Below are 52760 nucleotides of genomic sequence, written 5' to 3' on the forward strand. Positions count from 1 at the left end.
AGAGGAAATGGGAGACCTGCTTTCTGTTCTGTTGAATATCAGGCTGGTCTGTACCGGAGACAATCCCTTTTTTGTAACAGAAGAATGGAAGACCTTTTATTATGTGGAAGAGGCCGGATATCATGTGCTGACCGGGGTGGCCACTGCTGTTAAGGAGACAGAAAAGGTTTCAGGGGATAATTATTCCTTTTTTGAAATGAAGCCGGGCAATCAGACAGCGATCCTTTCAGATGGAATGGGCTCAGGGGAGAAAGCGTGTCAGGACAGTACCCTTGTTGTAGAACTGATGCAGAAGTTTCTGGAGGCGGGATTCCCGGCAGAAACAGCAATTTCCATGATCAACAGTGCACTGGTATGCCGTGAGGAAAGCGCAAATATGTCCACTCTGGATCTCTGCAGTATTGATCTATACGGAGGGGAATGTCGCTTTATCAAGGTGGGAAGTGCCTGCTCGTATATTAAAAGGGGACAGCTCGTGGAACGGATATCATCCGGTAATCTTCCCATGGGGATCTTTCAGAAACCAGATGTGGATATGGTCTGCCGGGAACTGGAGGATGGAGATTATGTGATCCTGTTTTCTGATGGAGTTACGGATGCACTTTCCCAGGGGATGGGGGAGGAGATACTTCCGGAGGTGATCGGGAGCTGCCAGCTCAGCAATCCTGGAGAAATAGCAGGCTCTCTCCTGAATTTCTGTATTCACCAGTGCAAAGGGCGTATCCGTGATGATATGACGATTCTGGTGATCGGGATCTGGAAAAAAGAAGAGGAATAAGTCTTTTCTTTTATATATATATCAGCTATAGTAAATATATGGTCAATAAAGTTCTGGATTATTGTGAACAATATCATATGATAGCTTCTGGCGATGTGGTTGTAACAGGGGTTTCAGGGGGCGCAGATTCTGTCTGCCTCCTTTTTATGCTACTTGCTATCCGGGAGAAGGTGCCGTTTCATCTGGCAGTTGCCCATGTAAACCATGGACTGCGGAAGGAAGCTGCCATGGAGGCAGCCTACGTGCATGAATTATGTGAAAACAGGGGGATCCCATTCTATCTGAAAGAGGCAGATATGGCAGGCTACGCAAGGGAAGCATCCCTTTCTGAGGAGGAAGCAGGCAGGCAGATCCGGTATGCTTTTTTCAGGGAGATACTTATACTGGAGGGCACAAGGCACCAGACAGAGGAGGCAAAGTGGAAGATCGCAGTTGCCCATAACCGGAATGACAGAGCCGAAACCATGCTGTTCCATCTTTTCCGGGGAACAGGATTGGCGGGACTCTGCGGGATCCCGGCGGTAAACGGGAGGATCATACGGCCGCTTCTCTGCCTTGACAGGCAGGAGATTGAGGCTTATCTGAAAAATGAGAAGATCCGTTACTACACGGACAGTACCAATCAGGAGGATCACTACGCAAGAAACAGGATCCGCCATCATATTCTGCCCTATGCGGAAGATGAGATCTGCAGAAGTGCTGTGGCACATATGAACCAGACGGCAGAGAATCTCCGCCTGGCAGAGATTTATCTGGGGAAACAGACGGAAGAAGCGGCAGAGAGATGTGTGCTGCCTGCCGGAAACGTGGCAGCAGAATGCCAGGAGAAAGAACCGGCTGGCAGTGAGAAGCAGATCCGTCTGGATCTGGATGCTTTCATAAAAGAAGATCCATATCTGAGAGGCCGTATCCTGCATCTGTTTGTGGAGAGACTGGCCGGTCAGAGAAAAGACATTACGGCGGCACACCTGGAGGGCATAGAACGACTTTTCCTTTCAGAAAAAAACGGTGAATTGAATCTTCCATATGAAATTACGGTTTATAAAAATTACAGGATGGGTATGCTTGTAAGAGGTAAACAGAAGAAGCAGAGAAAGAAGCCTGTAGTGATCAAGGGGGATGGGATTTATCAGGCAGATGGTCTTGGAGAGGTGGAAGTTACAGTGTTTTCCTGTGAAAAAACTGGAAATATTCCGGAAAAGAGATATACGAAATGGTTTGATTATGATAAAATAACAACATCTGTTCTGCTGCGGGTAAGGGAGCGTGGAGATTATCTTACGATCAACAGCAGCATGGCGCACAAGTCCCTTCAGGATTATTTCGTTAATGAAAAAATCCCAAGACAGGAAAGGGATTCTTTTTATGTACTTGCAGACGGCGCCCATATCATGTGGGTTCCCGGATATCGGATCAGCGAATATTATAAGGTGACAGAGAAAACCCGGAATATCATGCAGATCAGCATAAAGAAGACGGAAGCGTAAGAAAGGAGTCAGGAAATGGCTGAACATGTAAAGGTACTATTATCAGAAAAGGAAGTGGATGACAGGATCCAGGCGATCGGAGAGCAGATCAGCAGGGATTATGCAGGAAAGCAGGTACATCTTATCTGTGTATTAAAGGGAGGAAGCTTTTTCCTGTGTGAGCTGGCAAAGAGGATCACTGTACCGGTTTCCCTTGATTTCATGTCTGTATCCAGCTATGGAAGTGAGACTAAGTCAAGTGGTGTGGTCAAGATCATCAAGGATCTGGATGAGCCGATCAAGGGGAAGGATGTTCTTGTGATTGAGGATATTGTAGATTCTGGAAGAACCTTAAGCTATCTTATGGAAATGCTGAAGGACAGAGGACCTGCAAGCTTAAAACTCTGTACACTTCTTGACAAGCCGGACAGAAGAGTCATTGATGTGCCGGTAGATTATACAGGATTTGAAATTCCGGATGAGTTTGTAGTTGGCTACGGTCTTGATTATGATCAGAGATATCGTAATCTTCCCTACATCGGAGTGATCAGCTTCGATTGAGAAGAGTGCTTTAAAAGAAATAATGCAGTAAATGACAGAATAGGAAAGTAAGACAGTTATGAAAAACCGAGGTATCAGAATTTATTTTGTACTCGTGATCGGACTTCTGCTCCTGGTTCTCTGGACCAGTATGCTGAATGTGAAGCAAAGCGAGTATACCAAAGGGGAACTGGTAACCAGCCTGAAGGCAGATGAAGTAATTTCGGCAACAATCCTGCCAAACCGTGAAACACCGACAGGTGAAGTAGAGATCGTACTGGCAAACGGTGAACAGAGAACCCTTTATGTAACAGATGTAAATGAGATCGAAGCTCTGCTGGAATCATATAAGATTGATCCGGCTGTAGAAAAGGTGCGGGAAGAAAACTGGTTCCTGAACAGTGTATTCCCGGTGCTCCTTGCCGTGATCGTTATGGTGTTCTTCTTTGTGATGATGAATAATCAGAATGCAGGCGGCGGAAACAGCAAGATGATGAATTTCGGAAAGAGCCGGGCCAGACTTTCTCTTGGTGACAATAAGACGACATTGCAGGATGTGGCGGGTCTGAAGGAAGAGAAGGAGGATCTGGAGGAGATCATAGAGTTTTTGAAGAATCCGGGTAAGTTTACCAGGGTTGGTGCCAGGATCCCCAAGGGTGTACTGCTTGAAGGAGCACCCGGTACAGGTAAGACCCTGCTTGCCAAAGCAATTGCGGGAGAAGCAGGAGTTCCCTTTTTCAGCATATCGGGATCTGATTTTGTGGAAATGTTTGTTGGTGTTGGTGCATCCAGAGTCCGTGATTTGTTTGAAGAAGCTAAGAGGCACGCTCCCTGTATTATTTTTATCGATGAGATCGATGCGGTTGCAAGACGTCGTGGAACTGGTATGGGTGGCGGTCATGATGAAAGAGAACAGACATTGAATCAGCTGCTTGTAGAGATGGATGGCTTTGGCGTGAATGAAGGGATCATTGTGCTGGCAGCAACCAACCGTGTAGATATCCTGGATCCTGCCATTTTAAGACCGGGACGTTTTGACCGGAAGATCAGTGTGAACAGACCGGATGTCGGAGGCAGGGAAGAGATTCTGATGGTACATGCCAAGAACAGACCTCTTGCAGAGGATGTAGACCTGAAGCAGGTGGCACAGACGACAGCCGGATTTACCGGTGCGGATCTGGAGAATCTTCTGAATGAGGCGTCCATTATGGCAGCCAAGGAAGAAAGGGCTTTTATCATCCAGGATGATATCAAACGGGCTTTCATTAAAGTAGGAATTGGCGCAGAGAAGAAGAGCCGGGTGATTTCAGACAAGGAAAAGAAGATCACTGCTTATCATGAGGCAGGTCATGCGATCCTGTTTCATGTACTGCCGGATGTGGGACCTGTCTATACGGTTTCTATCATTCCAACCGGTAATGGTGCAGCGGGTTATACCATGCCGCTGCCGGAGAAGGATGAGATGTTTATCACAAAGGGGCAGCTTCTGCAGGATATTATGGTGTCTCTTGGAGGACGTATTGCAGAGGAGATTATTTTCGGTGATATTACTACAGGCGCTTCCAGTGATATCAAGAAGGCGACCTCTGCAGCCAGAGATATGGTGACCAGGTATGGTATGTCTGAGAATATTGGCGTAATCAATTATAACAGCGATGATGATGAGGTATTCATCGGAAGAGATCTGGCTCATGCAAAGAATCACAGTGAACTGATCTCGGGAGAAATTGACAGAGAAGTAAAGGCCATTATTGATGACTGCTATAAGAAGGCAAAGGATATTATATTGGCACACATGGATGTACTGCATCACTGTGCAGAACTGTTGATCGTTAAGGAAAAGATTGGCAGGGAAGAGTTTGAGGCATTGTTTGACCAGAAGGAGAATGATCCGGAAAGCTTTTTCGAAAACCATGAAATTGGTGAAAGTGCACAAAAATGATGGTGCGAATTTGTAATATTTGTGAATTGTAGGAATTTACACAAAATGGGGGCTATGCTATTATACTACTTGTAACCCCCCCAATACATTATATAGTTTTTGCTATACCCCATAAGAAAGAAATACCTTCTCTAAAAAGAACAGTACACGTACTGTTCTTTTTACTTTATATTGATAAAAGAGGCTATTTCGGATAAAATAAGAAGTGGATTTTGAAGGGAGCAGCCAGGTATGTTTTTGGATATAAACCGCCTGAGAAAGGCGGAGTATGAAACGCAGTATGAAACGCAGTATATTAATGGGATGAGACCTGTTTTCAACAAGAAGGCACTGTTCAGCGATACGACAGAAGATTATGTGACTCCGGCAGAACCGGAGCCATATTCACATGTAATGATCCGTTTCCGGACAGCGGTAAATAATGTAGACCGAATCTTTCTTGTACATGGAGAAGCAAGGCATCTGATGATGCGGGAATCCAAGGATGAATATTTTGAATACTTTTCCTGTGAAATGGAACTGGAGAATACAGAGTTTTCCTATTATTTCATTGTAGAAGCCGGCAAGCTGAACTGCTTTTATGATACGAGAGGTGTAGTGAAGGAAGTGCGGCCAGAGTATCAGTTCCGTATCATTCCCGGGTTTAAGACACCGGAGTGGGCCAAGGGTGCTGTTATGTATCAGATCTATGTAGACCGGTTTTATAACGGAGATCCTGCCAATGATGTACTCACCGGGGAATATCAGTATATCGGTGACAAGACAGTGAAGGTGGATGACTGGGAGAAATATCCGGCAGCCATGGGCGTCCGTGAATTTTATGGCGGTGATCTGCAGGGTGTTCTTGACAAGATGGATTATCTGCAGGATCTGGGTGTTGATGTTATTTATTTCAATCCCCTGTTTGTGTCCCCGTCCAACCACAAATACGATATTCAGGATTATGACTATATTGATCCCCATTTTGGCAGGATCGTCAGTGATGAGGGAGAGCTTCTTTCCCACGATCAGAGGGAGAACCGTTTCGCATCCCGTTATATTGACCGGGTGACGAATAAGGCTAATCTGGAAGCAAGTAATGCCCTGTTTGCAGAGCTGGTGGCAGAAGCACATAAGCGCGGCATAAGGGTTATTCTGGATGGTGTGTTCAATCATTGCGGTTCCTTTAATAAATGGATGGATAGAGAGCGCATTTACGAGAATGCCGAAGGTTATGAAAAGGGTGCCTATATTGAAAAGGAAAGTCCCTATCATAGTTACTTCAAATTCCATAATGACAATGCATGGCCCTATAATGGCAGTTATGACGGCTGGTGGGGGCATGATACACTGCCAAAGCTGAATTATGAGGATTCCAGGGAGTTATATGCTTACATTCTCCGTATTGCGGCCAAGTGGGTAGCACCTCCTTACAACGCAGATGGATGGAGGCTGGATGTGGCAGCAGATCTTGGCTACAGTCTGGAAACCAATCACAGGTTCTGGAAGGACTTCCGCAGGGCGGTAAGAGAGGCCAATCCGGAGGCAATCGTACTGGCAGAGCATTACGGAAGTCCGAGGGCATGGCTGAATGGCAAGGAATGGGATACGGTTATGAACTATGATGCCTTTATGGAGCCTGTGACCTGGTTCCTTACGGGAATGCAGAAGCACAGTGATGATTTCCGCGGAGATATGCTGGGAAATGCGGATAATTTTATCGGAGCCATGAAGCATCATATGTCTGATTTCACGACACCATCTCTGCAGATTGCCATGAATGAGCTGTCAAACCATGATCATTCACGTTTTCTGACAAGAACAAACAGGAGAGTAGGACGTACCAATAATCTGGGACCGCAGGCAGCGAATGAAGGAACCAATAAGGCTGTTATGCGGGAAGCTGTTGTCATGCAGATGACATGGCCTGGTGCGCCTACAATTTATTATGGAGATGAAGCCGGTGTCTGTGGCTTTACCGATCCTGACAACAGAAGAACCTATCCCTGGGGGAAAGAAGATCAGGAAATGATCCGGTTTCATAAGGAAATGATCAGGATTCATAAGGCATGCCGGGAGCTGCTGACAGGTTCCTTGAAGATTATGAGCGGAGATTATAACCTGATCTCCTATGGACGTTTCAACAGACAGGCACAGACCATCGTGGTGGTGAATAATAATGATCATGAGGTGTCCAAAGATCTGACTGTATGGTATCTTGGCATTCCAAAGGAAAGTACCATGAAGTGTCTGATGCTTACGGAGAAAGATGGTTTTAGTACAGAAGAGGTGGAATATACGGTATCCGGTGGCAAGGTATATCTGGTAATGCCACCGATATCGGCTATCGTACTCAGATATGAAAATCTGGTACCTTTGCAGAAAAAGAAAAAATTCTTTTCTTTTGAGGAGTAGAATGAAATTATCGGAAAACCCGGAAATACGGCAAATGGCCGATCCTGTGATGCCGATAGAAGAAAAATATAAAAGTAGTAAAATAGTACTTGTTTTTTTAAAAGCAGGTGCTATCATTAGAGTAGAAGAAGTATCAAAGTATGGATTCTCCCCGTTTTGCCGGGAGGATCGGGGAAGGAAGTGTATCTTATGAAATCGGCAAAACTTAAAAAAGTATTACTCTGTTTTGCACTGGTGCTTGTCCTTGGCGGCGGCAGTATTGCTTACTACAATGTAGCTGGCAGAACTGATGGCGCATTAACAGATCAGGCAGCGACAAGAGACGCAGGAGTTCCCGCTGACGGAATTGTTTACATTGAACCTGAGATGGTCAGTCTTGCAGATGCCCTCACAGGGACAGCTGATTCCCAGGCCGCAGCAAAGGCAGCCTTCGATATCGTAAATGCGAAGAGACAGGAAGCCGGACTTTCCGCACTTACATGGAACAGTGGTCTTGAGCAGGCATCCTCAGTCAGAGCTGTAGAAGCATCCCAGTCATTCTCACACACCAGACCTGATGGTTCCGACTGGTGGACCGTTAACAGCAATCTGATGTATGGTGAGAATCTTGCCAAGGGATATGCAAGTGCAGATTCTGCAGTTACAGCATGGATGAATTCTCCTACCCATAAAGCTAATATTATGGATGCAGAGTTCACGTCAGGTGCGATTGCTATTCATGTAAATAGCAACGGACAGTGGTTCTGGGCACAGGAATTCGGATTCTAAACGTACATAAGAAGGGCCTCCGGAGTTAAAGCTTCGGGGGCTCTTTTTGTGTACATAATAGACAAAAATAGGTGAAATGAAATGTAAAAAATGTAGAAAATGTAAAAATCTATTGTAACATCAGAGGAATGATGTTAACATGAAAACAACTTAATTCGGAGTCAGAAATAATAAATTCGATATTCGAATTAATAGACTGAAAGGTAATGAAAAATGCAGAAGCGTGGATTAAAGGATATTAAGAGACGAAACAGGCATGTGATATTACAGACTGTTCTGGATAATAAAAAACTATCCCGTGTCGAGATTGCACAGAAAACAGAGCTGGCACCCAGTACGGTATCTACTTTAGTGGCAGAAATGATAGAACAGGGGTATCTGATAGAAAGTGGAAGCCAGATCACAGCAGGGCGAAGCCGCACAGAGCTGACACTGAATCCTGATTACGGAACAATAGCAGTTCTGGAGATAAATCGTAAAGGTATTGAGCTGAGTGTCTATGATATGGCACTGCAGGTGATAGAAAGAAAGAAATTGTCGGAACAGTGCCTTACAGGAAATGAACTGTTTGATGAAATTACAAATGCGGTTGATGTCTATTATAAAAAGGAACGGCCGCTGGCAGGGATCGGACTGCTGTTCCAGCAGGATATGAGGGAAAGTGATTTCCGTATCATGTATTCTACAGGAGCTGCAGCAGCAAGCATTACTTTGAAGGAAGCACTGGTTTCCAGATACAAGATTTTTGTGACAGAAGATTATGGAGAGGTTTATAACGTTTCCAGGGCATTGTCAGAGCAGAAAAAGGGTGAGGTGCGAAACGGCGCACATATCAGTCTTGGTGAAAGGGTAGTCATCAATGTAACACAGGAAAACATGATTGTACCGATTCGAAGTGATTTCTTCGAAACAGCAACCAGCTTCCTGGAAGACCTTGTTCCTGAAACAGAGGGAAAGAAGACAGGTTCTGACAGAATGAAGAATCTTGTGATGATCATGCAGCTTCTGTGTATGATATTTCCGCTGAACATTATTTTTCTGTCGGGAACAGATATTTCAGACAAAGAGGATGAGAAAACGATCCGGAGGCAGCTTGCAGAAAATCTTCCGGAAAAGCTGATCCCACAGATCCGGTTTTTATTTCAGAAATCGACAGAGCAATGTGCAAACAGTTATGCGCAGCGTCTGAGATCAGATATTCTATTTAATCATTAACAGGAGGTAGCTTATGAAATTCAAGGAGCTTATTGAAGGTAACAAATTCAGTCTGGTTGTGAGTCTGCCGTCCAACAATCTGGAGCTGGCAAAAGCAGCTCTTGACGGGGGCGCACAGGCAGTCAAGGTTCACTGCAATGTATGGCATAGAGCAAGTGGTCATACCTTTGGAACCTACGCGGAGAACAGAGAGTTTCTGCAGCAGCTGATCACACTTTGCAAGGATGTGCCGGTTGGACTGGTTCCAGGTGGTGAAGATGCATTTATCACACCGGAGGAAAGACTGGAACTGGAAAATATGGGACTTGGATTTTTCAGCTCCTACAGTCAGCATTTACCCTGCCATATGATGGAGAGCAAGGTGCTGACGAAAATGGTAGCTATTGATTATACCTATACAGAGAATACACTGGATGCAGTTCGGAGCTCAGGTATTGATGTGCTGGAATGTTCAGTCCAGCCTGGTGAAAACTATGGAACAGATTTAAACTATGCAGATATTTTGCGGTACAGTGATATCGTAACAAAATCCGGAAAGCCATGTCTGATTCCCACGCAGAGGAAGATCAAACCATGCGAGGTGAAGCATCTGTATGATGCGGGCTGCAAGGCAGTCATGATAGGTGCTATCGTGATGGGAAAAGAGCCTGATGCGAAACAGCTTCAGGCAGTAACATCAGCATTCAGGGAAGCTATAGATGCCCTGTAATCGAGAAACTCAACTCGCCAATGAGTGAGTGAAAATAAAAAAGAAAAAGGAGAGATCATTATGTTGCAAGGTTTCCTGATCATTCTGATTTTTGTCATCATCGCAGCACTCATGATGACGAAAAAAATTCCTACCCTTCTGGCTTTGCCTCTTATGGCAGTTATTATCTGTATTATTGCAGGTGTTCCTGCAGTCGGGGTTGACGCAGAAGGCGTAGAGATCGGCTGGCTTCAGACAGTACTGGAAGCAGGTACCGTCCGTATGGGCAGTGCGATCATGGCAGTCATTTTCGGAGCATGGCTTGGACAGCTTATGAACAAGACCGGTGTTACTGAAAACATCATTAAAAAGAGTGCAGAGCTTGGAGGGGACAGACCTCTGGTTGTTACTCTGATCATGGTTGTTGCCTGTGCAGTCCTGTTCACTACACTGAGCGGACTGGGTTCTATCATCATGGTTGGATCTATCGTATTACCGATCCTCATTTCTGTCGGCGTTCCGGCAATGAGTGCAGCCTGCATTTTCCTGATGGCATTTACATGTGGCCTTACCTTTAATATTGCGAACTGGAAGACATTCTCCAGTATCTTCGGACTGGAAATTGACCAGATCAAGGGCTTCGAGGTGTACATGCTGATCGCAACAGCAATCGCAACCATTATTCTTGTCATGGTTGAGTTCAAGCGTAACGGTGTGAAGTTTGCTTTTTCTGCGCCTGTTGAAGAAAGCAAGCCGGCAAAGCAGTTAACAGGTATCAGAGGCGGGCTGGCAATGATCACACCACTGATCCCCATTGTACTTGTAGCTGCGTTTAAGGTTCCTGTATGTCCTGCATTTATGGTAGGTATTGCATGGATCCTGATCTTCACCTCAAAGAGCTTTTCAAAGGCAATGAATATGCTGGTAAAGACCTGCTATGATGGCATTACAGATGGTGGTCCGGCTATTATCCTGATGATCGGTATTGGTATTCTTTATCTGGCAGTGACACACTCTATGGTAAAGGAAGTACTGAATCCATTCCTGTTGGCAGTAGTTCCGTCTAACAAGGTTGCTTATATTATCTTCTTCTCATTACTGGCACCCTTATCACTGTACCGTGGTCCCATGAACCTGTTTGGACTTGGTTCCGGTATTGCGGCACTGGTAATCGGACTTGGAACTCTTTCTCCTTTGGCAGTTATGGGTGCATTCCTGGCAGCAGAAAGAATCCAGGGCTGTGGAGATCCTACCAATACACAGAATGTATGGACTGCTAACTTTGCAGAAGTAGATGTAAATGGTATTACCAAAAAGTTACTGCCTTACTTATGGGCAATCGCCATTGTTGGTGTTGTTGTCAGTGCAGTAAAGTATTTCTAAGAGAGATTTAGATAAAGAGGATCTGAGGACAAATGAGATGAGGGTGTCATATTCTGGCACCCTCTGATTGAAAAAAGACCTCAGCTAATGTGAATACAGGGATACATCGGTTGAGGTCTTTAGTCAATCTACAGATTATAAAACAGGAGGAAATTTGTGAATGAAGGTCAGAATTGGTATTGATGTCGGGGGAACTTTTACAGATGCTGTTGCCATTAATAATGAGACTTATGAGCTGATCGGTTCAGTGAAAGCGCCGACAACCCATACGGCAAAGGAAGGTGTTGCTGCAGGTATTGTAGAAGTATTGCATAAGGTAATGGAGCAGTATAGCATCAAACCGGAGGACGTGACATTTATTGCACATGGAACAACGCAGGCTACCAATGCCCTGCTGGAAGGAGATGTGGCAAGGGTTGGTGTTGTTACACTGGGACAGGGTATCCAGGGAGCAAAGAGCCGCAGTGATACTACAATAGGAAATATTGAACTGGCACCGGGGAAGTTCCTGAATTCAGAAAATAATTATGTAGATACATCCTCACAGAATGTAGACCAGGCAATCAGGACAGCGTTGGAAACATTGAAAAATCAGGGATGTACAAGTTTTGTGGCAGCAGAGGCTTTCAGTGTGGATGACCCGGCAAGAGAGAACCGGACAGTAGAATTATGTAAAGAAATGGGGCTGCCGGGAACAGCTACCAATGATATATCAAAGCTGTATGGATTAAAGATCCGGACAAGAACTGCAGTTGTAAATGCAAGTATCATGCCGAAGATGCTGGAAGCAGCAACTATGACGGATGCAAGCATCAAATCGGCAGGAATTGAAAGTCCTCTGATGGTTATGCGCTGTGATGGCGGTGTCATGACTGTTGATGAAGTGAGGAACCGTCCGATCCTTACTATTCTGTCAGGACCGGCGGCAGGTGTTGCAGGGGCACTTATGTATGAAAAGCTGACAGATGGACTGTTTTTCGAGGTAGGAGGAACCTCTACGGATATTTCCTGTGTCAAGGATGGAAAGGTTATGATCCGTTATGCAGAGGTTGGCGGGCATAAAACCTATCTGAACAGTCTGGATGTACGTACCGTCGGAATCGGCGGTGGAAGTATGGTGGAGATTAAAAACGGAAAGGCCGTTGATATGGGACCAAGAAGTGCCCATATTGCAGGACTGGAATATGAGGTTTATACGCCAGCAGAAAAGATCGTGGATCCGAAGCTTGTAGCAGTACGGCCGATGGAGACAGATCCGGAGTATGCCTGCATAGAGTGCGCAAATGGGGTAAAGGTTGCACTGACGATGGCTGGAGCAGCCAATCTGGCAGGCTATGTAAGAGAAGAGGATTATGCCTTCGGTAATGTGGAAGCAGCCAGAAAGGCATGGAAGCCGTTAGCAGACAATATGGGATGCAGCGTAGAGGAAGCAGCAAGGAAAGCACTGGCTTTTGCAGCAGCGAAGAATGGTAAGGTTGCCAGAGAGCTTATGAAAGATTATGGCATGGATCCCCAGCATACCGTTTTTGTAGGTGGTGGCGGCGGTGCAGCTACGGTAGTGCCACACCTGGCGGAAACTATGGGACATAAATTCCGAATTGCACAGAATGCACCGGTTATTTCAACGATCGGTGTGGCACTTGCCATGGTTCGTGATATGGTGGAAAGAAGTGTTGCCAATCCGACCGATGCGGATATTATCAGTGTACGCCGGGAAGCAGAACAGAAAGCGATCCAGAACGGTGCAGCCCCCGGAACGGTGGAAGTCAGTGTGGAAGTAGATACACAGAAAAATATCATCAGGGCGATCGCAGTGGGTGCTACAGAGCTGCGGAGCAAGGACAGAATGAAAAAAGAGATGTCCGAGGATGAGCGCCTTGGAGTCGTGGCAGAAAATCTGGGAGTAGGTAAGGAAAAGCTGCAGATAGAGGCCAGGAATGGCGCCATGATGGCAGTCCAGTACGATAGAATACAGAAAAAGCTTTTTGGTCTGATCAAAAAGGTAACGAAGCCGCTGCGTCTGATCGATGAGGAAGGTGTGATCAGACTTCAGAAAAATAATGCACTGGTAAGGCAGACTACGGTAGGTGGCTGGCAGCAGGATCTGAAATGGATCTTGGAGGAGCTGACAGAATATAATGATGGCGGTACCAATCTGCCTAACGTATATGTTGTGCTTGGCAAGAGGATTATCGATCTGTCCGGCATGCAGACAGGTGAACAGATCATAAGTCTTGGTAATGTGGAACTGGCAGGATATGAGGATATGGAGCCGCTGATTCTGGCGGCAACCAGACGAGTGGATGCGTGAGGAAGAATGAATGGAGCAGTTTGATTTTCCTTTTCCTGGAAGAGAGCTGGCAGATCAGGAATTAACCTATGACATGTGTTATGCAAAAATACAGGAAGAGGATCGGGCAGTAATCGTAGAATCGGCGTGGCAGAAGGGCTGCAGGGCGGCAGAAAAGGTTTTTGCTGAAGAAAACGGAAATATGGATTTTGCGGAAATTGTCCTGAAAAGCGGTCTTAAGCTGGTAGAAAAGGATATAGATTATGTGGTCGGTGGACAGAGATATTTCAGTGACTATATTTCCGGGAAAAAGTGTATCAACCTGTATGTCCGTTCAGTAAAAAAGTGGGCAGAGCAGAATAAGCTGACTTATAAACAGGCTGTTAATCTGATCCTCAGCCACGAGTATTTTCATTTTCTGGAGGTTACAAAGCTTGGTCTGACCAGCAGGGAATATCAGGTGCCTATGGTCAGGTTTGGGAAAATCGTAATTGGAAAAACAGGGATTCATGCATTGTCTGAAATAGGAGCCCACGGTTTTGCGAGGACTTATTATGATCTGTGGTATCAGCAGGAGAAAGGAAGAAGCATAGATGAAGGAGAATCTGAATTATGATGTTGTGATCATTGGCGGGGGACCGGCAGGTGCTGTGGCAGCTGTCGCAGCAGCGAGGCAGGGAATGAAGACACTGCTTGTGGAACAGAATGGCTATCTTGGCGGATCACTGACAGGCTGTGGGGTCGGACCTCAGATGACATTCCATGCAGGGACAACGCAGGTTATAAAAGGCATTCCGGAAGAAATTGTGGAAAGGCTGCAGGAGCTTAGAATGTCTCAGGGGCATATGGAAGATTTCGTCGGGTATGCCAGCAGCATTACACCCTTTGATGCAGAAGGAATGAAACTGGTACTGGAAACCATGGTGCAGGAAGCAGGGGCAGAACTGCTATATCATACCACATACACCGGATGTACAGTAGAGGACGGAGAGATCACGGAGGTACAGCTATATGCAAAGAATGGCTTTTTCTCTGTAAAGGGAAGGGTATTTCTGGACTGCAGTGCGGATGCAGATCTGGCAACACATGCAGGGATCGGCAGTGTATATGGACGGGAAGCGGATCATCTGGCGCAGCCTATGACAATGAATATCAAAGTAGCGAATGTAGACCGGGAAAGGGTCATGGAATTTGTAAAGAATCATCGGGATGATATGCTTTCTACGATTCCCTTTGACAGACTGGAGGAAATTCCAAGAACGGGAATTCAGGGCGCTTATTCTCTGATAAAAGCAGCCAAAAGCAAAGGGGAGTTTCATGTGGACAGGGATATGGTACTCTGTTTTGAAACGAACAACAGAGGTGAGTTTATTCTGAATATGTCGCGTATTATCAGAAAATCAGCCATTGATCCTTTCGAACTGACAGAGGCTGAGATCGAAGGAAGAAAACAGGCGCAGGAAATCGTAGCCTTCATGCGGAAATATATTCCGGGCTTTGAAAACTGCAGACTGGAATGCACCGGTCCGAGTATCGGGATCCGTGAGAGCCGTAAAATTGATGGCATCTACAAGCTGAAGGCAGAGGATCTGGTGGAAAATAAGATGTTTCCTGATGCCATTGCCATGGGAGGATATCCGATAGATATCCATTCACCTGACGGAGCAACCATGAAGCACCGGTTTCTGAAGCCGGGGAGCTGGTATTCGATACCATACAGATCTCTGGTAACAGAGAAGATAAAGAATCTGATCGTGGCCGGCAGGTGCTTAAGCGCAACCCACGAAGCCTGCGCGGCAGTGAGAGTAACACCGATCGTCATGGCAATGGGACAGGCTGCAGGTACAGCAGCCGCTCAGAGTGTCCGTGAGGGCGAGGCGGCTAACGGTCTGGATACGGAGAAGCTTCGGAAAGCCCTTAAGGAAAATGGAGCTTTTCTTCAGGATTATACAGGATAAAGAAGGACAGGAAATAAGTATTTGTCGTGTTTTGTGCAAATACTTATTTTTGTTTTGCAGGGAGGAGAAAAGTTCCACTGCAGAAACACTCCGGTTTTTGCTATAATACGGACAGGAAGAGGGAACAGCTATGAAAGAAAAAACAAATGTCCGGGAAGCTCTTGTGCCGTTACTGATCCTGTTTGCTTCTTTTATCGGGGTAACACTGTGCTCTATGATCTTTATGGCCAAGGATAATAATTATGACAATATGATCAATCAGTATTTCAACATCAGCAAGGAGCTGTATGGAAAGCTGATTTATCTGCATATATCAAAAGGGGCACTGGTCAATGGCATGAACCTGTGCAGTCTTGCATTTCTGTTTGGAAATTTCATGCTTGTCTGGGAGATCAGTTCCGCAAAGGAGAAAAAGAGAAGAAAAGGGCTTCTGGCCGCAGCCAGTGTTTATCTGCTCCTGCAGGCAGTTGTCTATAATACGGTATTCCAGCGCTTACTCTATTTTGGGAAAATGGGATTTCTGCCGGATCCCCGGATCTTCCGGAAAATTTACGGTGGATTTCATTATGTTACTGTGATCGGAAATTTCCTGATGCTGATTATGGGATGCGGTTTTATTTTTCTGTCTGATCTTCATAAGAAACAGATACCGGAACTTCTCAGGGTAAAGCGTGCCATTTTTCTGACACAGATCAGTCTGGCGGGGCTGTATTTCTATATGTTCTTTTCCCTGCCTGATTCCTTCCTGTGGATGTCCAGATCAACAGGCTATATTTCCTATCACTCCCTGAAAATGGCACCGTATGTGGGTGGTATGAGGGCGGTGATCTGGCTGATCCTGTTATTCCTGATCATCCTGTTTTACAATATGTACCGATATCAGCTGATGCGGGAGAGAGTATCTCAGGAGGAATATGTGTTTTCCAGTATTATTGCATCATCAGAGATTTCCACCAGGGCATTCAGTCATTATGTAAAGAATGAACTGCTTGGGATCATGGCAGAGGCAGAGACACTTTTGGCAAAGGAGAAGGAACCTGTCAAAGAACTTGAAAATATTCAGAAATCCTGTCAGGAGGTATATGACAGACTGAACGAGCTGCAGAAGAACAGCAGCCGGATCGTATTGAACCAGTCCAGACAGAATTTGGCAGAAGTGATCCAAAGCGCAGTGGAAGAAAACAAAGCAATGATGGAGAAAGCAGGTTGTCAGATCTTGTACGAAAAACCATCGAAGAAGGCGGAAGTCTTTCTAGATCCTGGTTATATGAAGGAGGTTTTTCGGAATATTTTCTGCAATGCCATGGAGGCGATGGAGGAAAGCCTTGGAGAAAAGAAGGTTTTCGTGGAGCTTAAGGTTTATGATGAGGAAGTGGAGATCATCATAAAGGATACAGGTCCCGGGCTTTCAGAAAACATCAGTAACCGTCTGTTCAACCCATTTGTATCTACGAAATCAACCAAACAGAACTGGGGGATCGGGCTGTCCTTCTGCAGAAGGATCATTATCAGCCACAGAGGAAGAATTACGGCAGAAAATGGGGAACTGGGAGCAGAGTTCCATATTTATCTGCCTTTGATAGGAGAAGTGTCAGATGGAAAATAAAAAGATAAGAGTAATGATTGTAGATGATATGGAGTCACTTTGCAGGAAATATGAGACGGTTCTTTCACAGTCAGAGGAAATTGAGGTAGTGGCGGCTGCCCATGACGGATATCAGGCGATCATGAAAAGCGCCATGCTGCAGCCAGATGTGATCCTGATGGATATTGAAATGGAAAGCAAGTATGCCGGGATCACGGCGACCAGCCAGATCCTCCGGGAGTTTCCGAAGATCAAGATCGTAATTCTGACGGTGTATGAGGATGATGAGATGATCTATGCAGCATTTCAGGCAGGAGCCTGTGATTATGTGCTGAAGACAGCTACACCGGCAGCCATGGTTTCCTGCGTAAAGGATGCCTACTATGAGAAATCGGTGATCCGTCCGCAGGTAGCAAAGAAGCTGCGGAAAGAATTTAAGCGGATCAAGAATAATGAGGACAGTCTGATCTATACGATCTATCTGGTACAGCTTCTGACGGATACAGAGAGAAATATCCTGGAGGCACTGCATGAGGGCAAGGATCAGAAGGAAATCTGCCGGGAACGTTTTATTGAGCCGGTGACGATGAAGACACATATCCGCAATATTGTGAAAAAGATGAAACAGAAGAATATAGAGGATGTTTTGTCACAGGTAGAACAGAGTGGATATTTCTATTATATGGACAAGATCAAAAGCAGACAGGAAGAAAGCTGATGTACCATGTCTGTAAATGGATGACCAAACAGATTATCCAGCTGATGAAAACCGCTTCTGCAGAGCATGCAGAGGCGGTTTGTGCATTCTGACGGGAAAAAAATTAGATTTTCTAATCTTTTCGCAGAAGACGGAAAAACAGGTAAGAATGATAGACTTTCGGAAGAAGGGTTACCCTGATAGAATGGGGTCACCTGATAAACAAAGAGAAGGAAAGGTAAAAAAGGAGGACATTACATGAAAAAGAAAATAATCTCTTGTATTCTGGCATGCACCATGGGACTTGGCCTGTTGGCAGGCTGTGGCTCATCAGACAATGGAGGTGCCACAGCAGCAGACACTGCTACACAGGATTCATCATCAGCAGAAACAGACACTGCAGCAGAAACCGCAGAAGCAGACACTGCAGGCGGGCAGGATAAGGTAGTGATTCACTATTATTCCTGGAGCGAAGGTGACTATCTGCAGCAGATGGTAGATGCGTTCAATGCATCCAGTGAGAATGTAACGGTAGAAATGACACAGGTAAGCAGTGACGAGTATGATGACAAGCTTATGACTATGTTGGCCGGGGACAACGATATTGATGTATTTAATATGAGATCCACTTCCCTGTTAAGTAATCTGGCAAAGAGCGGAAATCTGACAGATATTTCCCAGATGATCAATGACAGCGGCATGGATATTTCCACTTATGGAACCGGATTTGCAGACACTAAGGTAGATGACAAATTCTATGGACTTCCTTACAGAGCATCTGCTTATGGACTTTTCTATAACAAAAAAATGTTTGATGCAAAGGGAATTGCTTATCCTGATAACCTGACATGGGATGAATATGCAGATCTGGCAGCAGAGTTATCGGAAGGCACAGGCGCTGACAGGATCTATGGCGGTTATATTCCTGACTGGAATAGCTGTGCTTATATTACACTTCAGGAAGGCTCCAACTTCGCAGATGATGACCTGAGTGCACTTCAGGACTGGTGGGAGCTGGAAAACAGGATGTATAACACAGACAATTCCCATATGAGCTATTCTGATATGGTGAGCAGCGGTACCGATGGAATCAACTTCTTCTGCTCCGGCAAGTGCTATATGTATCCCGGCGGAGAATGGTCTATCAGTGATGTACTGACCATGTTAAAGAATGATCCTACAATCGCAGACAATTTTGAACTTGGTATTGCAACTGTTCCCCAGCCTGCAAAGACAGACGATCCGGTTACTATTGGTGGTGTAAGTACCTTCATCGGTATCAATGCATCTTCTGAAAAGCAGGAAGCAGCCTTTGAATTTATTTCCTACATGGCTGGAAAAGAGGCGGCAAAATATATCGCAGCAGCAGGCGCAATCCCTGCTTATATTGATGATGATATTACAGCGGTATTTGAAGAAGCAATCGGTGTATCCGGAGCAGCTAATATCCTGAATCCGTCCAAGATTTCCGAAACACTGATGATCCCTGAATATACAGAGCTTCAGACTATTGAAAAGGAAGAAAGAGAACTGTACCTGCTCGGTGAGCAGTCTCTGGAAGACGGATTAAAGAACTTCGAAGAGAGAAGAGCAGAAGTAATGAACTAAGGATAAGGAGGGAAGCCATATGGCAAAGCAAGCTGTCAAAAAGAGCAGACGCAGGCTGAAACAGAATCTGGTTGGATGGGGGTTTGTCCTTCCAAGCCTGATCGTATTCATCCTGTTTATGTTCCTGCCTATTGTGCTTGGATTCTGGTACAGCCTGACAGATTATACAGGGCTGTCGAAAGATTACCAGTTCATCGGACTGCAGAATTACATCAAGATGTTCTCAGACCGGTATTTTAAAGTATCCGTTAAAAATAACTGCATTTATGCCGTATGGTTTTCTATCCTGACTATGTTGGTATCTCTGATACTGGCGAGCGTATTAAACAGATTAATGCGATTCCGGAAGTTTTTCCGGATCGCATTTTTCCTGCCATACATTTCATCAATGGTGTCCGTAGCGGTCATCTGGAAGATGATCTTTAATCCGCAGGGAGGCCCTTTAAATACTGTGCTGGGGCAGCTTGGCATCAGTAATCCTCCCCAGTGGCTGGCATCTACTACATGGGCATTGTATGCCGTGATCATCGTATCTGTTTGGAAAAACTGTGGCTACTATATGATGATTTTTCTGGCAGGATTGCAGAATGTGCCGGATTCCCTGTATGAGGCAGCAGCTCTTGATGGAGCCGGTAAGCTGCAGCAGTATTTCAGGATCACCCTTCCGCTGATCAGTCCGACCATATTCCTGAATCTGATCCTGGTTACGATCAATTCCTTCCAGGTATTTGATCTGGTCAGTGTCATGACGGACGGAGGACCCGGTATGAGTACAAATGTGCTGGCATACAGGATTTATTATGAAGGCTTCAAAAGTATGCATATGGGATACGCGTCTGCAATCTCTTATTTCCTGTTTGCAGTGATCCTTGTGATCACCATCATCCAGTTTGTTGCGCAGAAGTACTGGGTAAATTATGACTAAGGAGGAGAGAATACGATGAAAAAAGCAAAAAATGTAATATTTTATGCATTAATGTTCCTTCTGTCCTTTGTCATGATCTTTCCATTTCTGTGGATGATATCGACTTCATTCAAATTCGATAGTCAGGTGTTTACAACACCGATCGAATGGATCCCGGATCCTGTAAATTTCAGTAATTATGTGAAGGTGTGGACAGAAGAGCCATTTCTGACCTTTTACAAAAATACAGCTTTTGTTGCGGTATTTGCTACAGTGGGTCAGGTTATTATCAGTGCAATGGCAGCTTATGCTTTTGCAAAGATGAAATTCACCGGAAGGAATATAGTATTTGGGCTTTATCTGGCAACTATGATGGTGCCATGGAATACGATCATGATTCCACAGTATCAGATCATCAGTAAGCTTCATCTGACAGATACTCATCTGGCGCTGATCCTGGGACAGCTTGCCAGCGCTTTCGGCATTTTCCTGCTCCGGCAATTTTTTATGACAGTACCGGATGAGCTGGTGGAGGCAGCGAGGATCGATGGAGCCGGTGAGGGAAGGACCTTCGCACAGATCATGCTGCCACAGGCAAAACCGGCGCTGGCAACACTGATCATATTTACATTTATACAGGTATGGAATGACTATATGGCGCCGCTGATCTATCTGAATACAAAAGAGAAATATACGATCCAGCTTGGCCTTAAATTTTTCCAGTCAGAGCATACTATGCAGTATACCGTTATAATGGCAGGAACAGTGTGTGCGTTGATCCCAATCCTGATCATATTTCTGGTATTTGAAAAGCAGATCACAAACGGAATGGTTCACAGCGGACTGAAAGGCTAAGAAGGAAAGGATTTTTTATGGAAGCGATCAGATTAGATCAGAATGGAATTTATATTAATGGAAAATATCAGACATTACTGGCATCCTCCCTGTTTTATTTTCGGATCCCGAGGGAGCGATGGAATGACAGGATGAAGCTGCTGAAAACAGCAGGTTATCAAGCTATTGATGTGTACTTTCCCTGGAATTATCATGAAACAGCACCAGATGTCTGGGATTTTGAAGGAAATAAGGATGTAGAGAGCTTTCTAAAGCTGGCAGCAGAAAATGAGCTGTTTGTTATCGCACGCCCAGGACCATATATCTGCTCCGAATGGGATGGCGGTGCAATTCCTGCGTGGCTTTCGGAGAAAAAGGTTGCAGTCAGACAGGATGATCCAGGATTTCTATCTGAAATGCGAAACTGGTATGCACATATCCTGCCAGTGCTTTCAAAGTACCAGATCGGACAGCAGGGAACGATCATCTGTATGCAAATCGAAAATGAACTGGATTTTTATCGCTGCACAAGTCCTGTCAGTTATATGGAAAAGCTGAAAAGGATGGCAGAAGAATTTGGCATGACTGTACCACTTTTCTATTGCTGCGGACAGAATGATCTGCTCCGCGGAGGTGGTCTGACACCAGATCTCTATACGGCATATAATGTATATTCTGATGGAAAAAATCCGGATCTTGAGGAAAGGGCAATTCATCTGTATCATGCCGTACAGGAAAGAAGTATGCCATTCCTGGTGACGGAAACTAACAGAGAGCATAGCTATCTGAAGCGGCTTTTGGCATGTGGGGCGAAGCTCTTAAGTCCTTATAACCAGACTGCCGGATCAACCATGGATTTTTATAATGGAATTACTAACTGGGGGACAGAAGAAAATCCGGTAGCCTTGATGGCTTCTGATTATGATTTCCGTTCCATGATCGGTTCAGCAGGTGAATGCAATGAGCAGATCTATCAGGCCCGTCTTCTGGCAGGACTTATCAGAAGTCTGGGAGAGTCTCTTGCCACAGCGAAGCCAGGATTTCATTCGGAGCTTTCTGTGCAGTCGGAAGGACAGATAAACAGGAAGGTACCTTTTCTGAAGCTGAAGGAAGGAGAATTGATTGAGCTTTCTGATCTGGAGCGGAAGCAGATGATTACCGTTCAGACAGAAAAAGACAGCTTTATGGTAGATATGAAGCCTCTTGAAACAAGACTTCTTCCCTGGAATTTTCACATTTGCGGGGAATGTGTGATCCGACACAGCAATTATGAGATCGGATGGATCAGCCAGCAGAAGGATCGAACAAAGGTATGTCTTTATGGAGAGGGTCTTTTGGACTGTCTTCTTGACGGAGCAGAGGGAAGTTGTCGGATCCAGAAAGAGATGGAAGAGGAGGAGATTGTCTTTTCCTATGGAACTGTTGATTTTGTGGCAGGTTCCAGGGAACATATGGGAGCTGCCAGGATTCCGGGACTTCCGGATCTCGCCTGTCTGCCGGAAGAACAGAAGGATGACGGGAAAGAAGTCACCTTGTATGTTGGAGAGGCACAGCTTACTAAAGAGAATAGCATAAAAGCAGAAATTGCGCCTATGGAAAGCCTTGGGCAGTATCGGGGCATTGGATGCTATGATGTGACACTCGCTGCAGATGGTGAATACCTGATTGCAGGAGCTGCAGATCTGCTGACAATCCGTAATCAGAAAAGCTGTGAAACCCTGTATTCTAATGGAAATTGTCTGCGCAGGTTTTTTAAAAAAGGAGAGGTGCAGCTACAGACAGAAATCTGGGGACACAGTAATTTTGATGATATCCGGTGTAAGAGTCTGCAGATGGGCTCTTTAAAGGGAATTTCAAAACTGATGAGGATTACCAGAAGGGAAGATATCAGTGAAAGCTGGCTGTTTGACCTGGATGAAGGAGCATTTTCAGAAACTTGCTTTTTCAGACATTCCCCGTATAATACAATTATGGGGATCGATGGCTATAACCGTGCAGTATCTCCACTGAAAACCATTTATTCAAGATTTGTTGTTTCAGACAAGGACGAGGATGCCCTGTTCTTACATTTTGAGAAGGCAGATTGCTTGATCGCTGTTTATGTCAATAATTCTCTGGTTTCTATGGTACAGAAGGACGACCCGTATGTGGATCTAAGTGCTTTTGCCGGAAGTGGGCGGATAGAGCTGACGGTCAGGATCCTTCGTAGATATTATACAGATCTGGCAGGCAGAGTGACACTTTTGAGAGGCAGAACGATTAAAGAGTGTACCTATAGTGAGCTTTTGCCTCAGGCTGCGAAGGCCTTCAGGAATGTCGAGCTTCCACTCAGGCTGCAGAAGGGGGAAAATCGTTTCCTGAAGCTGCAGATGCAGACAGACAAGAAAGAAGTAAAGCTGTTCTTTAAGGGAAAGGATCTGAAACTGACGGTATATGCAGGTGGACACGTAGCGGGAAGGATCCTGCTGCAGGAGGAAAATATGCCTGTGGTTGCCGGTGGAAACCGGGATGTGGTTTATCTGTGTGGTGAATGGTGCGGTGATGTGACCATATGGTGCCAGGCTACCGGGGAAAGACCGGTGTTAGAGGATCTCCGGATGGCAGAATACAGCAGTCTGCAGAAAAACTGACAGGCAGCTTCGAGAGGAGAAGAGGATGGCAAAATTGGTTATTAACGAAACAAAGAAGCTTGGAAAGATCAATGCTGAGCTCTACGGACATTTTTCAGAGCATCTGGGAAGGTGCATTTATGAAGGAATCTATGTGGGAGAAAATTCTGAGATTCCGAACAAAAACGGAATGCGGACAGATGTGGTGGAGGCTCTGAAAGAAATGAAGATTCCGGTACTCCGCTGGCCGGGAGGCTGCTTTGCGGATGAATACCACTGGAAGGACGGTATTGGTCCCAAAGAGAGCCGCAAGAAAATGATCAATACGAACTGGGGTGGTGTGCTGGAGGATAACAGCTTTGGTACTCATGAGTTTATGGAGCTTTGTGAACAGCTTGGCTGTAAGACCTATATCAATGGAAATGTGGGAAGCGGCACCGTGCAGGAAATGTCAGAGTGGTTTGAGTATATGACCTTTGACGGTGTATCACCTATGGCAGACCTCCGGAAGGAAAACGGCCGGGAGAAGCCCTGGAAGGTAGATTATTTCGGCGTAGGCAATGAGAACTGGGGCTGTGGCGGCAATATGACACCGCAGTATTACGGCAATCTTTACCGCAGATACCAGACCTTCCTTAGGGACTATTCGGGAAAGGGTGAGACAGGGAAGATCTGCTGCGGGGCAAATACAGCTGATTACCACTGGACAAAGGAAGTGCTGAAAACAGCCTTTGACCATACACCGCCGCATTTTCACGGCTATATGGATGGCCTTTCCCTGCATTATTATACAGTGCCGGAATCGGACTGGGATCATAAGGGAAGTGCTACAGAATTTACCACGGGGGAGTGGTATAAGACACTAGCCAAGGCAGAGAAGATGGAAGAGCTGATCAAAAAGCATGGCGATATCATGGACTGCTATGATCCGGAGAAAAAGGTCGGCATGATGATCGATGAATGGGGCTGCTGGTTTGATGTGGAGCCGGGAACCAATCCGGGTTTCCTTTATCAGCAGAATACCATGAGGGATGCACTGGTAGCCTGCCTTTCCCTGAACATTTTCAACAAGCACTGTGACCGTGTGAAGATGGCCAACATTGCACAGCTTGTCAATGTACTGCAGTCAGTGATCCTGACAGAGGGCGCCAAGATGGTACTGACTCCGACCTACTATGTATTCCATATGTTCCGTGGCCACCAGGAGAGCGAGCTCCTGGACAGTACCCTGACTACAGAAATGGTCGGAGAAGGAGAGGATAAGGTGCCTCATATCAGCGAATCCGTTTCCATGGATGCAGAGGGCAATATCCTGATCACGCTTGGAAACCTTTCCTCAGAGGAAGCCGATACAGTAACAGTGCAGTTCATGGATAAGAAGATCTCACAGATAAAGGCGAGGATCCTGACAGGAGCCATGACAGCGCATAATACCTTCGATGAGCCGGACTGCGTGAAGGAAGAGGGTTTCACGGATTACAGGATCACGGAAGCAGGAGATCTTGCCGTAGAGCTTCCGGCATGCAGCGTGGTACAGATTGAGATCAGAGCATAATGGAACAGAGAATATGCAGGAGGTGTCTGGCAAAGGATATGCCGGACGCCTCCTATTTTGACAATATGTATGAATATATCAGACAGCTTGATCCGGAGATCAAAGCGGAAGATTCTCTTTATGAAGAGAGGCTTTCCTTCTGTAAAGAGTGTGACCACCTGCTGAACGGTATGTGCCGGATCTGTGGGTGCTTTGTGGAAATGCGGGCAGCCATCAGGAAGAACCATTGCCCGGATATCCATGGGAAGTGGTGAGAAAATCCAGGAAGAGCAGTAGACGGGGCATAGGAAGAGAAAAAAGGTCTGGGATGCCCCGCCAGCACTGACATTGACTTTCCATATCGGCGTAGTGTAAAATATTGACTACAGGGAATCCGGTATTGTGAAAGGGGAAATGGAAAGTGAAAAACAAATTATGGCTGATCGTGCTGATTGTTTCATTGGCAGCAGTAGTAGTATCGGGAATCAATGTATTCCGGCTGTCAAGAGAGTACCAGAAGGGCATCAATGAGTATCAGCAGCTGGAAAGCTATGCCTCTGTCAAAGAGGAAGCGCCGGTACAGGAAGAAAGCACAGAGGCAGAGGAAACAGAGGAAGAAAGTCTGATCCCGGTATCTGTTGACATCCAGTATGATGAACTGAAGAAGATCAATGAAGATTTTGCTGGCTGGCTGTATTATGAACCACTGGACATCAGCTATCCGATCGTCCGTGGGAATGACAATGATTATTACACCCATTATACTTTCGAAGGGGAGAAGAATAGTTCCGGTGCGATCTTCATGGACTTTCTGAACAAGACGGATTGCAGCGATTACAATACGATCGTATATGGACATAATATGAGAAATGGAACCATGTTTGGTTCCCTCAAGAAGATGCTCAATGATTCTTCCATACAGGAAGAAAATCCGAACTTCTATGTGTTTACAGAAGATAAGGCTTATATGTATGAGATCTTTGCAGTGTATTTGACACAGGCAGATTCCAGAACTTATGACCTGATCCGGAATGAGGAGGAGCAGCAGGGCTTTCTGGATTATGTGGATGAGACAGCAACCTGGAGATCAGATAAGGTTGTCAGTGCATCTGATAAGGTGATGACATTGTCTACCTGCCATGGACTTCACAGCAATAACAGAACTATCATCCTTGGTGTATTAGTTGCCAGTGAAGACCGGTAGAGAATCATCCAGGGAAAGATCTGAAACGGTTTCCACTTCGAAACAGGTGATCCGGTACAAAGGATCAGAAGAAGCAGCGGGATACAGCGGATCCAGAGAAACAACAAGTGCCTGTGTATCACTTATGGAATAAGAAAAAGTAAGAGAGTCCTGAAAAGACTCTTTTATTTTTTGCCTGTAATCCGCTTCAGAGGAACTTTCTTCATAAGCAGCAAGCAGTTCCTGATTCATGCGTGCCATTTCCAGGTTCGCCTTGCTGACTGCTTCGTAGTAGGCGGTGGTACGGGCAGAGAGCTTTTCACTGAGTCTGTAATCAGCAAGGGCACTGACTGCGGAAAGTCCGGCAAAGCACACCAGACAAAGGATCACAATGATAATCAGCAGGGAAGAAGCACCAATATTCATACCATAAGTTTTTTTCTTTTTCATGGGCGGCTCCTTTGAAACAATGTAGTATCCAGAGAATAAATCACATCTCCAGAGGAAAACTCCGAGATCACGATATGGCAGGTGATAAGAGCCGGATCGGAGTCAGCGTAGAGCGAGATCGTCTGCTGGAAGACAGCGGAAGCAGCCTCAGCCGGATCCAGGCAATCAAATTTATCTGTATAAAACAGAGTCAGCGTAGAGGTATTGTCACTGTCAGCGATGGCTGCTGTACCGGAGGATTCTCCGCATCCAAGGAGAGATGCCATTTTTTCGGGATCTCCGTTCGTGGCATAAAAAATCTCGGCAGTATTCTGTGCCAGAAGGATGCTGTGGTTCAGGGCAATGCTGCGTTCACTGATCATATGTGATTTCACAAAGAGCTGGATGCAGATTGTGGCCGCCAGCGAAAAGAAAAGAATGGCAATGATCAGTTCCATAAGGAAGAGGCCGGTTTTTCTGGCATTATTGTTCATTCGCAGCACCTCCTTCCTCGTTTTCCGCAGGAGAAACATACGGATCCGCTTTCAGACTCACAGAAAGGCTGCAGTCGTCACCATCTGCTGTGTGGATCGTGATCTGCAGGAGATTATCCTGAATCCGGGAAACAGAAAAATCACTGACCGGAAGGATTTCCTGACCTGCAGAGAGGGAAAGAGGGGTATCTTCTCTTACCATGAGCTCCTTCAGATAGCCTTCATCCTCGTACAGCCAGGTGATATAGGCGGTATCCTGTACCGTCTTTTGAAGCTTCAGGGCAGACCTTCCCTCCAGTGTGGAAGCTGTGATGGCACCGCTTCTGTCAGCCTGACGGATCTTTTCCGTCACATAGGCGAAGGAGGTTCTGTCATTGAAGTTGATTTCAGTGTTGGAGACTGTTTTGCCGTAAATATCGGCACCAATGGAGATCAGAAAAATGGTGGACAGGGCAAAAATACAGAACAGACCAATGACAAACAGAATATCAATGATATGTCGTTCTTCCTGTTTTCTCATGAGTTGTCCTTTCTTGCGATAATCGTTACATTTGGGCGGATATTGGAGCCGACGGGCTGGTAATCCACAAAAAACAGGTCTTTGTCATAGGTAAGGCCGTAATGCTCTTCAATATAGGAAAGGCTTGGTGGATAATAACCCTCTACAGCATAGCAGTGGGTGATGTCCCGTTCCAGTGCTGTCTCCAGACTTTCCTGCTGCTTCTGCAGAGCAGAGTCCTGAATGGAGGACAGGGCAAGCAGAAAGACGATCAGGATGGCAGGGAAGAGCAGATATGGAATCCGCAGAAAAGACAGGGATATTCTTTTTTTCTGTGCAAACCGGTTGTTTGACATAAGCAGATCCTCTCTTTATACATCAGCCGATGCTTGACATAATTCCCATCAGAGGCAGCAGGACGGACATCAGGATCAGACCGACTACCAGAGAAAGCAGGATGACAAGGGTTGGTTCAATGATAGAAATAATATGGTCGAGCTGCTTCTGGGTTTCTTCATCGTACTTTTCGGATATTTTTTTCAGGACGAGATCTACAGAACCGGAGCGAAAGCCAACAGCGATCATACGGGAGTAAAGGCTTGAGAAGATCTGTGCGCTGGCAAGAGCCTCAGGCAGATTGGCATCCTTTTCAATCTCTTCCTTGCAAAGTTCTATTTTCTTTGACATTTCTTCGTTTTCCACAAGGTCAGCTACCATATCCAGTCCCTTATAAGTATCCATACCGCTGGTGAAGGCCAGATACATGCCACTGGCAAAGCGCCCGGCAGCAACCTTTTCGTAGAAGCCGCTGGTCAGAGGAAAGCCTGTCAGAAAGCGCTGGATCCGGGTGCGGCCGGCAGGACTTTTGTACATGAAGACGAAAACCGTAACAATCACCAGAAAGACCAGAGTAAGGATGAGGGAGTAACGGCTCAGGGTATTTCCTGCGGCAAGCAGGGAGGTGGCAAAAGGACTCATCTGCGTACCAAGCTGCTCAAATACCTGTGCAAAGATCGGAAGTACCTTTACGATCAGAACCACGATCACGAGAAACATCATGGCTATCATAATAAAGGGATAGGTGACAGCACTTTTGATACTGTCTGCAATGGTCTGCTCCCGTTCATAATATTCGGAAAGGGAAGTCAGGACATCGTCTGTATTTCCAGATTCTTCACCAAGGGCGATCAGCTTGATCACATAATCAGGGAAAAGACCGGTTTCCAGAAGTGCCTCGTGGAAGCTGGAGCCTCTTCTGCAGGAATCGCTGATCCGGGAAAGCAGTTCCTGCCCCTTCGGATCGTGGGTGTCCTGTTTTAAGATCTCCATGCCCTCTGCAGGACCGATACCGGCCTTGATGATCAGGGCTGTCTGTCCACAGAAGGAAGCGATTTCTTCATTGGAAAGGAGTTGCTTTTTACTCATTGGAAGGTATTCTCCTTGTAAAGTGTAGTGATTAGTAAATATATTTGGTGACGTAGTTCTTACCGTCTCCGATAAAGCTTTTTAATTCCTTTTCTCCTGCATTGGCAGCAAAGGTTGGATCCATAATGGACCAGTTTTTGCCGTCAAAGTGGATCATGCCGTTGACCCAGCCTTGATCCTCTACATAGGTACTGATCCAGGCATGGTAGGCATCTCCGGCATAACCGACCTCAAGGCGGGTCGGGATCTGCTGGGAACGCAGCATACCTGCCATGACACTGGCATAGTCAAGACAGATCCCTCTGCCAAGGGCAAGGATTTCGTCAGGGTTTGGGACATAGCCGCTTTTGACATTTTCGGCCTTGTCATAATCGTAGGTAATATTGGCAATGACGTAATCATAAATGCAGATAATGGCTTCCAGATCATCATGGGCGCCGGCAACAAGCGTCTGTGCCTCCCTGACGATCTGACTGTCTTTTGTAAAGGCTATATACTGATTCGGATAGAGATAAGGTCCCATTTTGTTTGTAATGGTAACTGTAAGATCGGTGGAAAAAACAGTGGCATACTGGCTGCCCTCCACATTTTCATAAATGCCGACCTGATAAGCACCGTCCCCTGCGGAAAGTGGAAAAGTGGTGTATCCGCCGGATGGAAGATCATAGGTATAGGTCATATAATCTGGTCCGGTAATCTGCAGCTTCACGGGTTTATCTTCTCCGTGCCAGGCTGCCATCACATAGCCATCCTCTGTATGGGAGGCATCCAGTGAGGCGAGATCGTTGCCATACACAGTGATGCCATCAGCTACTGGGACAAGACAGACCGGGGTGTTATCCCGGATCGTAGTGGAGGCAGAAACATATTCCTTATGGGAGGAGCATCCTCCAAGTAAGAAGGCTGCCAGCAGAAGCAGGAAGTATATGATTTTAGACCGTTTCTTTTGTAGTAATTTCATGCTCTGATTATAATACATTCCAGATTCTTTTGCCATAAAAAGAAATACAGTGCGGACGATGGATCCGTTTCGTAATGAAATGACATGAAGCCGGGATCAGAAGACCCCGGCTTTGATATCTGCGTATTGTTCTGTGCTATATACTTTTTAATTGCTGGTTCACCTTTTCTACATCAAGCTGGGCTGACACCCTTTGCATACCGGAAGAATACCAGCCGAAAGGGAACCTAAGGGGTGCTATCGACATCCTGTCTTGCACCAAGAACCAGGATGCAGCTGTGCTTATGCTTTTCATAACCCTCTGATGTTTTGCAATGATTGCAGTAGTAGCATATATGATAACCATTTCCGTCAGAAGTTTTGGTAATGGCATAAAAACCTGCCTTCAGCTTTACAGTCCGCCCGCTGGGATAGTGGATTTCAGTCTGATTCCAGTGGCTGGGTACATCCAGATCCGTCTCTATGTTTGAATCATGCTCCCCTGTATAGGTAAAATCGGCCTGTATCTCAGAATAATAGGCTCTGAGATTTGACCAATCAGCAGCAACCCTCGCCTTATGGATATAAGAAAGAAGTGAAGGAGCCAGTATTCCTGTGAGAACTGCTATAATTGCGATCACGATGATCAGCTCGATCAGGCTGAAGCCCCTGTTATATAGATTTTTTTTATTTGTCTGTATAACAGACCTGTTATTTAAATATATCATTTTTACTATCTCCAGTCATAATTAAGTAAATCGTAGATGATAGAAAATTGTGAGTCAATTAAAAAAGTATAAAAGAATTATAAAATTATGGCTCTATTTGTCTGCCTCCCGGAATAGGATAAAAGGAGATGGATATGGGAGAATGAAAAATGCTGAATATGCTCTGGGCACTGATGATCCTAGTAGGGATCGTGTATGGTGCTTTAAATGGAACAATGAAGGAAATTACGGAGGCTATGCTGGAGAGTGCTGGTGAGGCAGTGTCGCTCTGCATAGCGACAGGCGGAGTGATGGCATTCTGGACAGGTATGATGGAGGTGGCAGAGAGCGCAGGTCTGATCAGGAGCCTGACGAAGAAAATGGATCCCTTTATCCGGTTCCTTTTTCCTGCAATTCCGAAAGAGCATGAGGCCAGGAAGTATATTTCCCTGAATATCATTGCCAATATACTGGGACTTGGCTGGGCCTGCACACCGGCGGGATTGAAAGCCATGGAAGCACTGGCAGCCATGGAAAAGCAGAGATCCGGACCGGACTATGAGGAGAACAGGGCAAGTAATGAGATGTGTACCTTCCTGATTCTGAATATCTCATCTCTTCAGCTGATCCCGGTCAATATGATCGCTTACAGGCAGCAGTACGGAAGCCCGCAGCCTGCCGGGATCATTGCACCGGCGATCCTGGCGACGCTGATCAGTACGGCGGTGGCGGTTATTTATTGCAAAGTGAAGGATCAGAAAAGCAGCTTCCGGAGCGGTGTAAAATCATTCTGAAATACGAAGCCCTGCATGCCAAGACTGACAGCAGCTTTTACATTTTCCGGGCGGTCATCGATAAAGAAGCATTCTTCCGGATGCAGTGAAAAGGTCTGAAGGAGATGTCTGTAAATCGCAGGCTCCGGCTTGATCATGTGGACATCACTGGAAACAATGACTCCATCGAACCAGGATTCCTGTGCAAATCTTTGGAAATAATCATGGAAGGTATTGTCTGCATTGGAAAGCACGTAAATATGGTATCCTTTATCCTTACAGGCCTGACAGAAGGAAAGGGCACCGGGGACGGGCTTCATGCAGATGTCCCAGTGGCTCACGCAGTCAGCAAGCTCCTTGTGATAAACGGAAGGGATTCTGTGACTGACAGGCTCATAGCGCTCATCATTACGGAGGATGCCCTGATCACCCATGATCCACTCCGGTCCCTGAAACAGCTCCTTGCGGATCAGATCCTTTGCTTCTTCTGAATGACAGAACCGGGCAAGGGGAACCTCAGGATCAAAGGTTAAAAGTACATTTCCCATATCAAAAATAATATTCTGAAGCATTGCTATACTCTCCCTTCTTTAAACTGCAGGATCATTTCTCTTGTCAGGCTTAAATAGTCATCCTCCAGGGTGATCTCATCTCTGGTATACCAGCCGGCTTGAGACAGCTCATTGGTGTCAAGGCGGATCGTGTCATCCCCGTCCAGCTCGCAGAAATAACCAAAGAGAAGACTGTCTGTGAAGCCCCAGGGCTGGCTCTTATAGTAACGTATATTTTTGACCTTAAGTCCCACCTCTTCCATGACTTCTCTTTGGACAGTCTGCTCAGCGGACTCGCCGATCTCAATAAAGCCGGCGATCAGGGCATAGCTTCTATAGGAACGGCCTGCATATTTACTCATCAGGAGCTTATCGCCGTTCAGGATCCCTACGATCACGGCAGGAGAGATCCTTGGATAGACCATGTTCTGGCAGGCGGGACATTTCAGCATACGCTCGAGATGGTCAGGCATCATTTTGTGACCACACTGGCCGCAGAACTGGTTTACACGGTACCAGTCGAAAAGGTGATGCGCCGTGATGCCGGCGAAGGCATTGTGGCGGGAAATGGCAGTACGGAAGATGCGCACATCCTCATATCCGTAACCGGGCAGGGTGATCGTTTCCTCGGTATAGGCCAGGAAATACCGGTATTCATCAATCGAAAACAGATAAAGGAAGGAGCAGGAAAAGGCAGACAGCTCCTGCTTTACCGGATAGCGCAGATGATCCCTTTCGTAGCGGACAAGCACTCTGTTTTTGTCAAAAACAAGGATAAAGTCATAGTCGGACGGAACGAGCTCTTTATATTCATTGTGATAGATCTTTGGATAAATGTCCTGTATCATAAATGGATAACCTCCTTTTTCATATGGAAACCGGGCTCTTTTTATGATAATATGGAACTATTCTATGGTCAATGGAAACTGGAAAGGAAGCAAAACCATGAAGTGGATGAAATTCAGAATAAAAACCATTACAGAAGCAGAAGATGTTATTGTCAGCACGTTATATGATATAGGACTTGAGGGTGCCCAGATCGAGGACAAGGTTCCTCTTACCACGGCAGAAAAGGAGCAGATGTTTGTAGATATCCTGCCTGACGGACCGGCAGATGACGGGATCGCATACCTCAGCTTTTTCGTAGAGGAAAAGGAGAACGGTCTCCTGGAGGTGGCAGGAGAGGATAAGACGAGTGAGCAGCTCCTTGCAGAGATCAGGGAAGAGCTGTCAGGGCTGCAGGAGTTTATGGATATCGGAGAAGGAACCGTCAGCGTGGACGAAACTGAGGATATCGACTGGATTAACAACTGGAAGCAGTATTTCCACCAGTTTACCATAGATGATATTCTGGTCATTCCTTCCTGGGAAGAGGCAGAGCCAGAGAATGAGGGCAGGCTGGTGCTCCACATTGACCCAGGCACCGCCTTTGGTACGGGAATGCATGATACCACACAGCTCTGTATCCGAGCACTACGGAAATATATTACGAAGGATACTGTGCTCCTGGATGTAGGAACCGGCAGCGGTATCCTGGCTATCCTTTCTCTTATGTTCGGGGCAAAAAAAGCGATCGGAACCGATCTGGATATCTGTGCGGTAGACGCAGTCAGAGAAAATAAAGAGGCCAATGGAATTCCGGAGGACAGCTTTGAACTTCTTATCGGCAATATCATTACTGATAAGGAAGTGCAGGATCAGGTAGGCTATGAGTGTTATGATATCGTGGTAGCGAATATTCTGGCAGAGGTGCTGGTACCTCTGACACCCGTGATCGTGCATCAGTTGAAAAAGGGAGGTATTTACATCACCTCCGGTATTATTGATGACAAGGAAGAAACGGTTGCAGCGGCTGTCCGGGCAGCAGGCCTTACGGTGCTGGATATACAGCATCAGGGTGAATGGGTATCTGTTGTTGCCAGAAAGGAATAAGGAGGCAGCAGGTGTATCAGTTCTTCATTGAAACGTCCCAGATCGCAGAAGATCAGATCCGGATACTGGGAAAAGATGTCAATCATATGAAAAATGTCCTCCGCATGAAGCCGGGAGAAGAGATCAGGGTAACAGACAGTGAAACGTCCAGAAGCTACCGCTGTGAGGTGGCAGAGCTGTATGAGGAAACGGTAGTCTGTCATATTCTCGCAGAGGAAGAGGAGGGAAGTGAGCTGCCGGTCCGGATCTACTTGTTCCAGGGTCTGCCAAAGGCAGACAAGATGGAGCTGATCATCCAGAAGGCGGTAGAGCTTGGAGTGTATCAGATCATTCCCACAGCCTGCAGACGGTGTGTGGTGAAGCTGGATCCGAAGAAGGAAAAGACGAAGCTTGCCAGATGGCAGCAGATCGCCGAGGCAGCAGCCAAGCAGAGTAAACGGAGCCTGATCCCGGAAATCATGCCAGTGATATCCCTGAGGGAGGCCTTTGCAAGGAGCCAGAAGATGCAGGTGCGCCTGATCCCCTATGAAAGGGCAGAGGGTATGGAAAAGACAAGAGAGATCCTGAAGGGCATACGGCCCGGAGATGAGGTGGCAGTATTTATCGGCCCGGAGGGCGGATTCGAGGAAACAGAGATCGAAGAGGCCATGAAGGCACAGATTAAGCCGGTCACGCTTGGAAAAAGGATCCTGCGCACAGAGACAGCCGGGATGACAGTGCTTGCTTTTCTGCTGTATCAGCTTGAGCAGTAATTATATGGCGGAGCCGCACGACTTCCCCGTGTAACACATAAAATATAGTAGTATTACAATAAGAAAGACTGGTGATACCATGGAGGTTTATCTGGACAATTCAGCCACCACGAGATGCTTTGATGAGGTGGCACAGCTAATGACAAAAGTGATGTGCGAGGATTATGGAAATCCATCCAGTCTGCATAGAAAAGGTGTGCAGGCGGAGCAGTACATCCGTTATGCAAAGGAAACCATAGCCAAAAACCTGAAGGTGAATGAAAAGGAGATCTTCTTTACTTCAGGAGGGACAGAATCGGATAATCTGGCGATCCGGGGCTGTGCATACGCCAACAGCCGCCGGGGAAAGCACCTGATCACGACACAGATCGAGCATCCGGCGATTCTGCAGACCATGAGGCAGCTTGAGGAAGAGGGCTACCGGGTAACTTATCTTCCTGTAGATGAAAAGGGCTGTATCCGCCTGGAGGATCTGGAACGTGCCATTACAGGGGAAACTATTCTGGTGTCCATTATGCACACCAATAATGAGGTCGGTTCCCTGCAGCCCATAGAAGAGGCCGGAGCCATGATCAAAAGAATGGACAGCCGGATCCTGTTCCATGTGGATGCGGTACAGGGATACGGTAAGTTCCGGATCCATCCGAAGAAAATGAATATTGATCTGTTGTCGGTCAGTGGACACAAGATCCATGGACCCAAGGGCATCGGATTTCTGTATATTAATGATAAGGTAAAGATCAAACCGATCCTGTTTGGCGGCGGACAGCAGAATGGTATGCGTTCCGGCACCGAAAATGTGCCTGGTATTGCGGGCATGGCAAAGGCCATTGAGATCATTTACAGCGGGCTGGATAAGGATGTGGAAAGGCTTTACTGTATGAAGGAAGCCTTTGTCAGGGGCATACAGGAATTGCCGGATGTGACTGTAAACGGACATCCGGGAAGAGATGGGGCACCCCATATAGTCAGCGTATCCTTTGCCGGTGTCAGGAGCGAGGTGATCCTGCATGCACTGGAGGATAAGGGCATCTATGTGTCGGCCGGAAGCGCCTGCTCTGCGCATAAGCCACAGCCCTCTGCAACGCTGCAGGCCATGGGGATCCACGGAGACCAGCTTGGTTCAACGATCCGTTTCAGCTTTTCTGTGGAAAACACGATGGAGGAAGTGGACTATACTTTGCAGACTTTGTATGATATAATTCCTGTGCTCAGGAAGTTCACACGAAAATAAAAGGAAGACCGGCCTGGGGATCCGGGCCGGAGCATAAGAGGAAGCATATGTTTACAGCATTTTTAATTAAATACGCTGAGATCGGCGTAAAAGGAAAAAACCGCTATCTGTTTGAAGAAGCCCTGGTAAAGCAGATCAGATATGCACTGAAGAGATGCGAGGGAGAGTTTTCTGTAACCCGTACACCGGGAAGAATCTATGTGGAAGCGGCCTCTGATTTTGATTATGATGAAACCATAGATAATCTGAAGACAGTATTTGGTATTTCCGGCATCTGTCCCATGGTCCATGTGGAGGATGAGGGCTTTGAGAAGCTGGGAGAAGCGGTAGTAAAGTATATGGATGACGTATATCCGGACAAGCACTTCTCTTTTAAGGTACAGGCAAGAAGAGCCAGAAAGAATTATCCATTGAATTCCATGGAACTGAATGTGGAGCTCGGCGCTGTGATCCTGGATGCATTTCCGGAGCTGACCGTGGATGTGCATAAGCCAGATGTGATGCTGAATGTGGAGATCCGTGAAAAGATCTATCTGTATTCAGAGGTGATCCCGGGACCCGGCGGTATGCCAGTTGGAAGCAATGGTAAGGCCATGCTGCTCTTATCTGGTGGTATTGATTCCCCAGTAGCCGGTTACATGATTGCAAAGAGAGGTGTGAAGATTGATGCAGTTTATTTCCATGCACCGCCGTATACCAGCGACAGGGCAAAGCAGAAGGTGGTGGATCTGGCAAGACAGGTATCCCGTTATGCAGGTCCGATTTACCTTCATGTCATCAATTTTACAGATATCCAGCTTTATATTTATGAAAAGTGTCCTCATGATGAACTGACGATCATCATGAGAAGATATATGATGAAGATCGCAGAGCAGATCGCCAGGGAAACAGAGTGTCTGGCATTGATCACCGGTGAAAGCATCGGACAGGTGGCTTCCCAGACAGTGCAGTCCCTTGGCGTGACCAATGAGGTCTGTACACTTCCGGTATTCCGCCCGCTGATCGGCTTCGACAAAATGGAGATCGTAGATGTATCCGAGAAGATCGGTACCTATGAAACGTCCATCCTGCCCTATGAGGACTGCTGTACGATCTTTGTGGCAAAGCATCCGGTGACCAAGCCGAATCTGAATATTATCAAACGTCATGAGCAGAATCTGGAAGAGAAGATTGATGAACTTATGAAGACAGCACTGGAAACGGATGAAGTGATCATTGTAAAAGAAGAGTGAAACAAAAAACGACACATTCGATGAATGTGTCGTTTAAAAATCTTCTGGTCTGAGTGGAAGAATGCATGCATCCTTCCGTGGCTCATTAAACTATACCATGTAAGGCTTTAATACTGCAAGAACCTCTTCAGCATTGTCTTCTGCATGGATATTTAAGTCGATCGGCTTGGATAAGTCTAAGGAGAAGATACCCATAATAGACTTAGCGTCGATTACGTATCTGCCAGAAACTAAATCGAAGTCATAATCAAACTTTGTAATATCGTTTACAAAAGATTTTACCTTGTCGATAGAATTTAATGAAATCTGAATTGTTTTCATTGTAATTACCTCCTTAATTTTTTCATACCTTCATGCTATTATAGTAAGGGTTGAAAAGGAAAAAGTCAATGATAAAACAACACAAAAAAAGTGGAGAATAACATGAAAAGTGTAGCATTACACAATCTTGGCTGTAAAGTAAACGGCTACGAAATGGATTATATGCAACAAATGTTACAAGAAAAAGGATATAAAATTGTACCTTTTGATGAGAAAGCAGACATTTATATTATCAATACATGTACGGTAACAAATATTGCAGACAGAAAGAGCAGACAGATGCTGCACCGTGCCAAAAAGAAGAACCCGGATGCTGTAGTGGTGGCGGTTGGCTGTTATGTACAGACCGGTGGGGAACAGGCTCTTCTGGATGAGGGCATTGACCTGGCAGTTGGTAATAATAAGAAAAAAGACCTGATCCCGATTCTGGAGGAGTTCCTTGCAGCAAGAGAAGAGGGCACTGCAGATATGGATAAAACGCTGGAAGGCCGGACTGTGATCGATATCAGCCATACCTGTGAGTATGAATCCATGCAGTTAAAGCGGACGGCAGAGCATAAGCGTGCCTATATCAAGATTCAGGATGGCTGCAACCAGTTCTGTTCCTATTGTATTATTCCCTATGCAAGGGGAAGAGTCAGAAGCCGACAGATGGAAGAGATCCTTGAGGAGGTCAGGACACTTGCAGGAAACGGCTATAAGGAAGTGGTGCTGACCGGGATCCATATCAGCTCCTATGGTCTTGATCTGGATGGCAGGACCAATGTGGGAAAGGGAGAGGATTTTCCCTGCGACAGACTGCTTGCCCTGATCAGTGAGATCCAGAAGACAGAAGGGATCGAGCGGATCCGCCTTGGCTCGCTGGAGCCCAGGATCATTACCGGGAAGCTTGCAGAGGGGCTTGCAAAGATGGACAAATTCTGTCCCCATTTTCATCTTTCCCTGCAGAGCGGCTGTGATAGTGTGTTGGAGCGCATGAATAGGAAATATACGGCAGGGGAATACTATGAGCGTGTAGAGATCCTGCGCAGTTTTTTTGAAGATCCGGCCATCACCACAGATGTGATCGTTGGCTTCCCGGGGGAAACAGAGGAGGAGTTTGCAGAAACAGAACGTTTTCTTGAGAAGGTCGGATTCTATGAAATGCATGTGTTTAAATATTCCATGCGTCAGGGAACCGTGGCAGCAGCAAGGAAGGATCAGGTGCCGGAGGATGTCAAGGCTGCAAGAAGTGACAGATTGCTTGTCCTTGAGCAGAAGCAGTCCGCAGCATACCGGGAGAGACATTTACATAAGGAAACCAGTATTCTTTTTGAAGAAGAGAAGGAAATTGACGGAAAGCGATATCAGGTAGGACACAGCAAGGAGTATATCCGTGCTGCGTTTGAGACAGAGGAGGAGGTCAGCGGACAGATCCTGAAGGGACAGTTTACGCAGATGCTGAAACCAGATATTCTGCTTTTCATGAAGATGTGAAAACAAGCACCATTGAATTTTAGGGGAAAATAGAGTAATATAGTAAAATACAGGGTTTACTATAAGGGGTGAAACTATGCAGGATTTAGGAAATACACAGTTTTTCAGAGTAGAGACAGACAATAACAGTGTGAAGATGATCCTTGATGAGGTTTATCATGCACTGACAGAAAAGGGCTATAATCCGGTTAATCAGATCGTAGGATATATCATGTCCGGAGATCCCACATATATCACCAGCTACCACAATGCAAGAAGTCTTATCATGAAGGTGGAGAGAGATGAGCTTGTAGAAGAGCTTCTGACAGAATATATTAAGAATAACGGCTGGGAATAACGGGTATGAGAATTATGGGACTGGATTTCGGAGCGAAAACAGTCGGGGTTGCCATCAGTGACCCGCTGCTGATTACCGCTCAGGGAATAGAGATCATCAGAAGAAAAGAAGAGAATAAGCTGCGCAGGACGCTGGCAAGGATTGAGGAACTGATCGAGGTATATCAGATCGGAGAGATTGTTCTTGGCCTTCCGAAGCATATGAATGATACAGAAGGCACAAGAGTGGAGCTGACGAAGGAGTTCGCAGAGAAGCTGGAGAGACGGACTGGTCTTCCGGTACATCTCTGGGATGAGAGACTGACCACGGTGGCGGCAGATAAAACGATGATGGAAGCCGGTATCCGGAGAGAACACCGTAAGGAATATGTGGATAAGATTGCTGCAACACTTATTCTGCAGGGATATCTTGATCTGCAGCAGAGAAAAGCACAGGAAGAGGTTTAGATTTGGAAAAAATAGCATTTACTCTGGAAGGAGAAGGCACTGCCTGGTTTTATGTCCTGGAGCAGACCATGATCGGAGGCAGGCATTATCTTCTGGTAACAGAGGAAGAAGAGGGGGACTGTGATGCACTCATTTTAAAGGAGATCCCTCAGGAAGAAGATACGGATAGCATCTACGAGATCGTAGAGGAAGATACGGAGCTGGCTGCGGTTGCGTCAGTTTTCGAAAGCATGCTTGAAGATATAGAAATTGAACCCTGAAATAACAGGTAACAGTGAGACCGGGCGGGCATAGACCGGATGACAGATAAGGGATCAGCAGCAGGAAACATACCATGCAGGCGGAGGAAACAGAGGTATGGGACGTGCTGATACTGCTTTCTGCCACAGGAGAATGCATCAGCCGGTGGACGGAGTATGGAGGTAAGTATATTTGAAAAAAAAGGAACAAAATAAGGGTTCCAGACTGAAAGTGATCCCGCTTGGAGGTCTGGAACAGATTGGTATGAACATTACTGCCTTTGAATATGAGGACAGTATTGTTGTGGTAGACTGCGGTCTTTCCTTCCCGGAGGATGACATGCTGGGAATTGATCTTGTCATTCCGGATATTACCTATTTGAAGAACAATATCGAAAAGGTAAAGGGATTTGTGATCACGCATGGACATGAGGATCATATCGGTGCACTTCCTTATGTATTAAAGGAGATCAATGTACCGGTTTATGCGACCAGACTGACGATGGGTCTGATCGAGAATAAGCTGAAGGAGCACAACCTGACCGGACAGGTAAAGAGGAAGGTTGTGAAGTTCGGACAGTCCATCAACCTTGGGCAGTTCCGGATTGAATTTATCAAGACCAATCACAGTATTGTAGATGCAGCAGCGCTGGCTATTTATTCTCCGGCCGGTATTGTTGTGCACACCGGCGATTTCAAGGTGGATTACACACCGGTATTTGGAGATGCCATCGATCTGCAGAGATTTGCAGAGCTTGGAAAGAAGGGAGTCCTTGCCCTTATGTGCGACTCCACGAATGCAGAGCGTCCTGGCTTTACCCCTTCTGAAAGAACCCTTGGCAAGACATTTGATGCCCTGTTTGAGGAACATAAGAATACAAGGATCCTGATCGCCACCTTTGCGTCCAATGTGGACAGAGTGCAGCAGATCATCAATTCCGCCTATAAGTTTGGCAGAAAGGTAGTCGTAGAAGGCCGCAGCATGGTCAATATCATTGAGGTTGCGACGAACCTCGGATGCCTGAGCATACCGGATAAGACACTGATCGACATCGAGCAGCTCAAGAATTATCCGAGAGAAAAGACTGTCATCATCACTACGGGAAGCCAGGGAGAAAGCATGGCAGCCTTGAGCCGTATGGCAGAGGACAATCACAAGAAGATTTCCATAGGCCCGGGGGATACAGTTATCTTTTCCTCCAATCCGATCCCGGGAAATGAAAAGGCAGTCACCAATGTGATCAATGAGCTTCTTGTCAAGGGAGCGGATGTTATCTTTCAGGATGTCCATGTTTCCGGACATGCCTGCCAGGAAGAGATCAAGCTGATCTATTCTCTGGTTCATCCCAGATATGCAATCCCTGTCCATGGAGAATACAAGCATCTGATAGCACAGGCGAAGATCGCAAGGGAGCTTGGCATTGATAAGGAGAGGATCTTTATCCTGCGATCCGGTGATGTACTGGAAATGTCAGAGGAGTCTGCAGAAGTAACCGGCAAGGTACCGGTAGGTGACATTCTGGTGGACGGCCTTGGTGTCGGGGATGTTGGAAATATCGTTCTCCGTGACAGACAGCATCTGGCGGAGGATGGTATCATGATCGTAGTCCTTTCCCTGGATGGAGCAACGGATCAGCTTGTCAGCGGCCCGGATATCGTATCCAGAGGATTTGTATATGTAAGAGAATCCGATGAACTGATGGAAGAAGCACATGTCGTAGTCAGCGAGGCGGTAAATGGCTGTCTCGACAGAGGTATTTCAGACTGGGGCAAGCTGAAGAGTGCCATCAAGGATTCCCTTGGGGATTATGTATGGAAAAAGACAAAGCGCCGGCCAATGATTCTTCCGATCATTATGGAAGTATAGGAAAGCAGGGACTTTTACCATGGAGCAGAGTTTAATCGACGCAACAGAAAGGTATGCAGAGACGATCAGGAATACCGATGTTTACAAAAACTATCAGGAGCAGCTTTTTCTGATCCGGCAGAATCCTGAAAAATACCAGAGAGTGAATGAGTTCCGCAGGAAAAACTATGAACTCCAGCAGAGTGATGGCAGAGATATGGATGAGAGGATCGAAGCTCTGGCAGAGGAACTGGAAAGGTTCCGGGAAGATCCGGTGGTAGATGATTTTTTCAGGGCAGAGCTGGCTTTCTGCAGAATGATGCAGGAGGTTAATCTGCGGGTAACAGAGGCAATTGATTTTGACATGGAATTTCCCCTGTAAAGAAAGGAAAAGAGGCTTATGAATGGAAAATATCTGGTAGGAGCTGTAGTAGAAGCTATCATAAAGGCGATCGTTCTTGTGATCGTTATTATGTTTGTATTCCGGACAGCTACTTCGGCCTATGAATTCGGATACAGGGTATTTGCCGATCAGCCGGTTTCCCAGTTAGAGGGGAGAACGATCACGGTAGGTGTTGCGGAGGATGCGGATATTAAGGATGTGGCACAGATGCTGGAAGAGAAGGGACTGATAGAGGATGCAAGACTGTTTTGTGTACAGGAACTGCTTTCCGGTTATCACGATAAGATTCTTCCGGGAATATATGATCTGAGCACATCCATGACGGCAGAAGAGATGCTGGCAGTTATGTCTACACCGGTAACCGCAGAGGATAATACATCCACAGACGGAGATGACGGGGATCCTGAAGAAATGGGAGAGGAACCGGAAGAGTATTATGAAGAGGGAAGCATAGAAGAAGGTGCCGAAGGAATGGTAACAGAATAAAGGAGCAGAACAGTTATGATCACGGAAGAAAGAATCAGCACGTTTATCAATTCCTTCGATACAGGGAATACCCCCTTTTTAAATGAACTGGAACAATATGCAAGAGAGACCAATGTACCTGTCATCAGACCACAGATGCAGAGCTTCTTAAAGCTGCTTCTTTCCATGAAGCAGCCTGAGCGCATTCTGGAGGTTGGGACGGCCATTGGTTTTTCTGCGTTATTTATGAGTGAATATGGCAGGCCTGACTGCCAGATCACCACGATAGAGAATTATGAAAAAAGAATTCCAATCGCCCGTGAGAATTTCAGGAAAGCGGGAAAGGAAGAGAGTATTACCCTGTTGGAAGGGGATGCCACAGAAATTCTGAAGACATTACAGGAACCCTATGATATGATCTTCATGGATGCTGCCAAAGGACAGTATATCCATTTTCTGCCGGATGTGATGCGGCTTCTGAAAAAGGGAGGTATCCTGGTGTCGGATAATGTACTGCAGGATGGGGATGTTATGGAATCCCGTTATGCCGTGACAAGGAGAAACCGCACGATACACAGCCGGATGAGGGAATACCTGTATGAATTGAAGCATAATGACCAGCTTGTGACAGATATCCTGCCTGTGGGCGATGGTGTGACCGTAAGCGTAAAGCTGTAGGATTTGAAAACGTAAGGAGTAGGAAGAATGAGAAAACCGGAATTACTGATCCCGGCAAGCAGCCTGGAGGTTTTAAAAACAGCAGTCAGGTTTGGAGCAGATGCTGTATATATTGGAGGAGAAGCGTTCAGCCTTCGTGCAAAGGCAAGAAACTTTTCCAGAGAAGATATGGCGGAGGGAATTGCTTTTGCCCATGCAAATGGGGTGAAGGTACATGTGACCGCCAATATTCTTGCCCATAATAAGGACATTGATGAGGCAGAGAAGTATTTTGAAGAGCTGAGAGAGCTTGCGCCGGATGCCCTGATCATTTCTGATCCTGGTATGTTTACGCTGGCAAAAAAGATCTGCCCTGGGATAGAGATCCACATTTCCACACAGGCCAATAATACCAATTATATGACCTTCCGTTTCTGGCATGAAATGGGAGCAAAGCGTGTTGTCTGTGCAAGAGAGCTTTCCCTTGCAGAGATCGCAGAGATCAGGGAGAGAATACCGGAGGATCTGGAGATCGAAAGCTTTATCCATGGAGCTATGTGTATTTCTTATTCCGGAAGATGCCTGCTCAGCAATTATTTTACTGGAAGAGATGCCAACCAGGGAGCCTGTACGCATCCCTGCCGCTGGAAATATGCAGTAATGGAAGAGAGCAGACCTGGAGAATATCTGCCAGTATATGAGAATGAAAGGGGAACCTTCCTGTTCAATTCCAAGGATCTTTGCATGATCGAGCATATTCCGGAGATGATAAAGGCCGGGATCGACAGCTTCAAGATCGAAGGACGGATGAAAACGGCACTTTACGTGGCGACGGTGGCAAGAACCTACCGCAAGGCCATTGATGATTACCTTGAATCAGAGGAGAAATACCGGGAGAACATGGAATGGTACAAGGCAGAGATCGCCAAGTGTACCTACAGACAGTTTACTACAGGCTTCTACTTCGGAAAGCCTTCCGAGGAAGCCCAGATCTATGATTCCAATACCTATATTAATGAATATATTTACCTTGGTATTATTGAGGAGACCAGGGAGAGAGGGGAGAGAAAAGGGTATCTGGGAAAAATCACGCAGAGAAACAAGTTTTCTGTGGGTGATGAAATCGAGATCATGCGTCCGGATGGAAGAAACACAGAGGCTGCTGTGCTTGCAATCCACACAGAGGAAGGAGAAGAGATGGAAAGTGCCCCACATCCGAAGCAGAGTCTGTGGATAGAGCTTTCAGAAGAACCGGAAATGTATGATTTACTGCGCATCAAAGCGTAAATGTGCAATTTGCATACTTGTATACAATAATTGATGAGGCATTTTATCGAAAACAACCAAAAATAAAAAAGGGTATTGCTTTTTTTATATGAATGGGGTATCTTTAAGGAAACGAAGGGAAAAGTCCTTTCAACATGAATCGAACGAAGATGTTCCAAATGGTTTGTTTGGGGCATTTTTTTGTACCGATTTTTATTCAAACAGGAAAGGAAGATTAAAACATGAGTGAAGTACTGAACATCGAAGAACTTTTCGGAAGCAAAGTATTTACCAGGGCAACTATGAGAGAGCGTTTACCGAAGAGCGTTTACAAGGAAGTTGTTAAGATCATGGATCAGGGCGGCGAGCTTAGCCTTGAGACGGCAGATGTAGTTGCCAAAGCAATGAAGGACTGGGCAATTGAGAATGGCGCAACCCATTATACACACTGGTTCCAGCCTTTGACAGGAATTACGGCAGAAAAGCATGATTCATTTGTTTCACATCCGGATGAAAACGGAAAGATGCTGATGGAGTTCTCCGGTAAAGAGCTGATCAAGGGTGAACCGGATGCTTCTTCCTTCCCTTCAGGTGGTCTGAGAGCTACCTTTGAGGCAAGAGGATATACAGCATGGGATATTACCTCCCCGGCATTTTTAAAGGAAGATGCTACAGGTGTGATCCTCTGCATCCCCACAGCGTTCTGCTCCTATAAAGGTGAAGCACTGGATAAGAAGACACCTCTGCTCCGTTCCATGGAAGCGATCAGTGAGCAGGCACTTCGTATTGTAAGACTGTTTGGTAATACAGGGGCGACCAAGGTAGTGGCGAGTGTAGGACCTGAGCAGGAGTATTTCCTCGTTGACAGAGATAAATATTTAAAGAGAGAAGACCTGATCTTTGCAGGACGTACCCTTTTCGGCGCACCGGCTCCGAAGGGTCAGGAGCTGGAGGATCATTACTTCGGCACCATCCGTGAGAGAATTGGTGCATACATGAAAGACCTGAATATTGAGCTGTGGAAGCTTGGTGTAACTGCCAAGACACAGCACAACGAGGTAGCACCTGCACAGCACGAGCTGGCACCGATTTATGAGACAGCAAATATTGCAGTAGACCATAACCAGCTTGTTATGGAAACCATGAAGAAGGTAGCAGGACGGCACGGACTGACCTGTCTGCTTCATGAGAAGCCTTTTGCCGGTGTCAATGGCTCCGGTAAGCACAATAACTGGTCACTCGGAACAGATAACGGGGTAAATCTTCTGGATCCCGGTGATACACCGAATGAAAATATCCAGTTCCTGCTGGTACTTGCCTGCATTATCAAGGCAGTTGATGTCCATGCGGATCTGCTCCGTCAGAGTGCATCTGATGTAGGAAATGATCACAGACTTGGAGCAAATGAAGCACCTCCGGCTATCATTTCTATTTTCCTTGGCGAGCAGCTTGAGGATGTGGTAAAGCAGCTTGTGGAAACAGGTGAGGCAGCCCATGTATTACAGGGTGGCAAGCTGGCAACAGGTGTATCCACACTGCCCGATTTTGAAAAGGATGCAACCGACAGAAACAGAACCTCACCTTTCGCATTTACCGGAAACAAGTTTGAGTTCCGTATGGTAGGATCTGCAGATTCTATCGGAAGTCCGAACACCACACTGAATGCGATCGTTGCAGAAGCTTTCTGCGAGGCTGCCGATATTCTGGAGAAGGCAGATGATTTCGATGTTGCTGTTCATGATCTGATCAAAGAATATCTGACAGAGCATCAGAGGATCATCTTTAATGGTAATGGTTATTCAGATGAATGGGTTGCAGAAGCAGAGAGAAGAGGACTTCCAAACATCAGATCCATGATCGAGGCAGTAGAGACTCTGACTACCGATAAGGCAGTTAAGCTGTTTGAGAAGTTTGGTATTTTCACCAAGGCTGAGCTGGAGTCCAGAGAAGAGGTCTTATATGAGATCTATGCAAAGACCATTAATATTGAGGCTCTTACCATGGTTGATATGGCAAGCAAGGAGATCATTCCTGCTGTTATCAAATACAGCAAGTCCCTTGCAGATTCTGTTCTTGCTGTTAAGGAGGCTGGTGCTGATGCAGAGGTTCAGACAGAACTGCTGAAGGAGGTATCTGCAAAGCTTACAGAAATGAAGACAGCGCTGGCAAAGCTGGAAGAGGTGGAAGCAAAGGCAGCAGCTATGGAAAATGCAAAGGATCAGGCATTCTATTACAAGGATGTTGTCAAGGCTGCTATGGATGCACTGAGAAAGCCTGCTGACGAACTGGAAATGATCGTTGATAAGAAGGTATGGCCGTTCCCGACCTACGCTGATCTGATGTTTGAAGTATAGGATTTATCCGAAAAACATAATATTAAGAAAGTAAAGAGGAGCACTGTCGGCTGGCAGTGCTCCTCTTTCAGTGAAAGATATGTGCTGATGCCTCAGATCTGCAGACTTCCTTTCTGATGCTTTGCCAGATACAGGGCGGTGTCAGCCTGCCTGTAAAGGGAACGGAAATCTTCATTCTCCTTGCGGACCACACCACCTACACTTAAGGAAATGGAAAGCTCGGGATAGGCTTCTTTTGTAGCGGCAGCAAAGGTTGTCTGAATGGATTTCATGAGATGTACAGCTTCTTCTGTCTCTGTGGGAGATGGGAAAAACAGCATATATTCATCCCCGCCGAGCCGCGCAGAAATAGCAAGCTCTTTGGTCCGGTCACTGATCAGTCTGGCAAGGAATATAAGAACATGATCTCCTGCTATATGGCCTTCTGTATCATTGAGACTTTTAAAGTTATCTATATCACAGATAAAGAAAGTACCCTTTTGACCATTGGCAAAAGCCTCTTTATAGAGGCTGATAGCTTTTTTGCGATTGTAGAGGCCAGTCAGGGGATCGTAGTATGCTTCCTGGATCAGCTGTTTTTCGCGTGCCCGTCTGTCAGAAATATCTGTCATAATACTGATCATGGCTTCCCGGCCATCTTCAGTGACGATCTTTTTTCCAATGTCGTTGACCCAGGTGAGTTTTCCACCTTTGCCGACAATGCGGTATTCTATTTCATATTCATTTCCATTCAAGAACTGCTGACTGATACTTTCTTCGACACGTTTCTGATCTTCTTCGTAGATAATGTTCATCATCTTTTCATCAGTTGCAGCTGCCAGTTCCTCGTAAGTATAGCCAAGAATTTCAAGCATTCTGTCATTAATCGTATAAAGAGGGAAGCCCGCTTCCAGATAGCCACCCATGATACCGCCAGGAAGAGACTTGGAAACCAGTTCCATCAATCTGGCACTGGACTCAGAGGACATTTTGGCAATTGCCTGTCTGCCGTAGCGCAATGGGAAAAATTCCTGATCCTCCTGTACCTGGTTAGAGGTGGACATATGGAGAGAAAGCAGCTTCCAGCCATCCTTTTCCAGACCGGCAACACCGGTGAAACGGGTATCCATTTCAATAAGATCGTCGCCTTCCTCAAACTGAACATGAATCCGGGCAAAAATACAATAGCCCTCAGAACCAACAGGAGTTTCCTGGTACTCGGTAAACTGAAAGTGCAGGGAGCCTGGCATTTCCTGAAATTCCTTTTTTAAAAGATCTGTCAGCTCTTCTTTGTTTTTGGCAATTTCCTGTTCACCGGTACCGATACTGACAATCTGATCAGAAAGCATGGCAAGGGTGGCATTTAGATTTCGATCTTCCAGATAATGCTGGAAAAATGTATGCAGTAATTCCTTCATCATAAGCAGCTTTCGCCTTTCACACATTTAGAAAAATCCGTCAGATATATCTGCAATGATATATACCTGGCGGATTCTGCATCATCAGTTAACTTTGATTTCCAGATAACCAAGGAGCTGGCTCATGTCATATTCAGTCATAACGCCGAGGCTTGGATCATAAAATCTGCCATCAAAGTGGATCAGGTAGTGGCAGTAAAGTCCCATACGTTCCATAAGGATGCAGCATTTGGGGAGGGTAGCCTCCTGCCCTTCTGTGTAAACAATAACATCACTGTGATCAATGCCGTAGTGGTTCAGGGCGGAAATCATGCGTCCCATGGTCCCCTGCCATTCCCTGCAGTCCATTACACTGATCACTTCTGCAATGGTCACACCGGCAAGCATGGCTACACAGGCCTGACCGCAGAGTCCGTCCCCAGGCTGGATGATGATCTGGATATTATCGATCTTGCGGATGGGATCATCAAAGCTGTAAGGACTGTTTTGATTAACCTGGATAATGCTGCCCTGTATATGAAGCAGTAATTTATGAGTGTCATCGGTGTTGATATGGGCAACATCGTCTGTAGTCAGATGGATTTTGTAAATACCCTTCTCTTCAGGAAGAAGTTCACAGGCGATGATTTTATTATCCAGAACCAGATCAGCCGGAATGACGTCACGCTGTTTGCAGACTTCCCATACATTAAAGGGAATGCGGATACTGAAAAAATTATCCTGTTTCTCTATTTTGCCATTAAAAAAATATCTCATGTATGTAGTGTGCCTCCTGTATTCCTGTAACTTATATAGTTGAATGTTTCTTATGGTTAAGAATAACAAATTTTGATACGCTTGCAAATCATTTTCAGGTGAAAACAGGCCAAGTATCTAAAAAAAAACATCTTGATAAAAAAGTAACAAAGATCAAGCCGGGAAAAAGAAAAAATTAAAAAAATTTAAAAAAGTACTTGAATTTATGATTGAAATGAGGTATTATATCCAAGTGCTCAAGCACAGAATAGTATATTGGGCTATCGCCAAACGGTAAGGCAACGGACTCTGACTCCGTCATTTCAAGGTTCGAATCCTTGTAGCCCAGCTTTGAAACCCCAAAGGAAAGACCTTTGGGGTTTTTGTTACCCGGTGCCCATAAGGAAGCTGCGGAGGCAGGTTCTGGAGGTGACAGATGACACAAAAACGTGATATACTAAGGGACATGGGTCTGCATAAAAGAAATGAAAGGGCAGACATAAGAGGAAAGGCAGAATCAGAATTTATGTACAGCTATCAGGCGAGGATCAGATACAGTGAACTGGATGAGTCCGGACATCTGAAACCGGAAGCGCTTCTGGATTATTTCCAGGACTGTTCCACATTCCAGTCAGAGGATCTGGGAGTTGGGATTGAATATTTAAGAGAGAAAAATATGGTATGGGTGCTCAGCAGCTGGCAGATCATAGTAGACAGATATCCGGTACTGGGAGAAGTGGTAACGGTAGGAACCCAGCCTTACGAATTTAAAGGGTTTATGGGTTTCCGTAACTTTGTGATGGAGGATGCATCAGGAAAGAGGATTGCCTGTGCCAATGCCCTGTTCAGCCTGATCAATATTGAAACGGCAGGTCCCATGCGTCCCACGGAGGAAATGCTGGAGAAGTATGTTCTTGGTGAAAAGATTGATATGGAATATGCACCAAGAAAGATCAGGATCCCGGATGGGGCGGTAAAGGGCGAAGAGGTTCTGATCAGACCGCATCATCTGGATACGAACCATCATGTGAATAATGGCCAGTATGTGAGGATCGCTATAGACAGCTTACAGAAGGATTGCCATATCAGCCAGCTCCGTGCAGAGTACAAGAAGCAGGTAAGGCTTCATGAGGTGTTAACTCCTTATATTGTAAGGACAGAGAAGGGTGGTTATGTGGTAGATCTGAGAAATCAGGAGAATGAAACCTGTTGTATCGTAGAGATTGAAGAGAACGGAGAAAACGCATGATAGAAGTAGGGAAAAAGCAGTTACTTACGGTAGTAAAGAAAGTGGATTTTGGTGTATATCTTTCTGACAGCCTGGATAAGGAAGCACAGGATCCGGCAGACCGGGTGCTGCTTCCGATCAAACAGGTGCCGGAGGGAACTGAGGTGGCAGACAGCCTGTCAGTTTTTATTTACAGAGATTCTGAGGACCGGCTGATAGCAACTACAAGAGAGCCCATGCTTCAGGTGGGAGGACTGGCAGTCCTTACTGTGAAGCAGGTGGGACGGATCGGTGCGTTTCTTGACTGGGGGCTGGAAAAGGATCTGTTCCTGCCCTTTAAGCAGCAGACTGCGCCTGTGAAGCCTGGAGAACAGTGTCTGGTAACTCTTTACGTAGATAAGAGCGGAAGACTGTGTGCATCCATGAAGGTCTATCATTTCCTGCGGACGGACAGTTCTTACCAGAAGGATGACAAGGTAGAGGGAATTGTTTATGAGATCAGTTCCAACTTTGGTACCTTTGTGGCGGTGGATGACTGTTTCTCTGCCCTGATCCCGAGGAAGGAACCGGCAGAAGGCATCCGCGTAGGTGACAGGATCACTGCCCGTGTGACAGAGGTGAAGGAAGATGGAAAGCTTTCCTTAAGTCTCCGCGAAAAGGCATATGTGCAGATGGGCGAGGATGCTGAAAAGCTCCTGACACTGATCCGGGAGGCAGGAGGCAGCCTTCCCATAGGGGATAAATCGGCACCGGATAAGATCAGGGAGCTGACAGGCATGAGCAAAAATGAATTCAAACGTGCCGCCGGCAATCTTTATAAGCAGAGAGTGGCAGAAATTACAGCAGACAGGATCAGCAGTTATGAACAGTAAAAAAGTAAATCTTGCGTTTCTCGTTTCAGTCATAATTTATGTAGGAGGCGTATTTGCCATCAGTGCTTTCTGCCCCTATATATTGGAAAATGTTGTCCTGAATAATCTGATCTGCGAATCCATGATGGTGCTGCCGGGATTTGTGGTATTCCTGTTTTCCGAGAAGGAGAAAGTAGAGTTTCTTTCCTTTCACAGGATAAAGACCGGTACCCTGCTGGCAGTGATCCCGTTTACCCTTTTCAGCATGCCGTTGATTTCCCTGGCAAATCTGCTGTCCCAGTTTTTTACCACAAATCGGGTGATAGAAGCCATGGAAACAACCGATATGGGACAGATCGCGTTTCTGCCATTACTCTTTTCTGCAGGTATTTTTGCTCCGTTTTGTGAAGAGCTTCTCTGCCGTGGTATTTATTACCGGGGCTATCGGAAATCAGGAAGTGCCTTCCAGGCCATGCTGCTGTCAGCGCTGTTGTTTGCCCTGATCCATATGAATGTGAATCAGGCAATTTATGCTTTTCTCATGGGGGTACTGGCGGTACTTTTGGTGGAGGCTTCAGGAAGTCTGTGGGCATCCGTTTTTTACCATGTGCTGATCAATTCCAGCCAGGTATTCCTGATGCGCATTATGATGACAGCAAATCCGGATATCTACAGTGATTCTGCAACGCAGCTTACAAATGGAACACTGGCCATGGCAGCGGGAAGCTTTCTGATCATAGCGGCGATCATGGCACCCTTTGCATGGATGATCCTTGTGTGGATGAGTAAGAATGAAAACCGCAGGGGCGTGCTGATGGAGATTCTTGAGAAGCGGAAGGAAAAGAAGGAGAAAATGATTTCTGTACCGTTAGTGCTGGCAGTTCTGTTCTGCATCATAATGATCATATATACGGAGATCGTAGGATAAAAATTCCCCACAGACCATATGATCTGTGGGGATCAGGTTCCCTAAATAAGAACGTCAATATTGCTTCCTACCGAAGGATTCACAGACAGCTCCATGGAACGGTCCATCATCTGAATCATGCCTGCGCCTGCCGATTCTGCATCGTCGAGAGATTTGCTCAGCATGGCAGTTCCAACCTGGTTTAAAAGCCTGCTGCTGGACAAGGCTGTAGATAATTCGGGAATATTCATAACGACACCATCCTTTCTCCGTATCGTGGATTGCATTTCTTTTGCCTCTATAGTATAGCACATATTTCCCATAAATAAAACAGGAAATCATTTTGTTTATCTTGTATAAGGAAAAAACAGGATTTTTTTGAGAAAAAACATGAATAAGTTCAATAGTCATCCGAGATTCCCGTTTTGTAAACGAGTTTCACATTTTGAAAGCGACCTGCAAATTTTGTACCCGACTTTCCACTTTTG

At 46.0% G+C, this 52760-nt stretch carries 53 protein-coding genes and 1 tRNA gene (1 of these 54 only partly in view); 41 read left to right on the forward strand and 13 right to left on the reverse strand.

The window, feature by feature from the left end; translation table 11 throughout:
• The 22 genes from OCV77_RS07700 to srtB form a co-directional block, all read left to right on the forward strand.
• On the forward strand, positions 1–778 hold the 3' portion of the coding sequence (locus OCV77_RS07700; protein WP_262574422.1) for a SpoIIE family protein phosphatase. The gene continues 422 nt to the left of window position 1, outside the view; 778 of the gene's 1200 nt are visible here — the last part of the coding sequence; its start codon lies off the left edge, out of view; its stop codon occupies positions 776–778.
• Positions 779–816: 38 nt separating this feature from the next.
• Positions 817–2265: a tRNA lysidine(34) synthetase TilS gene (tilS, locus tag OCV77_RS07705; protein WP_262574424.1), complete on the forward strand. Its 1449-nt coding sequence runs from the start codon at positions 817–819 to the stop codon at positions 2263–2265.
• Between the two features lie 15 nt (positions 2266–2280).
• Positions 2281–2805 carry a hypoxanthine phosphoribosyltransferase gene (gene hpt / locus OCV77_RS07710; RefSeq protein WP_118798569.1) on the forward strand — a complete coding sequence of 175 codons (525 nt, stop codon included), beginning with the start codon at positions 2281–2283 and terminating at the stop codon, positions 2803–2805.
• 58 nt (positions 2806–2863) lie between these two features.
• Positions 2864–4726 (forward strand): ATP-dependent zinc metalloprotease FtsH, encoded by a 1863-nt coding sequence (ftsH, locus tag OCV77_RS07715; RefSeq protein ID WP_262574427.1) that lies wholly within the window; start codon positions 2864–2866, stop codon positions 4724–4726.
• A gap of 231 nt (positions 4727–4957) precedes the next feature.
• Positions 4958–7120 (forward strand): glycoside hydrolase family 13 protein, encoded by a 2163-nt coding sequence (locus OCV77_RS07720; protein ID WP_262574428.1) that lies wholly within the window; start codon positions 4958–4960, stop codon positions 7118–7120.
• Between the two features lies 1 nt (position 7121).
• The gene (locus OCV77_RS07725) at positions 7122–7313 is read left to right on the forward strand and encodes a hypothetical protein (RefSeq protein WP_262574430.1); all 192 of its coding nucleotides are present in this window, start codon (positions 7122–7124) and stop codon (positions 7311–7313) included.
• Complete coding sequence (locus OCV77_RS07730; protein WP_262574432.1) at positions 7310–7888, forward strand: CAP domain-containing protein; 579 nt, start codon at positions 7310–7312, stop codon at positions 7886–7888. Before OCV77_RS07725 ends, OCV77_RS07730 begins: the two co-directional genes overlap by 4 nt.
• A gap of 213 nt (positions 7889–8101) precedes the next feature.
• Positions 8102–9103, forward strand: coding sequence for a MarR family transcriptional regulator (locus tag OCV77_RS07735; RefSeq protein WP_262574433.1), 1002 nt, complete (start codon positions 8102–8104; stop codon positions 9101–9103).
• Positions 9104–9116: 13 nt separating this feature from the next.
• A complete protein-coding gene (locus tag OCV77_RS07740; RefSeq protein ID WP_262574434.1) occupies positions 9117–9812 on the forward strand; it encodes a hypothetical protein in 696 nt (231 codons plus the stop codon).
• Between the two features lie 60 nt (positions 9813–9872).
• Entirely contained in the window at positions 9873–11174 is a 1302-nt protein-coding gene (locus OCV77_RS07745) for a Na+/H+ antiporter NhaC family protein (protein WP_262574435.1), read from the forward strand.
• 160 nt (positions 11175–11334) lie between these two features.
• Positions 11335–13485: a hydantoinase/oxoprolinase family protein gene (locus OCV77_RS07750; protein ID WP_262574436.1), complete on the forward strand. Its 2151-nt coding sequence runs from the start codon at positions 11335–11337 to the stop codon at positions 13483–13485.
• Between the two features lie 10 nt (positions 13486–13495).
• Complete coding sequence (locus tag OCV77_RS07755; RefSeq protein WP_262574439.1) at positions 13496–14080, forward strand: hypothetical protein; 585 nt, start codon at positions 13496–13498, stop codon at positions 14078–14080.
• Positions 14058–15422, forward strand: a complete 1365-nt coding sequence (locus OCV77_RS07760; RefSeq protein WP_262574440.1) for an FAD-dependent oxidoreductase — start codon at positions 14058–14060, stop codon at positions 15420–15422. The genes OCV77_RS07755 and OCV77_RS07760 overlap by 23 nt, the downstream gene beginning before the upstream one ends.
• A gap of 130 nt (positions 15423–15552) precedes the next feature.
• Positions 15553–17028, forward strand: coding sequence for a sensor histidine kinase (locus OCV77_RS07765; protein ID WP_262574441.1), 1476 nt, complete (start codon positions 15553–15555; stop codon positions 17026–17028).
• Positions 17018–17725 carry a response regulator transcription factor gene (locus OCV77_RS07770; RefSeq protein ID WP_262574442.1) on the forward strand — a complete coding sequence of 236 codons (708 nt, stop codon included), beginning with the start codon at positions 17018–17020 and terminating at the stop codon, positions 17723–17725. Before OCV77_RS07765 ends, OCV77_RS07770 begins: the two co-directional genes overlap by 11 nt.
• Before the next feature lie 237 nt (positions 17726–17962).
• A complete protein-coding gene (locus tag OCV77_RS07775) occupies positions 17963–19312 on the forward strand; it encodes an ABC transporter substrate-binding protein (RefSeq protein ID WP_262574443.1) in 1350 nt (449 codons plus the stop codon).
• 19 nt (positions 19313–19331) lie between these two features.
• A complete protein-coding gene (locus OCV77_RS07780; RefSeq protein WP_262574444.1) occupies positions 19332–20237 on the forward strand; it encodes a carbohydrate ABC transporter permease in 906 nt (301 codons plus the stop codon).
• Positions 20238–20252: 15 nt separating this feature from the next.
• A complete protein-coding gene (locus tag OCV77_RS07785; protein ID WP_262574445.1) occupies positions 20253–21071 on the forward strand; it encodes a carbohydrate ABC transporter permease in 819 nt (272 codons plus the stop codon).
• Positions 21072–21088: 17 nt separating this feature from the next.
• A complete protein-coding gene (locus tag OCV77_RS07790; protein ID WP_262574447.1) occupies positions 21089–23680 on the forward strand; it encodes a beta-galactosidase in 2592 nt (863 codons plus the stop codon).
• Positions 23681–23705: 25 nt separating this feature from the next.
• A complete protein-coding gene (locus OCV77_RS07795) occupies positions 23706–25214 on the forward strand; it encodes an alpha-N-arabinofuranosidase (protein ID WP_262574448.1) in 1509 nt (502 codons plus the stop codon).
• Complete coding sequence (locus OCV77_RS07800) at positions 25214–25468, forward strand: DUF6171 family protein (RefSeq protein WP_262574450.1); 255 nt, start codon at positions 25214–25216, stop codon at positions 25466–25468. The genes OCV77_RS07795 and OCV77_RS07800 overlap by 1 nt, the downstream gene beginning before the upstream one ends.
• A gap of 146 nt (positions 25469–25614) precedes the next feature.
• Complete coding sequence (gene srtB, locus OCV77_RS07805; protein ID WP_262574451.1) at positions 25615–26397, forward strand: class B sortase; 783 nt, start codon at positions 25615–25617, stop codon at positions 26395–26397.
• Here srtB and OCV77_RS07810 read toward each other — a convergent pair.
• The 7 genes from OCV77_RS07810 to OCV77_RS07840 form a co-directional block, all read right to left on the reverse strand.
• Complete coding sequence (locus OCV77_RS07810; RefSeq protein ID WP_262574453.1) at positions 26374–26826, reverse strand: hypothetical protein; 453 nt, start codon at positions 26824–26826, stop codon at positions 26374–26376. The genes srtB and OCV77_RS07810 overlap by 24 nt on opposite strands.
• On the reverse strand, positions 26823–27299 hold the full coding sequence (locus OCV77_RS07815) for a hypothetical protein (protein ID WP_262574454.1): 477 nt from the start codon (positions 27297–27299) through the stop codon (positions 26823–26825). Before OCV77_RS07815 ends, OCV77_RS07810 begins: the two co-directional genes overlap by 4 nt.
• The gene (locus tag OCV77_RS07820) at positions 27289–27819 is read right to left on the reverse strand and encodes a DUF4860 domain-containing protein (RefSeq protein WP_262574455.1); all 531 of its coding nucleotides are present in this window, start codon (positions 27817–27819) and stop codon (positions 27289–27291) included. Before OCV77_RS07820 ends, OCV77_RS07815 begins: the two co-directional genes overlap by 11 nt.
• Positions 27816–28154 (reverse strand): hypothetical protein, encoded by a 339-nt coding sequence (locus OCV77_RS07825; RefSeq protein ID WP_118798585.1) that lies wholly within the window; start codon positions 28152–28154, stop codon positions 27816–27818. Before OCV77_RS07825 ends, OCV77_RS07820 begins: the two co-directional genes overlap by 4 nt.
• Before the next feature lie 22 nt (positions 28155–28176).
• A complete protein-coding gene (locus OCV77_RS07830) occupies positions 28177–29223 on the reverse strand; it encodes a type II secretion system F family protein (protein WP_262574456.1) in 1047 nt (348 codons plus the stop codon).
• 31 nt (positions 29224–29254) lie between these two features.
• Positions 29255–30202, reverse strand: coding sequence for a transglutaminase-like domain-containing protein (locus tag OCV77_RS07835; RefSeq protein WP_262574458.1), 948 nt, complete (start codon positions 30200–30202; stop codon positions 29255–29257).
• A gap of 209 nt (positions 30203–30411) precedes the next feature.
• Entirely contained in the window at positions 30412–30891 is a 480-nt protein-coding gene (locus tag OCV77_RS07840; RefSeq protein WP_262574459.1) for a prepilin-type N-terminal cleavage/methylation domain-containing protein, read from the reverse strand.
• A gap of 149 nt (positions 30892–31040) precedes the next feature.
• Here OCV77_RS07840 and OCV77_RS07845 point away from each other — a divergent pair, with 149 nt between their 5' ends.
• Positions 31041–31664 (forward strand): nucleoside recognition protein, encoded by a 624-nt coding sequence (locus OCV77_RS07845; protein WP_118799017.1) that lies wholly within the window; start codon positions 31041–31043, stop codon positions 31662–31664.
• Here the strand turns inward: OCV77_RS07845 and OCV77_RS07850 are convergent.
• Together OCV77_RS07850 and nudC are read right to left on the reverse strand one after the other, a co-directional pair.
• Positions 31625–32215 carry an HAD family hydrolase gene (locus OCV77_RS07850; RefSeq protein ID WP_262574461.1) on the reverse strand — a complete coding sequence of 197 codons (591 nt, stop codon included), beginning with the start codon at positions 32213–32215 and terminating at the stop codon, positions 31625–31627. The two genes, OCV77_RS07845 and OCV77_RS07850, sit on opposite strands and share 40 nt — an antisense overlap.
• A gap of 2 nt (positions 32216–32217) precedes the next feature.
• On the reverse strand, positions 32218–33042 hold the full coding sequence (gene nudC / locus OCV77_RS07855; protein WP_262574462.1) for an NAD(+) diphosphatase: 825 nt from the start codon (positions 33040–33042) through the stop codon (positions 32218–32220).
• A 97-nt stretch (positions 33043–33139) separates the two neighbouring features.
• Between nudC and prmA the strand changes: the two genes are divergently transcribed.
• The 4 genes from prmA to thiI all read left to right on the forward strand — a co-directional run bounded on the left by prmA (position 33140) and on the right by thiI (position 37344).
• Positions 33140–34126: a 50S ribosomal protein L11 methyltransferase gene (gene prmA / locus OCV77_RS07860; RefSeq protein ID WP_262574463.1), complete on the forward strand. Its 987-nt coding sequence runs from the start codon at positions 33140–33142 to the stop codon at positions 34124–34126.
• An 11-nt stretch (positions 34127–34137) separates the two neighbouring features.
• Positions 34138–34878: a 16S rRNA (uracil(1498)-N(3))-methyltransferase gene (locus OCV77_RS07865; RefSeq protein WP_262574465.1), complete on the forward strand. Its 741-nt coding sequence runs from the start codon at positions 34138–34140 to the stop codon at positions 34876–34878.
• Positions 34879–34957: 79 nt separating this feature from the next.
• Complete coding sequence (locus OCV77_RS07870; RefSeq protein WP_262574466.1) at positions 34958–36112, forward strand: cysteine desulfurase family protein; 1155 nt, start codon at positions 34958–34960, stop codon at positions 36110–36112.
• A 47-nt stretch (positions 36113–36159) separates the two neighbouring features.
• The gene (gene thiI / locus OCV77_RS07875) at positions 36160–37344 is read left to right on the forward strand and encodes a tRNA uracil 4-sulfurtransferase ThiI (RefSeq protein ID WP_118799011.1); all 1185 of its coding nucleotides are present in this window, start codon (positions 36160–36162) and stop codon (positions 37342–37344) included.
• Between the two features lie 90 nt (positions 37345–37434).
• On the opposite strand, the gene OCV77_RS07880 is transcribed toward thiI, so the two are convergent.
• Positions 37435–37665 (reverse strand): HPr family phosphocarrier protein, encoded by a 231-nt coding sequence (locus tag OCV77_RS07880; RefSeq protein ID WP_262574467.1) that lies wholly within the window; start codon positions 37663–37665, stop codon positions 37435–37437.
• 102 nt (positions 37666–37767) lie between these two features.
• On the opposite strand from OCV77_RS07880, the gene mtaB reads away from it, so the two are divergent.
• The 10 genes from mtaB to OCV77_RS07930 all read left to right on the forward strand — a co-directional run bounded on the left by mtaB (position 37768) and on the right by OCV77_RS07930 (position 47154).
• Positions 37768–39141, forward strand: coding sequence for a tRNA (N(6)-L-threonylcarbamoyladenosine(37)-C(2))-methylthiotransferase MtaB (mtaB, locus tag OCV77_RS07885; RefSeq protein WP_262574468.1), 1374 nt, complete (start codon positions 37768–37770; stop codon positions 39139–39141).
• Positions 39142–39217: 76 nt separating this feature from the next.
• Positions 39218–39478 carry an IreB family regulatory phosphoprotein gene (locus OCV77_RS07890; RefSeq protein ID WP_118799008.1) on the forward strand — a complete coding sequence of 87 codons (261 nt, stop codon included), beginning with the start codon at positions 39218–39220 and terminating at the stop codon, positions 39476–39478.
• Positions 39479–39483: 5 nt separating this feature from the next.
• The gene (gene ruvX / locus OCV77_RS07895) at positions 39484–39924 is read left to right on the forward strand and encodes a Holliday junction resolvase RuvX (protein WP_262574471.1); all 441 of its coding nucleotides are present in this window, start codon (positions 39484–39486) and stop codon (positions 39922–39924) included.
• A 2-nt stretch (positions 39925–39926) separates the two neighbouring features.
• A complete protein-coding gene (locus OCV77_RS07900) occupies positions 39927–40184 on the forward strand; it encodes a DUF1292 domain-containing protein (protein WP_118799006.1) in 258 nt (85 codons plus the stop codon).
• 172 nt (positions 40185–40356) lie between these two features.
• Positions 40357–42030: a ribonuclease J gene (locus tag OCV77_RS07905; RefSeq protein ID WP_262574473.1), complete on the forward strand. Its 1674-nt coding sequence runs from the start codon at positions 40357–40359 to the stop codon at positions 42028–42030.
• A 19-nt stretch (positions 42031–42049) separates the two neighbouring features.
• On the forward strand, positions 42050–42391 hold the full coding sequence (locus OCV77_RS07910) for a YlbF/YmcA family competence regulator (protein WP_262574475.1): 342 nt from the start codon (positions 42050–42052) through the stop codon (positions 42389–42391).
• Between the two features lie 18 nt (positions 42392–42409).
• Positions 42410–42898 carry an endolytic transglycosylase MltG gene (locus OCV77_RS07915; protein WP_262574477.1) on the forward strand — a complete coding sequence of 163 codons (489 nt, stop codon included), beginning with the start codon at positions 42410–42412 and terminating at the stop codon, positions 42896–42898.
• Between the two features lie 15 nt (positions 42899–42913).
• Complete coding sequence (locus OCV77_RS07920; RefSeq protein WP_118799002.1) at positions 42914–43555, forward strand: O-methyltransferase; 642 nt, start codon at positions 42914–42916, stop codon at positions 43553–43555.
• A 27-nt stretch (positions 43556–43582) separates the two neighbouring features.
• Positions 43583–44821, forward strand: coding sequence for a peptidase U32 family protein (locus OCV77_RS07925; RefSeq protein WP_262574478.1), 1239 nt, complete (start codon positions 43583–43585; stop codon positions 44819–44821).
• 221 nt (positions 44822–45042) lie between these two features.
• The gene (locus OCV77_RS07930) at positions 45043–47154 is read left to right on the forward strand and encodes a glutamine synthetase III family protein (protein ID WP_262574480.1); all 2112 of its coding nucleotides are present in this window, start codon (positions 45043–45045) and stop codon (positions 47152–47154) included.
• A 92-nt stretch (positions 47155–47246) separates the two neighbouring features.
• Here the strand turns inward: OCV77_RS07930 and OCV77_RS07935 are convergent, their stop codons facing one another.
• Together OCV77_RS07935 and OCV77_RS07940 are read right to left on the reverse strand one after the other, a co-directional pair.
• Positions 47247–48554, reverse strand: coding sequence for a diguanylate cyclase domain-containing protein (locus OCV77_RS07935; protein WP_262574481.1), 1308 nt, complete (start codon positions 48552–48554; stop codon positions 47247–47249).
• 81 nt (positions 48555–48635) lie between these two features.
• Positions 48636–49307, reverse strand: coding sequence for a hypothetical protein (locus OCV77_RS07940; protein WP_262574482.1), 672 nt, complete (start codon positions 49305–49307; stop codon positions 48636–48638).
• A 256-nt stretch (positions 49308–49563) separates the two neighbouring features.
• Between OCV77_RS07940 and OCV77_RS07945 the strand changes: the two genes are divergently transcribed.
• From OCV77_RS07945 to OCV77_RS07960, 4 genes are all read left to right on the forward strand, one after another.
• Positions 49564–49635 (forward strand) — tRNA-Gln (locus OCV77_RS07945).
• 87 nt (positions 49636–49722) lie between these two features.
• The gene (locus OCV77_RS07950; protein WP_262574483.1) at positions 49723–50535 is read left to right on the forward strand and encodes an acyl-[acyl-carrier-protein] thioesterase; all 813 of its coding nucleotides are present in this window, start codon (positions 49723–49725) and stop codon (positions 50533–50535) included.
• A complete protein-coding gene (locus OCV77_RS07955) occupies positions 50535–51386 on the forward strand; it encodes a CvfB family protein (protein ID WP_262574496.1) in 852 nt (283 codons plus the stop codon). The genes OCV77_RS07950 and OCV77_RS07955 overlap by 1 nt, the downstream gene beginning before the upstream one ends.
• Positions 51376–52293 carry a CPBP family intramembrane glutamic endopeptidase gene (locus OCV77_RS07960; RefSeq protein WP_262574484.1) on the forward strand — a complete coding sequence of 306 codons (918 nt, stop codon included), beginning with the start codon at positions 51376–51378 and terminating at the stop codon, positions 52291–52293. Before OCV77_RS07955 ends, OCV77_RS07960 begins: the two co-directional genes overlap by 11 nt.
• Before the next feature lie 41 nt (positions 52294–52334).
• On the opposite strand, the gene OCV77_RS07965 is transcribed toward OCV77_RS07960, so the two are convergent.
• A complete protein-coding gene (locus tag OCV77_RS07965; RefSeq protein WP_118798996.1) occupies positions 52335–52523 on the reverse strand; it encodes a YjfB family protein in 189 nt (62 codons plus the stop codon).
• Positions 52524–52760: the final 237 nt, after the last annotated feature.

It is taken from the genome of Suilimivivens aceti, assembly GCF_025567405.1.
Classification (GTDB): domain Bacteria; phylum Bacillota; class Clostridia; order Lachnospirales; family Lachnospiraceae; genus Suilimivivens; species Suilimivivens aceti.

What these genes read in the sequence shown, in the direction of transcription:
- tilS (WP_262574424.1), top strand. Translation starts at nt 817, where the DNA reads ATGGTCAATAAAGTTCTGGATTATTGTGAACAATATCATATGATAGCT.
- hpt (WP_118798569.1), top strand. Translation starts at nt 2,281, where the DNA reads ATGGCTGAACATGTAAAGGTACTATTATCAGAAAAGGAAGTGGATGAC.
- ftsH (WP_262574427.1), top strand. Translation starts at nt 2,864, where the DNA reads ATGAAAAACCGAGGTATCAGAATTTATTTTGTACTCGTGATCGGACTT.
- OCV77_RS07720 (WP_262574428.1), top strand. Translation starts at nt 4,958, where the DNA reads ATGTTTTTGGATATAAACCGCCTGAGAAAGGCGGAGTATGAAACGCAG.
- OCV77_RS07725 (WP_262574430.1), top strand. Translation starts at nt 7,122, where the DNA reads ATGAAATTATCGGAAAACCCGGAAATACGGCAAATGGCCGATCCTGTG.
- OCV77_RS07730 (WP_262574432.1), top strand. Translation starts at nt 7,310, where the DNA reads ATGAAATCGGCAAAACTTAAAAAAGTATTACTCTGTTTTGCACTGGTG.
- OCV77_RS07735 (WP_262574433.1), top strand. Translation starts at nt 8,102, where the DNA reads ATGCAGAAGCGTGGATTAAAGGATATTAAGAGACGAAACAGGCATGTG.
- OCV77_RS07740 (WP_262574434.1), top strand. Translation starts at nt 9,117, where the DNA reads ATGAAATTCAAGGAGCTTATTGAAGGTAACAAATTCAGTCTGGTTGTG.
- OCV77_RS07745 (WP_262574435.1), top strand. Translation starts at nt 9,873, where the DNA reads ATGTTGCAAGGTTTCCTGATCATTCTGATTTTTGTCATCATCGCAGCA.
- OCV77_RS07750 (WP_262574436.1), top strand. Translation starts at nt 11,335, where the DNA reads ATGAAGGTCAGAATTGGTATTGATGTCGGGGGAACTTTTACAGATGCT.
- OCV77_RS07755 (WP_262574439.1), top strand. Translation starts at nt 13,496, where the DNA reads ATGGAGCAGTTTGATTTTCCTTTTCCTGGAAGAGAGCTGGCAGATCAG.
- OCV77_RS07760 (WP_262574440.1), top strand. Translation starts at nt 14,058, where the DNA reads ATGAAGGAGAATCTGAATTATGATGTTGTGATCATTGGCGGGGGACCG.
- OCV77_RS07765 (WP_262574441.1), top strand. Translation starts at nt 15,553, where the DNA reads ATGAAAGAAAAAACAAATGTCCGGGAAGCTCTTGTGCCGTTACTGATC.
- OCV77_RS07770 (WP_262574442.1), top strand. Translation starts at nt 17,018, where the DNA reads ATGGAAAATAAAAAGATAAGAGTAATGATTGTAGATGATATGGAGTCA.
- OCV77_RS07775 (WP_262574443.1), top strand. Translation starts at nt 17,963, where the DNA reads ATGAAAAAGAAAATAATCTCTTGTATTCTGGCATGCACCATGGGACTT.
- OCV77_RS07780 (WP_262574444.1), top strand. Translation starts at nt 19,332, where the DNA reads ATGGCAAAGCAAGCTGTCAAAAAGAGCAGACGCAGGCTGAAACAGAAT.
- OCV77_RS07785 (WP_262574445.1), top strand. Translation starts at nt 20,253, where the DNA reads ATGAAAAAAGCAAAAAATGTAATATTTTATGCATTAATGTTCCTTCTG.
- OCV77_RS07790 (WP_262574447.1), top strand. Translation starts at nt 21,089, where the DNA reads ATGGAAGCGATCAGATTAGATCAGAATGGAATTTATATTAATGGAAAA.
- OCV77_RS07795 (WP_262574448.1), top strand. Translation starts at nt 23,706, where the DNA reads ATGGCAAAATTGGTTATTAACGAAACAAAGAAGCTTGGAAAGATCAAT.
- OCV77_RS07800 (WP_262574450.1), top strand. Translation starts at nt 25,214, where the DNA reads ATGGAACAGAGAATATGCAGGAGGTGTCTGGCAAAGGATATGCCGGAC.
- OCV77_RS07810 (WP_262574453.1), bottom strand. Translation starts at nt 26,826, where the DNA reads ATGAAAAAGAAAAAAACTTATGGTATGAATATTGGTGCTTCTTCCCTG.
- OCV77_RS07815 (WP_262574454.1), bottom strand. Translation starts at nt 27,299, where the DNA reads ATGAACAATAATGCCAGAAAAACCGGCCTCTTCCTTATGGAACTGATC.
- OCV77_RS07820 (WP_262574455.1), bottom strand. Translation starts at nt 27,819, where the DNA reads ATGAGAAAACAGGAAGAACGACATATCATTGATATTCTGTTTGTCATT.
- OCV77_RS07825 (WP_118798585.1), bottom strand. Translation starts at nt 28,154, where the DNA reads ATGTCAAACAACCGGTTTGCACAGAAAAAAAGAATATCCCTGTCTTTT.
- OCV77_RS07830 (WP_262574456.1), bottom strand. Translation starts at nt 29,223, where the DNA reads ATGAGTAAAAAGCAACTCCTTTCCAATGAAGAAATCGCTTCCTTCTGT.
- OCV77_RS07835 (WP_262574458.1), bottom strand. Translation starts at nt 30,202, where the DNA reads ATGTATTATAATCAGAGCATGAAATTACTACAAAAGAAACGGTCTAAA.
- OCV77_RS07840 (WP_262574459.1), bottom strand. Translation starts at nt 30,891, where the DNA reads ATGATATATTTAAATAACAGGTCTGTTATACAGACAAATAAAAAAAAT.
- OCV77_RS07845 (WP_118799017.1), top strand. Translation starts at nt 31,041, where the DNA reads ATGCTGAATATGCTCTGGGCACTGATGATCCTAGTAGGGATCGTGTAT.
- OCV77_RS07850 (WP_262574461.1), bottom strand. Translation starts at nt 32,215, where the DNA reads ATGCTTCAGAATATTATTTTTGATATGGGAAATGTACTTTTAACCTTT.
- nudC (WP_262574462.1), bottom strand. Translation starts at nt 33,042, where the DNA reads ATGATACAGGACATTTATCCAAAGATCTATCACAATGAATATAAAGAG.
- prmA (WP_262574463.1), top strand. Translation starts at nt 33,140, where the DNA reads ATGAAGTGGATGAAATTCAGAATAAAAACCATTACAGAAGCAGAAGAT.
- OCV77_RS07870 (WP_262574466.1), top strand. Translation starts at nt 34,958, where the DNA reads ATGGAGGTTTATCTGGACAATTCAGCCACCACGAGATGCTTTGATGAG.
- thiI (WP_118799011.1), top strand. Translation starts at nt 36,160, where the DNA reads ATGTTTACAGCATTTTTAATTAAATACGCTGAGATCGGCGTAAAAGGA.
- OCV77_RS07880 (WP_262574467.1), bottom strand. Translation starts at nt 37,665, where the DNA reads ATGAAAACAATTCAGATTTCATTAAATTCTATCGACAAGGTAAAATCT.
- mtaB (WP_262574468.1), top strand. Translation starts at nt 37,768, where the DNA reads ATGAAAAGTGTAGCATTACACAATCTTGGCTGTAAAGTAAACGGCTAC.
- OCV77_RS07890 (WP_118799008.1), top strand. Translation starts at nt 39,218, where the DNA reads ATGCAGGATTTAGGAAATACACAGTTTTTCAGAGTAGAGACAGACAAT.
- ruvX (WP_262574471.1), top strand. Translation starts at nt 39,484, where the DNA reads ATGAGAATTATGGGACTGGATTTCGGAGCGAAAACAGTCGGGGTTGCC.
- OCV77_RS07910 (WP_262574475.1), top strand. Translation starts at nt 42,050, where the DNA reads ATGGAGCAGAGTTTAATCGACGCAACAGAAAGGTATGCAGAGACGATC.
- OCV77_RS07915 (WP_262574477.1), top strand. Translation starts at nt 42,410, where the DNA reads ATGAATGGAAAATATCTGGTAGGAGCTGTAGTAGAAGCTATCATAAAG.
- OCV77_RS07920 (WP_118799002.1), top strand. Translation starts at nt 42,914, where the DNA reads ATGATCACGGAAGAAAGAATCAGCACGTTTATCAATTCCTTCGATACA.
- OCV77_RS07925 (WP_262574478.1), top strand. Translation starts at nt 43,583, where the DNA reads ATGAGAAAACCGGAATTACTGATCCCGGCAAGCAGCCTGGAGGTTTTA.
- OCV77_RS07930 (WP_262574480.1), top strand. Translation starts at nt 45,043, where the DNA reads ATGAGTGAAGTACTGAACATCGAAGAACTTTTCGGAAGCAAAGTATTT.
- OCV77_RS07935 (WP_262574481.1), bottom strand. Translation starts at nt 48,554, where the DNA reads ATGATGAAGGAATTACTGCATACATTTTTCCAGCATTATCTGGAAGAT.
- OCV77_RS07940 (WP_262574482.1), bottom strand. Translation starts at nt 49,307, where the DNA reads ATGAGATATTTTTTTAATGGCAAAATAGAGAAACAGGATAATTTTTTC.
- OCV77_RS07950 (WP_262574483.1), top strand. Translation starts at nt 49,723, where the DNA reads ATGACACAAAAACGTGATATACTAAGGGACATGGGTCTGCATAAAAGA.
- OCV77_RS07960 (WP_262574484.1), top strand. Translation starts at nt 51,376, where the DNA reads ATGAACAGTAAAAAAGTAAATCTTGCGTTTCTCGTTTCAGTCATAATT.
- OCV77_RS07965 (WP_118798996.1), bottom strand. Translation starts at nt 52,523, where the DNA reads ATGAATATTCCCGAATTATCTACAGCCTTGTCCAGCAGCAGGCTTTTA.